Genomic DNA, 57,671 nt, shown 5'->3' on the forward strand with positions numbered 1-57,671 from the left:
GTTGAAAGCACCGGTCTTGAAAACCGGCATACGTTAATAGCGTATCTAGGGTTCAAATCCCTATCTCTCCGCCACTTTTAAAAAAAACCGCTGTTCTTACAGCGGTTTTTTTGTATCTGCTGTTTTTTAACCGCTGTTATCGAAACTTCTAATTGATTTTTCTCTAGCTCTTTCTCCAAGTTTTTGCGTACCTACTTTGGGTTTAGTTTACGCAGTAATACCTTCAATCGAAGACATTTCCATACGTCTCATTTGGGCTTCAAATAGAGCTTTCTTAAGTCTCAACGTGGGATGCTTAAACGCATTTTGATAGAGTTCCAGTCTAAATACTGCGGATGCACTTGGAGAAAAAATGAAGCTACTTTACTGGTTAGATGAATGGCAAGCTCTTACTCAACAAGAACAAGAGATGGCTTTACCTATCTCTGGCTACGATTTACTTGATGATGTGTTTGTGAAGTATGAACTCGTCGATCTTAACAAGCCATTGTTGTTTACATTTTCTCCTTCCGGTACTGATGTGCAGGTACAAGATTTAACTCCGGATTTTTCTCCTTGGGGCTACGAGCTCGGAATACAACAACAAGTAAACATTATTGCCTTTCAACATTTAGGACAAAGTAATTGGTTCCGTAGTCGGAATTTGATTTTCTTTCTGGAGCAGCTATCTGAGTTGCTTCATCCCTTCAAATGTCGTTTGGGTTATGGGCAAAGTCGAGGTGGCTTTGCAATTGGCGCGTTCGCTAACTTGCTGAAACTAGAACATCTTTTGTTGTTTTATCCTGTTAGCACTAAAAATAAAGCGTTAGTGCCTTGGGATGATCGGCCGAGTACTGAGCTTGCTCAGCAGTTTGCTTGGGAAAGCGGCTACCATGATCGAGATTTGGGCAATGCCAAAGGTTATATTATTTATGACCCATCCAATCGCATTGATCGTCTTCATGCTGAACGTTATCCAGAGCTTACCCATTTAAAAGTCGTCGGTATGGGACACGGCACTCAATCCACACAATTAGATAAATTAGAATTTTTTAATCTGGTGGCGCAGGAGTTTGTTCGCCATCAAACCTTAGATATTGACCAATTTAATAAGCAAATTCACGCTTTGTTTTAAAAGAGGACTGATATCAGAGTCCCCTGTAACCAGGGGGAGATGATCACACACTAAAAACTAGATTTTTAACACAATTGCTAGGCGCAATTTAGATGGAGGATTAATGAAGTTACTGTACTGGTTGGATGAATGGCTGGCTCTTTCTCGTGAAGAACAGCAAACCAGGCTACCGATGTCCGGGGGGGACTTACTTGATGATGTATTTGTTAAGTATGAGTTTGTCGACCGCAATAAACCGTTGTTGTTCACCTTTTCCCCTGCTGGTACGAATCTACAAGTACAGGACTTACACTCAGACTTTGCGCCTTGGGGTTACCGCTTAGCCCAGAAACAAAAAGTAAATATTATTTCATTTCAGCATCTTGGGAAAAGTAACTGGTTTCGCAGCCGTAATTTGATTTTCTTTCTAGAGCAACTGTCGACTTTACTTGAGCCCTTTGAATGTCGTTTAGGCTATGGACTTAGCCGCGGTGGTTTTGCTATTGGTGCCTTTTCTAATCTATTAAAGTTGGATCAAGTATTGATGTTTCACCCGGTCAGCACAAAAAACAAAGTTTTGGTGCCATGGGATGATAGGCCAAGTACTGAACTTGCCCAACAATTTGATTGGGAAGGAAAGTATCACGACCTCGACCTTGGCGATGCAAAAGGCTATATCATTTATGATCCAACTAATGAAATCGACCGCCTTCACGCCAAACGCTACCCAGAGCTCACTCACTTAAGAGTCTTCGGGATGGGACATGGTACCCACGCGACGTATTTGAATAAATTCGGTTTTTATAAGCAAGTGGCCGTAGACTTTATACGTTATCAGAAGATAGATATAGCGCAGTTTCGTCATCAGACCAAAACGCTGCGCTTAAAAGAAGATTACTATCAGTGCCTTAACAAGGCGAATGCGAGCTCACAGCATCGTTTAAACTTACTGAGTACCGCTCATAATGTACTAATTGAAGAAAAGAAAGAACATGTGAAGGAGCATCAAGCGCAAATCGATATTCAGCCACTTGTTGATATTGCACTTAAGCATGAGTATGACAACCCGAAAGATGCAGTACAGCTTTTGGAAGTCGCTCAGCAGTTGGTTCCGAATGATCCTGTTGTGGAGCACAAGTTGCAGCAACTGTCGTAACGTTGAGATGTAATGCGTACGATATTGGTCGAAATAGGTCAGTGGCTTTTGTCGCTGGCCTTTTTAATAGCTTATGGATTGATATGTCGATGAAATCTAATGAAGCAGTACAAAATAAAAAGCCCAAGCAAATGCTTAGGCTCCATAAATGTTAATGCGAGTTTTAAAACTCTTTTGGCGCAAAGCCTGTCATCACATCAAGGCGAAGTTCTTTACCAACTTTTGTTAATGGGTGAACGATTACTAAGCCGCGTACGCGTTTTTTCAGTTTGCCGATGTCCGCTTGTTCTGCTTTGGTGATTTCACGAGAGAAAGGCATATCAAGTAAGCTTTTACGTTCTTTGTTCAGCTCATAGTTTTGCTTGTGCTTTAACTGGTTAAGCTTTTTGGTAAGCTGTTCTACTTCATCCGTGAACTTTGTAATCATTTCGTGATCACCACGAGAACGTGCCGCATCAAGTTTACGTTGGCATGTATCTAAACGGTTGTGCAGCTTTTGAATATCAGTTTTTATGCTCATGGTAATTTGGCTCAAATTTTAAATAGTCGAGAAGTATAGCATAGCTGAGATCACACGCTCTACTATACTTCTCGATTGTCTGGCTTTAGTTAATCAGTTCATTGCCCGATACGTTACCAGAGAAAAAGGCTTCGACGTTATCAAGCGTCACAGAGGCAATATTATTAAGTGCTTCGTGAGTCAAGAATGCTTGGTGGCCAGTAAACAGCACGTTATGACAAGCCGATAAACGGCGGAAAACATCATCTACAATGACATCGTTAGATTTATCTTGGAAGAATAAGTCTTTTTCATTGTCATACACGTCTAGGCCAAGCGCACCAATCTTACCTTGTTTCAACGCTTCTATCGCTGCTAGTGAATCTAGCAACTCGCCTCGACTGGTGTTAATGATCATCACGCCATCTTTCATTTGCGCGAAGGCTTTTTCGTTCAGTAAGTGATAGTTTTCTTCACTCATTGGGCAATGGAGAGAGATAACATCCGCATTAGCGTAGATTTCTTCAAGCGAACAGTAACGGGCTCCCATTTCTAGCGCTAATGGGTTTTCGTAGGGGTCGTAGCAAAGCAGCTCCATGCCAAGCCCTTTGAAGATACGCATCGTCGCGATACCAATCTTACCCGTACCAATAACACCAACGGTTTTTCCGAAAAAGTTAAAGCCAACAAGACCTTCTAGCGAGAAGTTGGCGTCACGTGTCCGTTGGTAGGCCTTGTGAAGACGGCGGTTTAGGCACATCATTAAACCAACCGTGTGCTCTGCCACTGCCTCTGGTGAGTAAGCAGGAACTCGAACCACTTGTAAACCTAGTTCTTTGGCTGCTTGTTGATCAACTTTATCAAATCCCGCGCAGCGCATAGCAATAAGCTTGGTCCCGCCCAGAGAAAGCTGTTTAAGGACAGGAGCTGAAAGATCATCATTAACAAACGCACATACGACATCACTGCCGTGCGCCATCTTGGCTGTTTTTTCGGTTAGTCGGAAGTCGTGATAGTGAAATTCAAAATCGCGGTTATTTTTAATTTTATTAAAAGAGGCTTCGTCGTAGGATTTTGCACTAAAAAAAGCAATGTTAATCATGGTTCCCTCTCAAAAAGTGCGGACTTTATAAATAAATATGCTTATAAAGTAATGCAACTTAGCCGCAATGAATAGAGAAATCTTCTCTTTGACTTTTGTTGTATCAAACAACAACAAGAAGTACGCCTTTCAGCGAGTGCTATCTTACGGTTCCGCATTAGATACTGTTTGCTTTACGAGCATTAACTGACTAGCATTATCGCTCTTTTCTTGTTCACTTTATTAGCTTAGGCGTTACGACAATGTCAGTAAAATGGTTCTCTATGTTCTTGTGTTGTGTGTTTGCTTCGGGCACTCACGCAGCTGTTGACCTTGTTAAAGTCGACAAGTCTAAGCGTCGAATGTATTTGATGGAACAAGGAGCAGTGCTAAAAGAATACCGAATTGCTTTAGGAGCGAACCCTCAAGGACATAAACAAGAAGAGGGAGACAATCGCACACCAGAGGGCGAATACACTCTAGATTATGTTATAGAGGACTCTGCTTTTTATCGTTCTGTGCATATCAGTTACCCTGATGCGATTGATACGTTGGAAGCGAAGCGCCGAGGTGTGTCCCCTGGAGGGAACATCAAAATTCATGGCTTAAAAAACGGTGAGAGTCAGTTGCCGATTTACATCCAAAGTTTTGATTGGACTAATGGGTGTATTGCGATTACCAACGAGGAGATGGACGAATTTATCCAGCTTGTCGAGATGGGGACACCAATTCAGATTGAGTGGTAACAAAAGGTCCCCTTTAATGTTCTGGCTCTTATAGGCTATGGCATAAAGCGCTGTGGATGATCACTAAAAATACCGTCTAACTGAGGCAGGTATTTCAGTTTATTTGGATTGTTCACCGTATAGCACATCACTTTGTAACCGGCTTGTTGGAGTTTGTTTATCTGGCGAGTACGAACCCAGTTAATATTTAGGTTGCAGCTATAGGCACTAACTTCTTCCAAAAGGCGTTTATCTTTTCTCGTAAAGAATTCACTTAACACACCCAATCGGTAGCCACTGCAGTATTTGTGCATCGCTCTAATGACGTCATGACTAAAGCTCGATAGGAGTACATTCTCTTGCGGCATTGGACTTTTTGTTAACGCATTGGCGAGAGTCTGCGCCACTTCTTCCGCTGGATGGTTGTCTACTTTAACTTCGATATTCAAGTTAAGCTTATTCTCAGTAGCTAAAGTGAGCAGTTCATCTAGTGTCACGATCTTCTCGCCTGAAAAGTCTGTGCTAAACCAACTACCGAAATCTAATGCTTTTAACTCTTCCAGGGTGAGCTCATCAACACGCCCTTGTCCATTGCTGCATCGATTGACGGTATGATCATGGCAAACCACTAAAACATTATCTTTGGTAGGCTGTATATCCACTTCCACCCACTTCAACCCCAGGTCAATGGCTGCCTGAATGCTTATTTTTGTATTCTCAGGGTATGAACCTGCCACGCCACGGTGACCAATTAATAACGTTTCCATTCGCTTTATCTTTTGCTTTGCGGTTGCCAGATTGTACTCGTTTTTTCTATGAAGATATATCTAGGTGCATATTGTTAGGAACCTTTAGTAAAAGTGAACATTAAACTCTAATGGCACGTTGCTGCTTCTTGGACTGAGTCCTGTGGACTTAAAGCATTAGAGTGTTAGTTGTTTAATTGGTAAATGAGTAATAAAATGCGAACCATTTTTATTTGAATGGTGAGTGGTAATGTCACGAGTTTTGATAGTCGATGATGACGTTCCTTTGTGTGAGCTGTTAGAAGCGGTTTTGCAAGAGGAGGGCTACATCGTCTCTTCTGTACATTGCGGTGAAAGTGCGCTGCAATATATGGAAAAAACGCCTGTAGATCTTGTATTGCTTGATGTCATGTTACCAAACCTTAACGGTATGCAAGTTGCTCGTAGGATCTGTCAGCGCTTCGCGACACCTATCCTAATGCTTACCGCTCTCAACGATGAAAACTCGATGCTTGATGGTTACCAAGCGGGGGCCGATCAGTATATCGGAAAGCCCTTTAATGTCGCTGAGCTTCTAATGCGCATCAAAGCGATTCTTCGTCGTGTTGGCTTGGAACGTCAACGTCAGACGATGTGTAGTACCGTTCAAACGATCAGTGACCAGCTTAATAGCTTACCCCTCACAAGTACGGAAGCTGAACTATTGAGCTACTTGGTAAAAAACCAAGGAGTCGTGATTTCAAAAGCAGAGCTTCAAACTGAAGTGTTAAAGAAAGAGCTGAGTCCTTTTGATCGCAACCTTGATATGCACATCAGTAACATACGTCGCAAGTTAGTTGAAGCGGGGCTTTCCAAGCAACATATCAAAACCTTCCGTGGCAAAGGTTACAGTTATTTAGAGGCTGTAAACCGTTAATGAAGCTCCGGTGTCCACCTTTTATTGCAAAACGTAAAGATAGCTTAGCGTTCAAGTTATTTAGTTGCATGACCGCAATTGTCATTAGTATTTTGGTCGTGCAATCCTTAGCGGAACAAGCTCTGGTGAAAGCCATCTTGAAAGTGCCCGATAGTGTGCGAGAAGAAATGCTAGACCTTGCACATCAAGCCAATGTATTGATTGAGCACGGAGACATGGACGAACTTGCTGACTGGGCAAATGCGCAAAACTTTTATTTATTTGTGTTGAATGAACATCAGCAACCAGTTACGCACCGTCTGATGCATCCGCACTTCGAGTTCAAACTTCAATTTAAGAGAAGCATTGATGATCAACTTGAGGGGAAAGTGAATCGCCCCATCATCAATATTCCTTTAGTTCATGGCAATACTTTAGTGATTCAATTGCCACATCGACTGCACCCTGCAAATGACTTCATTCTGTATTTCTCTATTCTCAAAGTCGTGATTGCAGTGGTTATTTTGGCGCTCTTTTCGCTGCTAATGGCACGTAACTTACAGCAACCATTGGCTCGATTGAGAGAAGCAAGCAAAAAGCTATCTAATGGCGATTTTAATGTCAGTGTCGTGAAAGAGCTGAAGTCGAGCACGCGTGAGTTTAACGAGTTAGCGCAAGACTTCGATCACATGACGCAACAGATTCATTCTCTCGCTGAAAAGCAGCGACTGCTTATAAGAGATGTCTCTCACGAATTGAGAACGCCGTTAGCGAGGCAGAACTTGGTTCTGCATCTTTTGCGAAAGCGTGTTGGAGAAAGTGAGCAAAGCCTAGTGACAAGGCTAGAAGATGAAGCAAAAGAGCTAAACCATTTGATCAGCGATATATTGGAGTTCAGTCGCTTGGAAAATGCGCGCTTCGACAAAGCCACGAAACGCTGTGATTTAGAAGTTTTGCTCTCCCCGCAAGTAGAACGTTGCAAAATAGATTTGAAGTCAGAACAGACGTTGTCTTTCCGCTCAGAAGCTGTATGTGCTAAAGCTTTTTGTGAAGAAACGCTCGTCATTCGTTGTTTGAACAATCTTATTGGTAATGCCATTAAATATTCAGGACAAGCATCTCAGATAGAAGTTTCTCTGGAAAATTATGTCAAAGAAGGGCAGCAGTTCACCATCATGTCAGTATCTGATGATGGGCCTGGTATTCCAGATAACAAGCTGGTCGATATTTTTGATCCGTTTACGCGCTTAGATGCTTCTAGAGATAAAAAGCTTGGTGGCTACGGTTTAGGTCTTGCGATTGTCAAAGAATCCATGCGTATTATGGGTGGAGCAGTTACGGCGAAAAACCGTGAGCAAGGTGGTCTGAGGGTTACTTTAGTGTTCAAGCAATAAGTATGATTAAGTCGTAATTTTTGTGATTAATGTCACATTATTATGGCGCATCATCAGAGAGTACTTTACAAAAGTTTGCAAATGCAAAGAATGTAAATTTAATGCAAATGGTAATGCTTATCACTTATATTCACCCGCGAAATAATTAAGAGGGAATCGCATTCAACAAGTATGTGACCCGAAAAATAATAATCGGAGTGAAAGGATATGTTTACTAAGAGCCATTTGGCGTTAGTGATCGGTGCAGTGTTAGCAACACCTGCAGTGGCGGAAGTTCAAACAGACGAACATGTAGTTGTAGAAGGTCGAGAGTTCGGCTACAAGGCAGATACAAACAGTACAGCAATGCGCATGGAAATGACGCAGCTGGAAACGCCGGGACAAGTAGCGGTTATCGATGAAACGGTAATTGATGAGCAGCGTGCAAGTACACTTGGTGAAGTGCTACGTAACGATGCAAGTGTTAGCGCGGGTGGTACAAGCCGTAACCGCGAACGTTTCTCTCTACGTGGTTTTGAACTTAGCAGTTCAGACGGTTTTCTTCGTGATGGTCGTCAACACTGGTCACATTACCGTCAGCCAATTGAGCTTTTAGAGCGTGTTGAAGTGCTTAAAGGTCCATCAGGTCTGCTATACGGCAAATCTGAGCCGGGTGGCTTGGTAAACATGGTTTCGAAAAAACCAACAACTCAAACACAAGCAAGTTTGAGTCAAGATCTAGGTTCGAATGATCACTCACGCACTGTGCTTGATGTGAGTGGCGCACTAAATGATGCAGAGACACTGCGTGCGCGCGCAATTTTTGCCAAAGAAAGCTACGGCTCTTGGCGCAGATACGGCGATGGTACAGAGCCAGAAACAGATCGTACGGTAGCGGGCCTAGTGGTTGAGTACGACATCACCGACAACTTTATGGTATCGGCTCATTACGATCGCACGAAAGACGATGGTAGCGTGGACTCTGGCGCATACATTGTTGATGGCAAAGCGGTTCGCGGTGATAAGTACATTTGGGATGCGCAGTGGTCTGAAATTGATAACGAAGTAGAAAACTACGGTGTCGATATTAATGCGCAAGTCACGGATAACGTGAACGTAAAAGCAGGTTACAACCGTCAAGACTTTAAGCGTTTTGATGTGGAGTCTTACCCAGGTTTCGAAACTTATGACCAAGATACTAAGATCGACCATTCTGGTAACGAACGCAAAGATAATTGGGTGTTTGATACTGCATATATAGATGTGACGACGGACTTTTCTCTGTTTGGTACAGATAACACGTTTTTGGTAGGTGCGAACTATCTAGAGTATACCTATGACCGTTTCCAAAAGTATTACAACCCTATAAGTATAGAAGCCGGTCAGACAGTGCCTCGTCCTGGCTACTCAGGGAAAGTTAAACAGTCCACAAGCGAGCACGATACTTGGGGTATCTACGCGCAAAATATGATGACGATTAATGATTACTGGCAAGTGCTTGCAGGTGTTCGTTATGACGAAAAGCGTGATGATGACCTGACCGAAAACCAGGTTTCTCCAAAATTTGGTGTAATTTTCCACCCAGCGACGAATGGCTCGGTTTACGTTCAGTACTCTGAAAGCTTTATGCCGCAAGGTGAAGTCAGCAGTGGTCGTGGCAAAAAGTATATCAATGATGGTGAGAAGCTAGACGCAGAGCGTGGTATCTCTTACGAGATCGGAACTAAGTGGGAACTGTTTGATCAGCGCTTATTTGTATCTGGTGCAGTGTTTGATATCACGTTAGAGAACATCTCGCTGGATGTTGAAAGCGGCAAAGACGCGGGCGGCAATCTCCTACACAAGAAAACGCAAGGTGGTGAGCAAGTTCACAAAGGTGCTGAGTTAATGGCTCAAGGTTTTGTGACCCCAGAGTTGTCGCTAACGGCTTCTGCAATGTATTTGGATGCAGAGTTGACGAAAGCGGATAAAAAATTCGAGGGTAACCGCCCTGTAGACGTGCCAGAGTTCTCGGCAAGTCTATGGTCTAGCTACAAGGTTCAAGACAACACTAACTTAAACCTTGGTTTGATTTATGAAGGTGATCGCTACGGTGATGCAAAGAACACCTTCAAGAAAGATGGCTACGCTCGCGTTGATATGGGCGTGTCATACAAACATAAGTACGATGAAAACTTGGATATCATTGCTCGATTCAATGTCGAGAATTTATTCGATACCGACTACTTCGCAGGTGGTGGTAGCACGAATAGCGAGCAAAAAGGTGCGAGTGGGGTTGTGGTTGGAGAAAGCCGCAACTACATGGCAACAATCCAGTTCAAGTACTGATAACAATTTGATTATTAGAGGGGAAGGGTAGTCTTCCCCTTTGGTCGTTTTTGGAACACAGAAATATAACTCGTATGAATCTAATGAAATCAAGTATCGCTCTGTTGATATCATCGGTTTTGATTCCCGCTCACGCGGCGAACTTAAACGATGCACAAGCTGTGCAGAGTAAAACAAACCAGTCGTCGGCGGTAAGCCAAAAACGTATTGATGCAAGCGCAGAAAAATCACTTACTCTAGAAGCTGAAATTGAGCAGCTGCAAGAGGAAGTCGGTAACTTGAAGATTTATCGCGATCATCTTGCAAGCCTTGTTGAGAGCCAAAATCAAGAAGTTGATAGCTTGAACGAGCAAATTGAGCAGATTGCTCAAACTCGTCAAGGTGTCGTGCCTTTGATGTATCACATGCTTGAGGGCTTAAAAGTGCTCGTCGCTAACGACAAGCCTATACGCAAAACGCAGCGTGAGGAGCGAATTGCAAAGCTGGATTCCATGATGACGCGTGCAGACGTTGCAGATGCAGAGAAGTTTCGTCGTATTTTAGAAGCGTACCAAATTGAAATGGATTATGGCACCAAGCTTGGCGTTTACCAAGGCAAGATTAACCTGGGTGACAATGAAGCTGTGGAGGCGGACATTCTCTATTTAGGGCGTTTGTCTTTGGTAGCGCGTAGCTTATCTGGTGACACATTTTGGAGCTGGTCACAGCAACAACAAGCATGGCAACAAGTGGGTTCTGAGCAAAAATCAGAGCTAGACAAAGCGTTCGCTATGGCGAATAAACAGATCGCGCCGAGTATGTTAACTCTGCCAGTGTCGTTAACCGCTGCGGAGGGCAAATAAATGATGAAAAAATGGTTATCGGTTGCATTAATCTCGACAGCCGCATTAATGCCTCATACAACTTTTGCTAGTGATGCGTTGTTACAAAAGGCGCAGCAAGAAAATCGTCAACAGCAATCGCACAATGTCGCGCGTGAATCAGGTTTTAAGCAAACAGAGCAAGAGCTACAGGCTATAAAGAATAAATTGGTGGCAGAGCGGGCTGCTCTTCAAGCAGAAGCGGACTCATTAAGTGTTACCTTCGGTGAAAATGAAGCAGAACTGGCACAGCTAGAAGAAAAGTTGCGTCTAGAAACCGGGAGCCTAGGTGAGTTATTTGGCGTCGTTCGCCAGAACGCAAAAGAGCTAGAGTCTGAGCTAAAAAGCTCAGTAACCGGTGTTGATGCAAACTCATATCAGAAAGATATCGATGCTATTGTTGCGGCTAAATCACTGCCAACGTTGACCCAACTTCAGGCGATGTGGCGCAGCATGGAAGAACAAATCAAAGCAAGCGGTGAAATGGCAAACGTCTCTTTCACACTGCTAAATGGCGAAGGTCGTGAACAAACGGTTAATGGTGTTCGTCTTGGTTCTATGGCGCTGCTGGATAAGACTGGCTACGTTAAGTGGAATGGTCAACGCGGAGACGCGGTAAACTATCTTCGTCAGCCTGAGAACGGTCCAACAGCGAATACTATTTCCTCTGGTGACATTGATGCACTTGTCATTGATCCGTCACGTGGCATTCTTCTTGAACAGCTTGCAAACTCACCGACTTTGGCTGATCGCCTAAATGCGGGTGGCGTTGTCGGTAAAATCATCCTTGGTTTATTGGCTATCGGCCTATTGATTGCGCTCGTACGTGGTGCATCACTGATGATTTCGCGCCAGAAAATCATGAAGCAACTGAAAACCCCAGTGCAGCCAGGAGACAACCCTTTGGGTCGCGTGCTTGCGGTATACCATAAAGACAAGCATCGCAGCGTAGAAGCGTTAGAACTACGTCTTTTGGAAGCTGTTGTTGATGAGCAAACCCACCTAGAAAAAGGGTTGTCGATGCTTAAGCTTCTTGCTGCTCTAGCTCCTATGCTTGGCCTACTAGGCACGGTAACGGGTATGATCGAAACCTTCCAAGTCATCACTCAATTTGGTAATGGTGATCCGAAAGTAATGGCGGGTGGTATTTCAATGGCACTTGTGACTACCGTACTTGGCCTTGTTTCAGCCATGCCTTTGCTATTAGCGCACAACGTATTGAGCTCTCAAGCAGAAAATATTCGCAGTATCTTAGAAAAACAAGGCATCGGTTTAGTTGCAGAACAAGCTGAGCGTGATATGCCGAGTAACAAAAGTCACTCTAACACCTTAGCGGAGAACGCAGCGTAATGGAGCAGATCCTACTCAGCACATTGGGTTTGATCAGTGAGGATTGGGCCACAACCTTGATGAGCTTTATGCAGCAAGGTGGTCAAATCCTATGGTGGCTGGCCGCCGTCGTGGCGGTGTGCTGGCTGTTGGTTATGGAGCGAGTTATTTATCTCACAACGGTTTTCCCTGGGGTAAAAAAACAGCTTTGTGAGCAGTGGCAAGCAAGATCAGAGCACCACTCTTGGTACGCGCATCAAATCCGTGAAGGATGGATTGCAAAAGCGCAAATCGAACTGCGCCAAAACCTATCGACTATTAAGCTACTTGTGGCGGTTTGCCCAATGCTAGGGTTGTTAGGGACGGTGACAGGCATGATTACGGTGTTTGACGTAATGGCATCGCAAGGCAGCAGCAATCCGAAATTGATGGCTTCTGGTATCTCACTTGCTACGCTGCCAACCATGGCAGGTATGGTAGCAGCGCTTGCGGGCATGTTTATTCATGCTCGCCTTAGCAAAGTGTGTGAACGAAAAGCTATCCAGTTAGAACAATCTTTAAGGAGTCAAAAGTGAGACTCGGACGCAGACCTAACCAACAAGATGAAGCTCAAGTCGATTTAACCTCGATGCTTGATATCGTCTTCATCATGTTGATCTTCTTCATTGTGACCAGTTCGTTTGTACGTGAATCCGGTGTAGAAGTGAATCGCCCTCAGGCTTCTAATGTAGTAAGTCAAAAAGACGCGGGCATTTTTATCGCAGTAACGGCAGCGAATGATGTGTACATTGACAAACGAGTGGTTGATATTGAGCGTGTTGAGGCCTCTATTGAGCACCTGTTACTTGATCAGCCTGATGCTTCGTTAGTTATCCAAGCTGACGAGCATGCTTACAATGGCACTGTCGTGAAAGTGATGGACGCTGCAAAGGCAGCAGGTGTGAAGAACATTGCATTGGCGGCGGAGAAACCTTAATGGGCAGGCTGTTACTTGCACTACCAGCATCACTGTTAATTTCTGTGAGCTTGTTTAGCTTTATGGCGTGGATGGTTGATAAAGGCAACCAGCGTGCACCAGAAGCTTCAGAAGCCGTTCGTTTTGATATGGTGATGGTAGAGAATGAAGCAGACGTGCAGCGTCGTCAACGTTCAGTGCCGGAGCAACCAGAACCACCTCAAGCGCCGGAGCCAATGGATCTGTCTCAAGCTGACACTCAAATGGAACCAATGAGTCAGATGACGCCAGTCAGTGCTTTAGGTTTAAACACTGCCCTTGAAGGCATCGCGATTAGTGCACCAAACTTGAAGGGAACAATGGGCAACCAGCAAGCACTGCCGTTGTATCGTGTTGATCCTCGCTATCCAAGTAAGGCGCTGAAACGTAGAGTGGAAGGTTATGTCATTATGCGTTTCACGATCGATGCAACTGGACGACCAAAAGATATTGAAGTGATCGAGGCTGAGCCCGAGCGCATGTTTGAAAGGGAAGCAATCCGTGCGCTTAAAAAATGGAAGTATCAGCCAAAAGTTGAGGATGGTGTGTCAATTGAGCAGTTCGGACAAACCGCTAAAGTGGAGTTCAAGTTAGCCAAATGATGAAAAAATTCTTAATCGGTACGGTATTAAGCCTGAGTGCACTCTCAACCATTGCCAGTGAGTTAAGCCAATACACCGCAGCGAGAGTTCAACGAGCACATAATTTGGCTCAAGAAGAGAAACTGAAAGAAGCGATTTCATCTCTTGAAGCTATGGAGCTTTCTCGTGGATATGACCAAGCTTATGTCGCTCGAATGTTAGGTATTTTTTACTGGCAGAATGAGCAAACTCAAGCGGCGATTAAGCAACTTGAGTTGGCAGTCAATAGTGGTTTGCTACAAGATGAGCAAGCATGGCAAACCCGAAAAATGTTGGCTGATATACTGCTGAACGAGCAACGTTTTTCTAAGGCGTTACCTCATTACTATGCCTTGAGCAAAAACATTCCTAAAGGTCAAAAAGCGCATGAGCTATGGCTGCGTATTTCCCAATCTCATTATCAACTGAGTCAGTGGCAAAAAGTGCTTTCAGCAATGGCTCGTTATGAGAAGTTTGGGCAGCCAGACAAGCTTGGCGCATTGTCGATAAAGCTTTCTGCTGAGCTAGAACTGAAAAAGTGGAAGCCAGCAATCTCGACCATCAAACGCTTAATCGTGATTGAACCTGAGCGAATTGAATGGTGGCGTCAGCTTGTTGCTCTATATCTACGGGTTGATGACAACAAACGTGCCCTAGACTCTTTGGCGTTGGCAAAACTGAAAGGGTTACAACTTAGCCAAGATGACTTAAAGCTGCTGGCACAATTGTACGCGAAACGAGGTATTCCTGAGAGAGCTGCATTGGTGATGAACGAGCTAGAGGATGTAAACTCGAATAGTAAGCTAAAAGCTCAGCAAGCAACGTATTGGCAAATGGCAAAAGAGTGGGAAGAATCTATTGATAGCTGGCGTATTGCAGCTCAGCTAGATAGGCAGTATTACTGGAACTATTCTCAACTGTTGGTGCAAGAAGGCCATTATAAAGATGCCATTGCCGCGCTCGATAAGGTCAGAGGTCGTAAAGCGGATGTTGCACTTATCAAAACTCGCGCTTACTACAAACTTAAGCGGTTTGACGATGCGCTCGCTAATGCCAAAAGAGCGAATGAGATTAAGCCATCGAATCAGGCAAAAAGTTGGGTTAAGTATCTATCTCAGCTACGCAAAGTAGAATCGACGCAGAACTCATAGCGAACATTTTTATTAAATACCCGAGCTCAGTCTCGGGTATTTTTTTGTCTAAAGTAAACAATGTAAATTAAATGCCAATACGAATGATTATCACCTAAATTATGCCCCACATTTATTGGTGATGATTGTTTCTATGTTGCTTAAAAGCAAAGGTGTTCAAACTTGGGCTCGCCGCCTACATACCTATATTTCGATGGCTCTTCTCTTAGTTACGCTGTTTTTTGCAGTAACTGGTATTACCCTCAATCGCCCCGAATTGTTTGAACGCAGTGAACCTATCATTCAACAACATACTCTGACGGTTCCGCACTCAGTTCTATTCTCACATTCAGATACCTTTCAACCTAATCGTGAAGGGCTGGTGGCTTTCTTGACTAAAGAAACCGAGCTTCGCGGCACTCCCTCCGCACTAGATGTGTATACCGAAGTTGAGCAAGGTGAGTTGTTACTCGGAGAGCTTTCTATGGATTTTAAAGGCCCGGGTTATAACGCTACGGTCTTTATTGATATGACTACTGGTGCAGCAGACGTCGAAACGACGCACTACGGTATTGTTGCGCTGCTGAACGATCTACATAAAGGACGCAACAGTGGTGGGATTTGGAAGTGGTTTATCGACGTCACTGCGCTTTTGATGGTGTTTTTTGTTCTTACAGGCGTGTGCTTGTTACTGCCTAAGAAGAAGACGCTCAGAACGTCAATGCAATGGATGAGCTTTGGTACGTTACTGTCGCTCGTAATTTATTTTGTTGCTGTTCCATAACAGCTTTTTTAGAGAACACTTATGTTGAACACAGGAAGATTTTTCCGCCGTAATCACTTTTGTAAAGCCGCTTTGATCGCGGCTTTTGCTCCTTTCTCTCTTTCCGCGGCGCCTCTACCAGATAACGCGAAGGTCGACTTCGAACTCGAACTTCCAAAGATAGATACCTCAATGTATGCACGCCCTTATGTGGCGGTTTGGGTTGAAAACGATCAGCGTAAACCGGTTAAAACCATCCAGTTATGGGTAGGGAAAGACGAATGGTTAAAAGATCTACGTAGCTGGTGGAGAAAAGCGGGTCGTTATGATCGTGAACTTGTTGATGCGGTGACTTCTGCAACACGTCCTGCTGGTCAATACCGCTTTGTCTGGGATGGAACCAATGACGCAGGGGAGCGTTTGGAACAAGGAAATTACACGTTGTACGTCGAGGTCGTTCGTGAACACGGTGGGCGAAACTACTTACGTCAAAAAATAACGCTAGCGGACAGTGACGTGCGCTATGAGCTTAAACCAACACAAGAGACGGGTGTCATCACCGTCAATTATCAAGTTAAGTGATTAAAGGACACAACAATGAAAACCAAAATGAAAGCAGTGGCATTGGCGAGTGTAATGGCAATGGGATTGGCTGTAACCACCACCGCACAAGCACATCCACGTTGGGTTCTGCCCTCTCACTTTACGGTTTCTAAAGAAGGCGGTGACTGGCTGACATTTGATGTTACTGCCTCTCACGGAACGTTTGTTTTTGATAAGCCTGCGGGTAGTGACCAGGCATTTGTGGTGATGCCGGATGGCCGCTCTGAGCGTCCTAACTTTGTTGTTCGTGGCAAGCGTCGCTCTATGTTTGATTTCTTTTTTACAGAAGAAGGCACGCACAAAGTCGCGATTAATAATCAGCCGAGCTACTACACACAATACAAAGCGGGCCGTCGTGATACGGTGAAATGGGCGCGAGCAAGCAAAGCTGAGCGTGGTGATGTGCTTCCCGAGCAAGCGCGTGATGTGGTTACTCAACTAAGTTACACCCGAGCAGAAAGCTACATTACGGTTGGTATGCCAACGGACAAAGCGTTGGAGATTGAAGGCAAAATGCTAGAGATGAAACCGATCACGCATCCATCGGACATCATTGAAGGTGAGCCTGTGACTTTCCAGTTTTTCTTTAACGGAGAGCCACAAGAGGGCGTTACTGCTGAGATTACACGTGAAGGGACCATGTACCGAAACCATCAAGAACAAATCGATGTGGTGAGCGATAAAGATGGCAAAGTGATTTTCACGCCAGAAGTCGCCGGGCGCTACTTAATGAAAGCGAACTACAAAGGTGAATTGAAAGATAATCCATTGGCGGATAAAGCGAGTGCCAATGTTCACCTAACGTTTGAAACTCAACTTAACTAATCGAATTAGGCTCAGCAATTGCTGGGCCATTTTGGAATTATCATGAATAACACTTCTCTTCTAAAAGCGGTTTTGCTTTTTTCTGGATTTGCGTCCTTTCACGCTGCTGCACATTTTCCTCTGATGAGCTGTCACTTGGCGCAAGATAAAGTGATTTGTGAAGCGGGCTACTCGGATGGATCCACAGCGGTCGACTACGATGTCGAAATGTACGATTACGACGACAATCTGATCGCCAAAGAAAAAACAGATAAGCGTTCCATCGCAGAATTTACTCACCCTGAAACAGATTTCTATTTGGTATTTGATGCCGGACATGAAAGCCCGGTGGAAGTGGATATCGTTGAGCTGAAAGAGAAATGAGTGTACAGAAAGTTCGCCCTGATGATGGTAACCGAGAAGGAAAGTGGGTCGCACTGACAATCGCAGCAATTCTCAGTTCAGCAGCCATACTTATGCCCTACCATCAGGTCGAGGCTGAAAAGCCAGACATTCAGTCTCATCAAGTGTTAATCACGGATTTACATCAAAATGAGTTGGGGTTGATCGCTGAACTTAAGCTCGCTCATGAAGAGATTCGTGATTTGCAGTTAGATACCGGAACTTGGCCTGAGATCTCTGATATGGAGGCGCTTTGGATTGCTCCATTCGTGAAAGACCAAAACTGGAAGCGTAAAGGTTCTCATCAGTGGCAACGAATTGATGATGGTGTCTACATTGGCGTGAAAACCAGTGCCCAAGGCTCTGCTTCCATGCTGTTGGATAGCCGCAGTTCTCAAGCTGATATTTGGTTTAATGATTCTAGCCGTTCGTTACATGTGGAGGGACTAAGCGATCTAGCTAAACGCCACGATTTCGGTTGGAAACAAATCGTTCTGTCAGACTCTTCCTCTCACTCTCACGCCCATTAAGACAACATAATTGATAAGTACTATGATCAAACGCTCTCTTTTACGTCGTATTCTTACAGCCACCGCGTTATTGGCGGTGTCTTCTACAGGCTTTGCTGCCGAAAAACTCAGTATTGGTATTACGCTACAACCTTATTACAGCTATGTTAAAGCCGTTGTTGGTGAGAAGGCGGACATCATTCCTTTGGTTGATGCCGGTTTTAATCCTCACAACTATTTGCCACAACCTAATGATCTTAAGCGCTTAAATGAAATGGACGTAATAGTGATCAATGGTATTGGTCATGACGATTTTGCACTGAAAGTGATCAAGGCTTCTCAGCGTGATGATCTCGTGGTTATCGAAGCGAACAAAGAAGTGCCTTTATTGCCCGCTATGGGGCAGTCTGTTGGTCAAGGAGCAGTGAACCCTCACACCTTTGTCGGTCTATCAACAACCATTCAAAAGGTTTACACCATCGCGAGTGAGCTAAGCCAATTGGACCCAGACAATGCTACGTTCTATCGCCAAAATGCTCGTAAATACGCGAAAACATTTCGCCTGATGAAGCGTGATGCAATGTTGTCTCTTGGTGAGTTGGACACGGCTGGTATGAAGGTGGCGACAACCCACAATGCTTACGGATATATCCTTCAGGAGTTTGGTGTTGACGTTGCCGCTGTCATTGAGCCTGCTCATGGCGTTGAACCAAGTGCAAGTCAGCTACAGGAAACGATAGAGAAAATTCGTGAATCGGGCATTGATGTTCTGTTTTATGAGCTCAATATGCCGAATCGCTTTGTTGATACCATCGAAGAGGCGACTGGGGTGCAGCTTTATCGCTTTTCTCACATGACTCACGGTGAGTATGAGGCTGATAAAGTCGAGGTTGAGATGCGAGATAATGTGGAAACACTAATCGAAGCCATGAAATTTGTGGCGAGTAAGCGAGCAGGGGAAAAGGCGTAATGACTGGACCTTCCGTTTCCTTAAGTAACGTGGGCCTAAAATACGCCGACAATATCATTTTGCAGAACATCAGCGCCGAATTCGAGAACGCGAAATGTCACGTGATTATGGGACCGAACGGCGGTGGTAAAACCTCTTTGCTTCGTTCGGTACTTGGACTCACGCCATTTTCGGGAAACATAGCGCTCAATTGGCCAGAACCATCAGCTGCATCGGGGAAGATAGGGTATGTGCCACAAAAAGCGATGTTTGAAGCAAGCCTCCCGTTAACCGTGATGGATTTTGTACTGCTTAACCAAACTCGTATCCCTCTATTTTGGCGACGTAAAACGAAACAAACTCAACATGCCCTGGCCCAGCTGGATCGCGTGGGTATGGCAACGCGTAGCGACCGTCGTATGGGGCAACTCTCTGGCGGTGAGCAACAGCGTGTTTTGTTTGCGCAAGCTTTACTGGATGAGCCCAATTTATTGGTTTTAGACGAACCTACAACTGGCATGGATGAGCAAGGTGTTCGATATCTTGAAGGTTTGATTCATGAAGTCGTTGGAGAGGGCAAAACGGTGCTGGCAGTACATCATGACGTGACCGCAGTGCGCCGTTTAGATGCGCAGGTCCATGTCGTAAATCGTCAAATTGTGGCGTCAGGTCACCATTCAGATGTGCTAAGCCCTGATCGTATAGAAACATTATTTAAGCACTACACAGCAAAAGTGGAGGCTGCATAATGGATTGGTTGCGAGAGTTAGCGGTTAGCGGCGTTGAAGCTGGATGGTTAAGCGATAGCTTTTCTTATGCTTTCATGGTGAACGCAATTGTGGCAGCGCTGATATTAGGACCATTACTTGGTGGTCTTGGGACATTAGTCATCGCCAAGCGACTGGCTTTTTTCTCTGAAGCGGTTGGGCACGCTGCGCTTACCGGAATCGCGATTGGTGTGTTGCTCGGTGAGCCGCCAGAGAATCCGATCATCGGATTGTTTAGCTTTTGTATGATTTTTGCTCTGTTGCTTCACTTTGTTCGTAATCGTACGAATGTACCTTACGACACACTGGTTGGGGTTTTTCTTGCACTAGCGTTAGCGGTTGGTGCTGCGCTGTTAATGTACGTTGCTCGCAAGATCAACATTCACATGTTGGAGAACGTGTTGTTTGGCTCGATCTTGACTGTGACGGACAACGATATCCTTATTTTAGCGATCAGTTGTTTGATCATATTACTGCTTCTTATTCCAACGTTTAACCGCATTTTGCTAACTTGTATCAGCCCGGATATTGCACGTGTACGCGGCTTTAATACCAGCTTTTATGATTACTTATTTGTCATGATGATCACCTTGGTCACCATCGCCGCGGTAAAGATTATTGGCGCGGTATTGGTTGGTGCATTGCTACTGATTCCTGGTGCAACGGCTAGGTTATTGACTAAACGCATGGGCAGTTTTGTTCTCCTTTCTTCTTTATTGGCAACCATTGCGTGTTTAGTAGGAACCATACTGCCGATGGAGCTTGAGCTACCAGTGCCATCAGGCGCATCCATCATCATTGTTTCTGCGGCATTTTTCCTAACAGCAACGGTTTACCGAATTATCCAAAAAGCGTAACCCTTTTTATAAAGTAATGAACATGAAGATAAAAAAATTAGCGATAACTTTTGGTTTGGTTATAGCGACGACACTTCCATCGTTGGCAGGCGCCAAAGACATTTTAACCAGCACTCCCGTCACGTACATGTTGTCTGAGCAACTCATGAAAGGTACAGGGATAGAGACTCAGTATCTGCCTCCAAAGCGTTACGGCGTTGAGCGTCTTGAGAACTGGTTCGCAAATAAAGGTACAGAGCAAGTTAAGCAAGCGGGTCAAGCCGCGACGGTTGCTGTTACTCTTGGTGCGATTTGGAAACAAGACCCGACTTATGTTTACGCTCGACAGGGCAACATTCACTTGATTGAAATCGATGCATCGCAGGCCATTTCTCCTAGAGCTCAAGGAGTTGCAGTACTGACATTGGAAAACGGGTCAACATCGAAGTACGCATGGCTGAACCCTACAAACTTAATCCGAATGGCGGGCATTGTTGGAGAGGATCTACAACGTGTATATCCTGAACACCAAAAGGCTATTCAAACGAATCAACAGGCTCTTATGCTCAGTGTGCGTGAACTGATCAACCAACAACAGGCAGAGATCTTCGATAAAGGCATCGATTCAGTGGTACTGATGAGTGAGTCATTAGAGGACTTTGCCTCTGGCAACCAATTGTTTGTGGTTGGGCGCGAATTTAAGCCGGAACTCGAGTGGACAGAAGAAGACAAATTATCTTTAAAAGCTCAGTTTGAACAAGATAAAACGCTATGGTTAGTGACGGATAAACGACCGTCGAAAACCTTGACATCGCTTATTAAACCGAGCCGCATACTGCAAATTGATGTTATTGACCGCTGGGGCAGTAAGGGTATCAAAACTGAGAAGCCACTCGCACGTTGGGAGATGTGACACGTAAAAAGCCACAGATTTTATGATGGGGAATGAAAAGTTCCCTATTTTTTTGTGACTCAGTTCAAAATGTGAGCATTAATACCACTGGTTGCATAAGAAAGTGTTTGTTTCATTTCTATTTCATTACTACTTTGTTATGTGTTCGTTGCGATTGATTCGGATTTAATCTGTTTCTAAGCGAACCGGTACAAACAACTATACGGATGTTAACAATGAAAATGAAAACTCTAGCCGTTGCAGTGGCGGCACTAGCATGTGGTTCACAGGCCTTCGCAGCAGAAGTTTACAACAGCGATGGTACATCTTTATCGATCGGCGGTCACGTTTCAGTTGGCGTGGGTGAGTATTTCGAAGAAGATGTAAAAGTTCACCAAGTGTCTCCACGTATTAACGTTGCGGGTAAGAAAGACATTGGCAACGGTATTACTATCGACGCTAAAGGTGAATGGGCGCTTAACTACCTAAACGGTGGCGAGCAATCGTTCAAAACTCGTCTAGGTTACATCGGTGCTACTCATGAGCAGTTTGGCCGTTTAGTAGCAGGTACTCAATGGTCACCTTACTACGATGTCGCTGGCGTTGCGGATCTACCAATCGCGTTTGCGAACGACTTTTTGTACGACAACCACGGCAACCTAGGCTCAGCTCGTGCTGATAAAATGCTTAGCTACCGTAAAGGTTTTGAATTTGGTGAAGGTTTTGCTTTCAACCTAGGTCTAGGTTGGCAAGGTGAGCAAACTTCAGATGCAACAACATACGAGCAACGTGGTCAAGTTGCATTGAGCGGTTCTGTAGCTGGCTTTGGTCTAGGCTACGTATACAGCGGTGGTGATGTTAAAAACGCGACTCTAGGTACTAAGAACGCTGAATCACACCTATTCTCTGTAAACTACGGTCAGTACGGTTCAGGTCTATACGCAGCAGTAGTATACGGTATGAACGAGTACTTCTACCAAATGCGTAAAGACACTTCTCAACTTGAAGCTCTTTTGGCATACGGCGTAAACGATTGGACATTCAGCGTTAACTACGAAGGCGTAGAAGACGAAGAAGACAATAAGACAGTTTCAAGCGAAACTGCGCTACAAGCAGAGTACGCTGTAACTCCTGCTTTCGTAACGTTTGCAGCTTACCAGTTTGATCTAGGTAACGACTACAACAATGAAGAGAACGACTACTGGACTCTAGGTGCTCGTTACTACTTCTAATAAATAGGCCAGTTTCTACTGCCTAAACACATTTATTGTGTTAACGCCTACTCGTTGTGAGTAGGCGTTTTTCTTTCTGCTATCCTTTGGCTATAAGAGACGCTAGTCATTCTGTGCTTAGGTAACCCCACTCTTTGTTTAGAGAGTGCGTCTATAAAAAATGCCCGCAACTTGCGGGCATTTTTGTTGTTAGAAGAGATGCAGTTCTATTAATACGCTTATTTTTTATCGAGTAAATCGAGGAAGAAGGCATACTCTAGCGCATCTTCTTTTAAGCGTTTAAATCGACCAGATGCGCCGCCGTGTCCGGCTTCCATATCGGTTTTGAACAACAAGACGTTATCGTCTGTCTTCATTTCACGAAGTTTGGCGACCCACTTCATTGGTTCAAAGTACTGTACTTGAGAGTCGTGCAAGCCAGTCGTTACCAACATGTTCGGGTAGTTTTGCGCCTTGATGTTGTCGTAAGGCGAGTAACTCAACATATAGTCATAGTATGTTTTGTTATTTGGGTTACCCCATTCATCATACTCATTGGTGGTCAATGGAATCGATTCATCGAGCATGGTGGTTACCACGTCCACAAACGGAACATGTGCACCGATACCGCGGTACAGTTCTGGTGCTTGGTTGATGATAGCCCCCATTAAGAGACCTCCTGCAGAGCCACCAACAGCGAAGACTTTATCTTTCGCGCCGTAGCCTTGTTCAACCAAACCTTTAGTCACATCAATAAAGTCGTTGAATGTGTTTTGCTTGGTTAGTTTTTTACCGTCTTCATACCAAGGGCGGCCAAGCATTTCAGATCCACGAATATGAGCAATGGCGTAAACAAAGCCGCGATCCAATAGACTCAAACGTGTCGAGCGGAAAGTTGGCTCAATGGTTGCGCCATAAGATCCATAACCATATTGGTAGAGTGGATTCGTACCATCTTTCTTAAATAAGTCTTTACGATACACCAAAGAAACGGGTACTTCTTTACCGTCACGGGCTGTGACCATGATGCGTTCTGATTGGTAATTGTCAGGATTAAAATCACCAAGTACAGGTGTTTGCTTCATGATTTCTGACCCGCCCGTTTTTAGATCGAAATCGTAGTAGGTTCCTGGAGTGGTTAAACTGCTGTAATAAATACGAACTTTCTCGTTATCCAGCTCTAGGTTACCTGTCAAATAGGCAGCAAACGCATCGTCATTAAATGTGAGGGGGAATTCTTTTCCTGTTGAAAGCTGACGTACAGTGACGCTTGCTAGGCCGTTAGAGCGCTGCTCATAGACGATGTGATCATCGAATAACTCGAAGTCGACAAGTTGAGTGTTGTCGTCTGCGGCAATCACATCTTGCCATTTAGAGCGGTCATGCATGTCATTTTGATGAACTTTCATCAAACGGAAGTTGACGGCTTGATAGTTAGTATAAATGTAGTACCAATCGCCTAGCTTAGAAATACTGTATTCAATGCCATCTTCACGAGGATAGAACGGTTTCGCCTTTGCTTTAGGGTTGTTCGCATCAATAATAGAGACCCCACTGGTTTCTGTACTCGAATGCCAGATATAAATATCTTCGCCATCTTTGCTTTTGCTTAGTGAGGTGTAATAGGCGCTGTCGGTTTCCTCAAAAATCAGCTCATCGCTGCTTTGTGGTGTGCCCAATACATGACGATAAACTTGGTAGCCCAATAAGGTCTGTGGATCTTTTTTGATGTAGTAAAAGGCGTTGTTATCGTTCTGCCATGCGACAGCGCTTGAGGCCCCTTCGATTTCATCTTGTAGGTAATTGCCTGTTGTCAGGTCTTTGATCTTAAGGGTGTACACGCGGCGGCTTAATGTATCTTCGCCATACGCCAATAAGTTTTCATTCGGACTAACGTATAGGCCGCCGATACTGAAAAATTCATGTTCTTTTGCTAGTTCATTGACATCTAAAATGATTTGTTTGTCTTTGCCTGCAAAGTCTTTAGCTCGCAAATGGACTTCGTACTCGTTATCTCCGGTCACTTCACTTGAGTAGAAGTAGTTTCCTTTACGAACAGGTACTGAGTTGTCGTCTTTTGCGATACGCCCTTTAATTTCTTCAAATAGCGTATCTTGAAATGTTTCAGTGTGCTTTAGAACGGTTTCTGCGTACAGATTTTCTTTCTCTAGGTGCTGTAAAATTTCAGGGTCTTTACGTTCGTCGTCACGCATCCAGTAGTAGTTATCAACGCGGGTATCGCCATGAATAGTCATCGCGTGAGGGACTTTTTTCGCAACCGGAGCTTGAGTTTGTTGAGCAACGATCTGTGCTTGGGAGTATTGAGTCATGCTGGGGATTCCTTGATTGCTGCATCCGGCGACAAGCGCGACCGAGACGGCCAACGTAGTTAAAGTGAAACGCATCTGATTTTATCCTTATTGTACACCCAAGTGGCCTCATCCTGAGGGCTGGGCTTTCATTTTGTTAGTGGTTTTCAGTTGTCCATTCTTTGTTATGGGGTATACCGAAAAAGTGAGAATCCTCAATATTTCCGAGTTGGATACTCAATTTGAAGGAAGCTGAAAACACATTGTGTAAGCAGCTGTTATTTTTAACAAATATCAATTCGAAAGTTAAATCATTCTCATCGGGAAATCGATATAGTGTGATATGAAAAAAGGGACACACTTGTTGAGTGTGTCCCTTTTGGATTTTGAAAGTAAGCTGATAATGATCAGATAACTTGCGGTACTTCGTTTGAGTGATTGTGTGCTCGATTCACCCACATTAACCCAAGCATTGCAATTACCGACATTGCCATCATCAAAATGCCCAAAGGCATCTGGTTATGCGCTGGAAATAGTGACGCGAGCAAAGTTGCGACACCTGCCCCCAAGTTTTGCATGCCACCCAATGTCGCGCCTGCTGTTCCTGCATGGTATGGGAATGGCGCAATCGCTCCAGTTGTTGCTGCTGGGAAGAGAATACCCGCACCCAAAAAGTACACGGTTGCGCCTCCAACCAGCGTTAACGCCGTGGTCAAACCAAACAAGCCTGGGATGAGCACAATAGCAGAGCCCACAAAAATAGAGACCAAGCCTACGTTTAAAGCACGACGCTCAGAGCGACGTCTTGCGATGTAGCTAGATAAGCCCGCACCCACCAAGTAACCTGGGATCGGCAATATAAACAGCAAACTTACCGTTGTTGCAGGTAATTCTAATACCCCACCTAACAACACCCCAGCCGCTGCTTCGAATACACCCACACCAGCGAATGTTGCAACCAGGCAAATCAAAAAGCCTTGAAAGCGACGGTCAGACAAAACGTGTTTGTAGCTTTTGGCTACTGGTTCGAATTTGCGTTTCTCTTTTGGTAGCGTCTCCATCATGCTTGTCATCATGGTGATCACAACCGCGATAGCAAATAGCGCTAAGAACAAGTAGCTCGACCGCCATCCGAAAGCTTCTGTTAGGTAACCGCCTAATACTGGTGCCATTAATGGTGAGAAAATCACACACATGCTAATTAAGCTGTTTGCTCTGTGTAGATCAGAGCCTTCAAAGCAATCGCGAGTCAGAGTGCGTGACATCGCACCGCCGCAGCCAATACCTAAGCCTTGGATAAAGCTACCAATCAAGAACCATTCAAATTGATGTGCAAATAATGCTACCAGTGTACCCGCGATGTAGATAAGCAGCCCGACGATGATGATCGGTTTGCGTCCCAAGCGGTCCGATAGTGTGCCATACGCAAATTGCGACAAGCCATATGGGATTAGGTAACAAGCCATCACAGCTTGAAGTGATGACGCAGATACCAAAAACTCGCCCGCCATATGACCGATTGAAGGCACGTACATTGTCTGGGTCATTTGACCCACGGCAGTCAATATAGCGATTAAAAAGGTAAGTTTCGCTAATGGAAACGAAGCAGACATTTGCGTATCTCTCCAAAAAATTTAAGACGTAAAAACCCTTAGCGCTCTTTTACAGAGTGCCAACTGAATTCTTGTGTTGCGGGGGTATTTGCGCGAGATAATAGTGCTTGCTTGTATAATTAGCAATCGGAAAGTGTGAAGTTGAGCAAGATAAAAATCTATGATTTAAATTAGAAAAACTAATCCGATTTTGTTTTCAAAAAGCGGTGCATTTCTTTGTCTAATTACGTTAAATCTTTTACTTTTCGTGAATAGAATGGCCTTATAGGTAACTGGTTTTAATGGTTAAAGTGCAAAAATAAAGCGTCTGCTCGGTTGATCTGAGTTCAAGATGAAACGAGTGAATAAAAGGTAGAGGAAGGCATCAGAAAGAAAAGGGAGCCGAAGCTCCCTTAGAAATGATTATGTCTATTCGCGCTCAGATGCGTATGCGTAAAGCATTTCTAGTGCGATGGTTGCTCCCGCTAGTGCGGTAACATCACTGTGGTCGTATGGAGGCGATACTTCGACAACATCCATACCCACGATATTCATGCCGGCTAAACCACGAATAATTTTCAGCGCTTTGTCTGAGTTCAAGCCACCACAAACTGGTGTACCAGTTCCCGGTGCGAAGGCCGGGTCTAAGCAGTCGATGTCAAAAGTGACATATACTGGCTTGTCTGCGACGGTGCGACGAATTTCTTCTAGGATCTCGTTCACCGACATGTCATTCGCTTGCATCGCATTAATCACATTGAAGCCGTGATCTTGCTGTTTGTACTCCGTACGAATGCCGATTTGTATTGAGTTCTTTGCTGAGATCAAACCTTCTTTCGGCGCATGGTAGAACATCGTACCGTGGTCGTATGAACTGCCATTTGCATAGGTGTCCGTATGAGCATCAAAGTGAATCAAAGCCATTTGGCCATGATGCTTCGCATAGGCACGCAGGATAGGTAGCGTAATGAAGTGGTCACCGCCCAATCCCAACATGGTTTTACCACTTTTTAGAATTTCACTGGTTGCCGCTTCAAGGCGGTAAGTAAAATCTTCCGCATCACCGCAATCGAACACGAGATCACCTGCGTCGATCACTTTCAGTTTATCCAATACGTTGAAGCTCCAAGGGAACTTCTTACCTTCCCATGCCAAGTTGACTGAGGCACGGCGAATTGCATCTGGACCCATACGCGCACCTGGACGCCCAGATGTTGCCATGTCCAGAGGGACTCCCAACACCACAACGTCTGCGTCTGCCGATACCGGGTTACGAATGTACGGCAGACGTAAAAACGACATAGAGTTGGAGTAAAGCGAATAATCAGTTTTAGTAAACAAATCATTCATATCAGAAGTCCTCTAAATAGGTGTATCCTGCTAGACCTTGTTCTAGTTCTGCTAGGATTTGTGCTTGTTCATTGGCTTCAACTCGCTGTGAAACCAATTGTTTATAATTGTCACGAATCGCATCCACGTCGATATGAACGTAGCGCATCATGTCTTCTACACTATCACCTTCGTTGATGTAACTGATCTCAAATTGACCGTGTTCATCAACATTGACTACAGCACTGTGGGTATCACCAAATAGGTTGTGCATGTCACCAAGGATTTCTTGGTATGCGCCTACTAGGAAAAAGCCCATTAAGTACGGTTTGTCTTTGCTCCAAGCTGGTACAGGTAGCGTGCTCTCGATGCCTTGACCATCAACGTAGTGATCGATCGCGCCATCAGAGTCACATGTGATGTCCAACATCACTGCACGACGCTCTTCCGCCTCGCCCAGACCAGAAAGTGGCAGAACAGGGAACACCTGATCAATACCCCAAGCATCTGGTAGAGATTGGAAGAGAGAGAAGTTCACGAAGAACTTATCCGCAAGACGTTCGCTCAACTCGTCCAGAATCGGACGGTGGAAGCGATTCTTAGTGCTCATCTTGCGGCTTAATTCGAAGTAAATGCGCAGTGACAATTGTTCTGCCCACGCACGTTGTTCCAAGTTAAGCACGCCTGTAGCAAATTGAGAGTGCACTTCTGCCAAATCACTTTGGGTATCATTGTAAATCTCAATTAACGCACGAGCGTCTGTACCATCTTGTAAGTTTTCCCAGTTTCGCCACATGTTTTGTAGCAAAAGCGGAGCGTCATCATCAAGCTCATGTACTTCTTCCGGTAGGTACGATTCGGTACCAATTACGTTAGAAATCAATACAGCGTGGTGCGCTGTTAGCGAGCGACCCGATTCCGAAATGATCACTGGCATTGGTTGTTCGTATTGCAGACACACATCGCCCACTGTGTTGACGATATTACGTGCGTATTCTGCAAGGCCGTAGTTCATCGAATTCGATGATTGGCTGCGTGTGCCGTCATAATCCACTGCCAAGCCGCCGCCCACATCGAAGTACTCGATGTTTGCACCGAGTGCGCGTAGTTCGCAGTAGAAACGTGCAGACTCGTTCACACCATTGCGTACATCACGGATGTTTGCCATCTGTGAACCAAGGTGGAAGTGAACCAGTTGCATCGCGTCTAGGTTGCCTTCGCGTTTAAGACGTTCAATAACGCTAAGCACTTGCGATGCTGATAAACCAAACTTCGATTTTTCACCGCCACTTGCTTGCCATTTCCCTGCGCCTTGAGAGGCGAGGCGAATGCGTAAACCAAGGCGCGGTTTTACGCCCAAACTTTTCGCTTCTTCTAGTACCAGATTCAGCTCAGAAAGCTTCTCTAGTACGATGAATACCTTGTGACCCAGCTTTTCACCGATCAGTGCAAGACGCACATACTCACGGTCTTTGTAGCCATTACACACGATCACGGAGCTACCTTGTTGAGCCAATGCAAGTACCGCCAACAATTCTGGCTTGCTACCCGCTTCAAGACCAAGCTGCTTGGTTTCTAGTTGAGCTTGGCTCGCTAGAATTTCATCCACCACTTCACGTTGTTGGTTTACTTTAATTGGGTACACCAACAAGTATTTGTTTGGATATTGGTATTCTTCAATTGCTTGGTTGAATGCGTGGCAAATACCATGCACACGTTGGTGCACGATTTGCGGGAAGCGTACTAATACAGGCAGATTTAACTGCTTCGCTTCTAGCTCATTTACAATAGCGCTGAAAGGGATTTGATGTGCACGATCACTACGTGGTGATACATATACTTCGCCTTGGTCATCAATGCCGTAGAAACCTTGGCTCCAGTAGTGAACGTTGTAGTCCGCGCGGATGCGGTCTAATTTAGTTGCTTTTTCCAACTCGATTCTCACAAAAATGTACTTAACTCCTTAATTAATTAGAAGGAAAAGTACAAAAAAGCAAATCATGAGGCATTTACCTCATACCCTGACACGAACTCCGTGTGCGCGCATTAACGGATAAAAGTGCCTTTGAGTCTAATGATTAAAATCTATCATCTCGATTATGATTTGTTGTCGTCGCTACGTGTGAATATTTGTTTACCGAAGCGTCCATTCTGCTGTTATAGTTGGTCTGACCAGTAAGGGTTCGGTCATGAAGCATCTCACTAAAATAAGGACATATTTTGCAGCTGCACAGAATTCAGGGGTACATTCAGACCATGTATCTCGCCGAATATCCCGATAAATTATTGTTGCTTGATGGTGCCAGTCGAGCAGACATTCCTCATCTTAAAGACTTTATTGAACATCAACTCCATCGTCCTTTTTCTGACCTAAAGTTGGTTGTTGTGACCCACATGCATCCAGACCATGCTGGTGGTGCGCACAAACTACGTGATTTAACAGGATGTAAGCTATTGGCCGCAAAGCGAGAGAGCCAGTGGTATAGCGGTGTAGACGGTTGGCTAATGCATTTGACCGATTTAATGTTAGCACGCTGGATGGCGAATCGGATGCGTAAACCAAAGCAAAACCTGTGGTATTCCCGCAAGTTAAAGCCAGATATTGAACTTATTGATGGAGAGTTTATTCCTGGATTTGATGATTGGCAGGTGCTAGAAACGCTAGGGCATACTGATCGAGATCTGTCGGTTTATCATTCTGAACAAGATGTGCTGTATGTGGCGGATTTAATGGTGCAGGTGAAAAAGCATCTGATTGCGCCGTTTCCCATATTTCATCCGAATCAATATCGGCAATCATTAAAGCGTGTGTTTGAGATGAATCCGCAATGTTTGCTTCTGGCACATGGGGGAGAGGTGACTTTGGATGAAAAAGCGTATCAGCACATTTTGAATACAGCGCCGACTAAGCCAATGACGCACTGGCGAGTGACAAAAGTTAAAGCGAAGGGATTGTTGTTTGCGTTATTTCGTAGGAAGTAGGCGAAGATAAAGCCAGACGAGTGATGCTCAACAAAAACGTTCGATCACTCATCTGAAGCTACGGGGTTAAGATGCCAATAAGTGAGATTGGCTAGGATCAACGAGCACTTTGTCTGCCATGCCTTGACGACCTAACAACATCATGTAAGTCATTTTTTCACGGTTAGTCAACGTAATGTCGATTGGCCATTGTTGGTCGCCCATACGCAGCATCGTTGTGATCACGCAGCGGTGCTCAAAAGTACCGTTAGAAGATTTAACCTTACGGTTTGCTTTTAGTTTCGCTGTGCAGCGAACCACTTGTTCTAAATGGTATACATCTGGGTGTAGATCGAATGCAACATAAGACTGACCATCTTTTTCAAAGCAATCAATATTGTCTACATGTAATGAAGAGGTTTGAGCGCCTGTATCAATACGCGCTTCAAGGTGAGTAATCCCTAACTCTGGCAAGCAAATAGCTTCGGCATTCCCAATGATCATTTTCTGATTCATAGTGTCATCCTAGCGACGAGTAACAAGAGAGCCGGTTTTTGGCTCTCTTGTGCGTTAAACAAAAATCAACCTTTACCGCGAGTACGGTTTGAATTTGGCTTAGCGTTTTTCTCGATAAAATCGAAGATCATACCTGCAATGTTTTTACCCGTTGCTAGTTCGATGCCTTCTAGACCAGGGGAAGAGTTCACTTCCATTACCACTGGGCCATTTTTAGATTGAAGGATATCCACACCACAAAGGTTCAAGCCCATCACTTTCGCTGCATTTACAGCGGTCGCACGCTCTTCTTTGCTCAAACGCACGAGTTGTGCAGAGCCACCACGGTGAAGGTTAGAACGGAACTCGCCTTCTTTTGCTTGGCGCTTCATTGCGGCAATCACCTTATTTCCGACAACAAAACAACGGATGTCCGCGCCTTTTGCTTCTTCGATAAATTCTTGCACCATGATGTTAGCTTTCAAACCCATGAAAGCTTCAATCACGCTTTCTGCCGCTTTATTTGTTTCAGCAAGTACAACACCAATGCCTTGAGTGCCTTCTAGCAATTTAATTACTAGAGGTGCGCCACCAACGTTTTTGATCACGTCCTGAATGTTGTCAGGATGGTGAGCAAAGCCAGTGCGTGGCAAACCGATGCCTTTACGTGATAGCAGTTGCAATGAGCGCAACTTGTCACGAGAGCGGCTGATCGCGACAGATTCGTTGACACAAAATGTACCCATCATTTCAAACTGACGTACAACAGCAGTGCCGTAAAACGTAATAGATGCCCCAATACGTGGAATAACAGCATCGTATTGCGGTAATTCTTCACCCTTGTAGCGGATCTTAGGGTTGTTGCTCGTAATGTCCATATAACAGTGAAGCGTGTCGATCACATCGATTTGATGCCCACGTTCTTCACCCGCCTGTTTTAGGCGCATGGTTGAATATAAATTCTCATTACGAGAGAGAATAGCAATACGCATGGCAATTCCTTAGTAAGTCAGTACCAAATTAAAATATAAGTATAGAGCATAGAATGCAGTAGGCAGGTGATCATGTTATGACATAACCTACTTACTTCAACGATTTAGAATTGTGGTTGAACAACCACGTCGTCAGAGGTGCGCACCTTAGGGCGTTTTTTTGTGAGATGAAAACGAAAAAGCATCGTCGACACGACAAAAATATTTTATCGAACGCTCACGCCTTGCGGTATGAGACTGTCAAGGGTGAGATAAATAAAATTGAGCAAAAATTTCATCGCTTTGTCACGAATTATCGCTTAAAAAAGCGGCCAATTTGACCGCTGTTTTTAGCTGTTTTGATAGTGACTTAAAAAAAGTTCCGCCGTTTGGGTAGCTAACAGCCTAGATTCTTCATTCGACAAAGAGGGGCGAATTCCCATTAACTGCGGCCAGAATGCACTGCCTTTAAGTAAGTTGTGCAATTGAGTGCTTGCTATATGTACATCATCAATTTGCAAAGCGCCACTGTTCGATTTCTCCGTAAGCCAGCGGTACAGGGCGGTTTCCTGTTTCGACATTTGTTCTGCTTGTTCTTTGAGATCTTCCGGCTTAAATAAGAAGTGCCCAAATGCCACTTTTGCCAGCTCAATATAGTTTGGTTCCGTCACCACAATGATCTCGCTGTAGAGTAATTCAATCAATTGATCTTTGAGTGGCAGAGTGGCCAAGCGTTTAATATCGCTTTCCATTATTGACGAACGCCAAAGCTCAGTCAGCAACTCCGTCACGATCGCTTCCTTAGAAGGGAAGTGATTATAGACCGTGCGCTTAGAGACTTGTGCGATTGCAGAGAGCTTATCCATGCTGGTGTTTTGCACCCCAAACTCTTGGAACGCTTGCCTTGCCGCGCACAAGATGGCTTCTCTTTTGGTTTCGCTACGACTTTTTCTTTTTACATTCATAAGCTTGCTAAGTTAAGAAGATCATTTCTTGATCTATTTTACACTAAGTAGTTTACTTTTGATAATTAGAATGTAAACTGCACAGTGTAGTTTACTTTTGTTCGGGTTAACTTTTTATGAAAAAAACTTTGCTAGCCACAGTAGGAGCGTTCGCGATGGGTACATCAATGATTTCTTGTTCTAATGTTGATACTGAAAAAGCGCCAACATACCCGGACAAATTTGCAAATACAGAGTTGGAATACAAAAGCGGTTTGGGCGACATGTTCGAAATCATGAAAGCGTATTTTACGACTGAGCGCCTTAACCCAACACCAACGATTGAAATTCCAGTGCATGCGATCACAGCGCGGCAACTGTTAGAAGAGCAAGATGACGTCATCTATCGTCTGGGTCATTCAAGCGTATTAATGAAGCTCGATGGAAAACTGGTAATAACCGACCCTGTATTCAGTGATCGCGCGTCTCCTGTACAATGGGCAGGGCCAAAACGCTTTCACCAAACCCCCATCACGATAGAAGATTTGCCAACTATCGATGTGGTGGTGATCAGTCATGACCATTACGATCACCTAGATAAAGCTTCTATTAAAGTGCTAGGCGACAAGGTGGGCACTTTCTTGGTGCCGTTAAAAGTAGGCCAATTACTGGTGAATTGGGGTGTACCCAAAGAGAAAGTGATCGAACTAGACTGGTGGGAGTCACACTCTGTTGACGGCATTGAATATACACTAACTCCGACTCAGCATTTCTCTGGTCGAGGTTTGACAGACCGCGATACGACGCTGTGGGGCAGTTGGGTTATCAATGCACAGCAACATAAAGTGTTCTTCAGTGGTGACTCTGGTTACTTCAATGGCTTTAAAGAGATTGGCGAAAAGTACGGTCCGTTTGACTTCACTATGATCGAAACCGGCGCATACAATGAACTTTGGTCAGACATTCACATGTTCCCAGAGCAAAGCGTTCAAGCACACATTGATGTGCAGGGCAAAGTGATGATGCCAATTCACAACAGTACGTTTGATTTATCGATGCATGATTGGAATGAGCCGATGCAACGCGCGTTAGATATCAGTGAAGAGCGCGGTGTAACGTTAGTGAGCCCTGAGATTGGTCAACGCTTGGCGATTGCGGAGCCTCAGCCTGCGAAGGCATGGTGGCAATAATGGCTGAGCTAAACAGCCAAACATCAGAATAGTTAAGTCACTTATTAGTAGTTACTTGGTCAGGGATAAGGATAAAGGTGCGATGAAAGCAAAGTGGACGTTGTTACTTACATTAAGCATTCTGCCTACCTTTGCACTAGCAGGAGTAGAGCAAGATATCTCGACGTTGATAACACGAGTTGAGCAATCCTCTTGCACCTTTATCCGCAACGGCAAGTCGTACACTAATCAAGAAGCAGCAGAACACATGCGCAATAAATGGGATTACGCCAAAGATGACGTTGATTCCGTGGATGTGTTTATAAAAGAAGTTGCGTCGAAAAGTTGGTTATCTGGCAAACCATATTGGGTGGATTGCCAAGAGGAACGCATTACCAGCGAAGAGTGGCTAGCATCATTGATGCGCACCACCGATCACATCCAATAACACTTCTTTGATGGTCTGATAGCGCAGAGGTAGAGCACGACTGCGCTTACGAACCAGAAATAGCTCTTCACATACAGTGTTTTTCAGTTGAGCAATGTATAACGTGTCTTTTAATGGAAAATTGTCGACCGCACTTTGAGGCAGCACGGTGAAGCCAAGTCCTTTGCTGACAGGCAGCAAAATTTGGCTCAATTGATTTACGTAGCCGGATAATGGTAAATCGCTCATCTTAATTTCTTGGAGCTGTGGTTCTTCACATTGGTCAAAAAACAGCGTCATGTAATGCTCGGCATCAGGGTGGCTAATGACACCACAGTCATGCAAGAGTTGTGGCGTTATCTGCTTATTTTGATAATGCTTTGGCAGAACCAAGCACAACCTCTCTTTACCAATTCGCTCACTGTGAAACAGACCTTTGTTGGGAACATCAGTCACGATACCAATATCGATGTGCCCTTGCGTTATGGCGTTGAGAATAGATTGATTTGGCGCGGCTTCTAAATGTAACGATAAGCTCGGGTGCTGTTTTTGCTTCTCCAAAATGGGCCCATACAACATTAACGCCATTGCACCAGAACAAGCCAGTTTACAGTGGCCTGAAAACGCATCATCAAAACTGAGCTCTTCGAGCAGCTTCTTCTCTCTATCTTCTAACTCGAGCGCATATGCGTAGACAATCCTGCCTTGCTCGGTTAATTCGAAGCTTTTGTTTTCGCGCTTGATCAAGGCATGCTGACAACTTTGCTCTAATTTTTTGATGTGTTGGCTGACGCCAGGCTGAGTCATAAAAAGTTTTTCTGCCGTTTGCGTAAAATGACCGACTTCAATCAATGTCTTAAATGTATGTAACCAAACAGGATTAAGCATAGTGTGTGATTTTCTGAGAGCTTTGTTGGGAGACGTAAAGAAAATGATAGCACGGTGTTTTATGAAAACAGAGAAGACTTAAACGATAAAGATGAATCGCTATCAATACATTACAGACAAAATAAAACCCCGCCTGGTTTCCCAGACGGGGCTTATTCTTTTTCGCAGCAATCCAGCTACTAATAGGTGCTCCCTGCATCTATCCTTGATTGTGGCTAAGTCCTTTAACCGAGTTCCTTGTTCATCGCCTTCCTAGCGGTGTCCATTCTTGCCTATCATCCTGACGGGCGAACTCTATCCTAGAGCTTAACTACATCCTTGCTGACAACTCATCCTAAGCTATCAAATCTTCATCCTGAAGATACCCAATCCTTTAGGCTTTTTTCCTGTTCCCGCCAACATCCTGTCGACAAATTGAGTATTGATGTTTTGCTGATTTGACTCAATTAACTTTTCTAAATTATTTTTACTTATTATTTTAAGTGAATTTAAATATTACTTTTAAATCATATATTTAATGTTTTTTCTGGCATTGCTCTTAGAGGTGATTAATCTATTTGCTTACAACTCTTGTAAGAGATCTCGCACAAGTTTGGTGGTGAATGTATTAATGTGCGCTTTTTGTTCCGAGTTCTGTGGATTGAACTGGATCACAATGCGTTAAAAGGGAGACGATAAAGATGAAAGTGAATTGATCTTGAGTAGAGATTTGTTTGAAAAGAAATAAAAATTCTTGCGGTTTTTATAAACAGTATGGTAAATCTGAAATGCCCACCTTGTTAATCCTTATTAAGATTCAATGACAGTATAAGTAGGGAACTTGATTGCCATTTTTCTGTCATATCTGGTGAGTAAGTTAACCGTGTCAGATAGATAATATGCCGTTTGCCAGTAAAAACAGGCTGCAAGAAACCGGTATTTATCATTATGTTGTGAAATATGTCACGGTTAAATGATTGATTCCCTTATAGATTGAAGGGGATACGACCTTAGACAATAAGCTCCATGAGGAGCGTTACTTATATAAGATGAGGGACTTTACTATGAAAAAGACTAGAAGAGCTCAGCTACATCGTGTGCGTATTCAATACTGGAAAGACACGAAAGACGCCCCAGCTAAAAAATCATAGTTAATTATACCTAAAGGTACGAGCTGGCTGTGGAACACAGTTTCCCGTTGATTGCCAGCTCAAAAACACCACAATCACATTCACTCCGCGCAACTTCCCAAACCCCTATTTTTACTATCGCATTCTTCAAAAAATAAAAAAGCCAGTCTTAAGACCAGCTTTCTCTACCATTTACTGAGCTCTGCGTATTACAGGTTGCCCTTTAGTTACAGGTAGTTGGCGTCAACTAGTTCGCCCGCTTGCGCGCTTTTCACTTCTGGACGTGCTTCTAACCATTTAATAACTTGCGCTTTCTGTTCTTCAGTCGCACTGCCGTAACGGTCAGTAGAACATAGGAAGCCTTCAAACAGTTCTAGACCACCGCCACCTAAGCAAAGACCAAGCTCGTCAATGTAGTCGATAAAGTCATCAACGAATGCATCGTAACGGTCGAAGTCGTTAATGTCTGTTTCACAGCTGATCTCGAATCCTAGGATTGCGAACTCACCTAAGAACAGCTTTTTACGGATACGACGGCTCTTATTATCGATCTTGTCTAATTTCATGATTATCTCTCGTAGATGATTTGATTTCGTACACCTTATACCTTCTATCACACTTTAGCCCAAGTAAAATCAGAATGAAGCGATACAGTTGGTGATTATGTGACCAGAATTTAATTGCTTCGTTAGCTGTGTTGGTTGGTTTGCAGTATTGTTGAAACACAAGTTTCATATGTTTTAAGCACTTTTGTCATTTTTCTTATCCAAACTTCTTGCCGTTCAACTAATCACTTATTTATTAATTAAACTATAAGATCGGGAAAGTAAAAATGAGCAAGGAAACCTTTGACGCGACGCGTTATAACCAAAGTGAAAACAAACCATTTGAAGAAGTATTAGAAGCGAGCCTATCTCGACGCAGCATTCTGAAAGGTGGTTTAGGTATCAGTGCGATGACAGCGTTTGGTGCTTTCGGATTGGCTGGTTGTAACTCGTCTGACTCAGGGAGTACAGTAAGCAGTGGTTCGGGCGCATCTAAAGCCGTTCTTAACTTTGAATCTATCCCTGGCTCACTCACTGACGCAGTTTCAATTCCACAAGGCTACACCGCACAAGTACTAGTACCTTGGGGAACACCACTTAATGCGCAAGGCAGCGCATGGCAAAATGATGGTACCAACACCAGTACCGATCAGTTAAATGCGCTAGGCATGCACCATGACGGCATGCATTTTTTCCCATTGAACGATAGTACTACAGATGGCTTGCTATGTATTAACCACGAGTACATCGACACATCAGCACTGCATCCAAATGGTCCGACGGTTGAAAATGGCGTACGTACCATTGTAGATGAAGTGCGTAAAGAGATTAACGCGCACGGTGTGTCAGTGGTTCGCATTCAACTGGAAGACAACATGTGGAAGTTGGTTGATACCGACCCACTAAACCGTCGTTATACTGGTGCGACAGTCATGGATTTGTCTGGCCCGGTGGCCCACACATCTTTAACTGTCACTCGTTTCTCACCAGATGGCAGCCAAGCGCGTGGTACGTTAAACAACTGTGGCAACGGCTACACGCCGTGGGGCACGTACTTAACGTGTGAAGAGAACTGGCCTGGTTACTTTGTTAACGCCGGGACTCGTACAGAAGAGCAAGATCGCATTGGTGTTGATGACCAAAGCACACGCTACTTGTGGGAGACATTAGCAGGAAATGCAGAAGAGCGTCTTGATGAGTTCTCTCGCTTTAATGTGGCTCCAACAGGAGCAAGTGCGATGGATGATTACCGTAATGAAGCCAATGGTCACGGTTACATTGTCGAGATTGACCCTTACACGCAAAACTCACGTGCGAAGAAACGTACTGCGCTAGGTCGTTTCCGTCACGAGGGCTGTACTTTCGGTAAGCTTGAAGAAGGCAAACCAGTGGTATTTTATTCTGGTCACGATTCTCGCTTTGAGTACCTATACAAATTTGAATCTGCGGCAGCGTGGGATCCAGCAGATGCTAACCCTGATAACCGCTTGGCGATGGGTGACAAGTACATGGACGAAGGCACACTGTATGTGGCGCGCTTCAATGAAGACAGCACAGGTACTTGGTTACCATTAACGCTTGATAGCGTAACAACCGCTGGTGGTACATTAGCGGATCACTTTGATTCACTGGCTGAAATTATCATCAATACTGCGGGTGCGGCGGATTTAGTTGGGGCAACACCAATGGATCGACCAGAGTGGTGTACGGTTGATCCATTCACGGGTTCAGTATATTTAACATTGACGAACAATACGCGCCGTACAGATGAAACCAATCCTGCGAATCCACGTTTGAATAATAAGTTTGGTCATGTTATTCGTTGGGATGAAGGTGCTTCAGCAACTGACTTTAATTGGGATATCTTTGTGTTTGGTTCGCCAGCAAATGGTGATGCAGATACCAACCGTTCTGGCTTGAATGAGTTAAACCAGTTTGCGAGTCCAGACGGATTAGCGTTTGATGGCCGTGGTATTTTGTGGATTCAGACTGATAACGGCGCAGATGAAGTTACATCTTACACCAATGATCAAATGTTGGCTGTTGTGCCATCTAAGCTAACAGATGAGAATGGTGATCAAGCTGTGATTGGTGCGGATAATCAAGCTGAATTGAAACGCTTCTTTGTCGGACCAAATGGTTGTGAAGTAACAGGCTTTACCATCAGCCCTGATTACAAATCATTGTTTGTGAATATTCAGCACCCAGGCAACTGGCCATACAGTGAAGATGCAGCCGAAGAAACGCCTGCTGGTGTTTCTGTGCGCCCACGAGCGGCGACAGTGGTTATTCGCCGTGAAGACGGTGGAGAGATTGCAGTTTAATCTCTAAATGAATAAACACCTTAAAATTAAAGCCCTGCAATTGCAGGGCTTGATGGTTTAGGCGAATGCCTAGTTGCACTTTGTACCTAAACAACAGGCTTAGCTTTTCAATGAACCGCCTGAAGTACGAATCACGTCTTGATACCAGAAAAAGCTTTTCTTACGTTTACGTTCTAGCGTTCCTTGCCCATCATCATGACGATCGACATAGATAAAGCCGTAACGTTTGCTCATCTCAGCGGTTGAGTTCGCGACCAAATCGATTGGTCCCCAACTGGTGAAGCCCATCAGCTCAACGCCATCCAAAATTGCTTCATGTGCTTGTACAAGATGGTCGTTCAAGTAAGCGATGCGGTAATCATCTTGAATCTCACCGTTTTCATCGATTTCATCACGTGCACCTAAGCCGTTTTCTACGACGAACAGTGGCTTTTGGTAGCGATCGTGAAGGAAGTTCAGCAGAACGCGAAGGCCTTTTGGATCGATCAACCAACCCCACTGGCTCTTTTCAAGGTATGGGTTTGGTACGCTATCGACAATGTTACCCACTTCCTTCTGTTTCGGATCCGCACTTGCACAGCCACTTGCGTAGTAGCTGAATGAGATGAAATCGACACTTGCCGATGCAATTTCTTCTAAGTCGCCTGCTTCCATCTGAATTTCGATGCCGTTTTCACGGAAGTAACGCTTCATGTAGCCAGGGTACTGACCACGTGTTTGTACATCACCGAAGAACAACCACTTGTTGTTTTCATGCATTGCAGCAAGCACGTCATCAGGGTTACAGGTGTATGGGTAGTTGATTGCGCCAAGCAGCATGTTACCAATCTTGCCGTTGGGTACGATTTGCTGACACAGTTTTACCGCTTTTGCGTTGGCGACTAGTTGGTGGTGAATCGCTTGGTAAATCTCTTGTTCACTGGCGTCTTCTTGCAAACCAACACCAGTAAATGGTGCGTGTAGAGACATGTTGATTTCGTTGAACGTTAACCACAGCTTCACTTTGTTTTTGTAGCGTTCCAGCACGGTGCGGGCATAACGTTCGAAGAATTCGATGACGCGACGATCGCCCCAACCGCCATAGTTTTCAACCAGTGCGTAAGGCATTTCGTAGTGAGATAAAGTTACGAAAGGTTGGATGTTATGCTCGGCAAGTTCGTCAAAAATTTTATCGTAGAACGCCAAACCTTCTTCGTTAGGTTCTAGTTCGTCCCCGTTAGGGAAGATGCGGCTCCATGCCAAAGAGAGACGCAGACAGTTAAAGCCCATCTCTTTGAACAGCGCGATGTCTTCTGGGTAGCGATTATAGAAGTCGATCGCCACGTCTTTGATACCCGGTGTACGTTCTTCACGGGTTTGATGCGGACTCAAAATACCGTTTGGCAGTATGTCTGATGTCGATAACCCTTTACCCCCAAGGTTGTACGCCCCTTCTACTTGGTTTGCAGCAATGGCACCACCCCAAAGAAAATGTTCAGGAAACTTAATCATGTTTCTCACTCTTTATATTTAGGAAATGTTTGTGGATTTATTGCTTGAGAATAGTGTAGGAGACACCTCGATACTTGTATCGAGATCGTATTTTTATCAGTTCATCACCAAACGTCAGTAATGATAAACATTGATATATAGGATGGTTGTTAACAATGCCAACCTAAGTGAATTTAGATTGGCATTCATATTCAAAACGTAAATGCTAAATTCGCCGCCGCGCCAAACTGGTTATCGCCAGCGTAAGAGCCAGCGAGGTCTAAACTGATCACATCAAAAGGACTGATGCCAATGCCACCTGTCACTGAGTTATCGAGATTATTTTCTAGGTCAATTTCATAACCAGCGCGAAGTTGTGCCCACCCCCAAGCATTCCCCTCGATACCGACACGAATAAACTGAGTGTCATCGTCGAGCTCTTTAAAGCGCTTTTGTTTGGTGAGATCGGCGTCTAAGCTCAGAGCTACATAGTTCCCGACATAACCGATGCCAACTGTCGCTTGTGTTGTGAGTTCGTAGGTATAGTTGCCCAGTTTTGTTTCAATATCTTGCTCGAAGACGTCTTTTAATGAAAGGCCTGCTCTAAATGCGTTGTGATACCAAGCGACCCCAAGATCCATATTGAAAGTATTCTTTGATACTTCACTTTTGTCGTAATCCTCGATATCAAAGTCGTCTAGTGTTGTACGTTGTGTGTAGGTTTTAAGTTGTTGGTATTTTGGTGTAATACCAAATGCGAATTGTTGTTCGCCTATAGTGTAAGCACGAGATAGAGCAATACCATATTCCACATTACCGAAAGCAGCTAGGTTAACGGCAGAATTGAGGTATCGATCTGCGGTGTTTGTTGAATCTGAGATATCGGGTGCAGCAAGTATCTCCACATAACCAGTGCTAAACAGGTTTACAGACATGTAGCGCGTCGGAATAGCAATTGCGAGGCTTAGCCCTCCGTTAATGACAACTGGGACGCTCTTATCCAACTGATCGAGGAGGCGATTAAGCTCGGCCTCGTTCGCTGGAGTAGGAATGCCCTGAATACTATCATAAAGGTCTTGGGCGTCATCTACGGCTGACAACGCTTCATCCTCGTCGTGGATATTGACCCCGACAGCCGGAATGAGCAGACCGATATCATCATTTTCTCGATAGAGGGCACCCAAGGCTGGGTTATGTAGGGGCGCGGTCAAATAGTCAGCAGAAACGACGCCTGTATTTCCCATACCATGACTTCGAGCGTCGGCAGCGTAAGGTGCAGAAAAAGCGTGAGGTGATAATATAAAAAGCGCTCCTGTTGCAGCAAAAGTTATTTTTCTCATAACGCATCCATTCTTACTTTTAAATAATTACTTATCATTAAATTAGACGGTGGGAGCTAAAACTGGTGTCAACCACCAAAAATTGCTCTGATGAATGGTATGTGGCGATTCATCAAGTTAAGCGTAGGTTAGGCAACTCGCTTTATAAAGTTGAACAGGATTTATATTGCTCTCTTATTGAGAGAAAAGGATTGATAGATGGGAGAAGTTAGGTCAGCTTCGGTGAGGAGCGAGTTTAAATACTAAGATGAAGGACATTCCTTCAGTAGTGTTGAGCTGTGCGCTGACTTTCCCTTGCATATCACGCATATTGTTGGCTGTAATCGCTAAACCTAGCCCCAATCCTTCCCCAATTTTCTTTGAGGTTTGGAATGGCTCGAACATGGATTCAAGCATCTCATCCGACACGCCGCAGCCATTATCACTGACGATCAGTTCGACCTGATTACCGGTTGGGTTGACGATCAAGCTGAGCTGCGGGTTGGTGGTGTTGTTCATTGCGTCTAGCGCATTCGAGACAAGATTACCGAGCACCTGAAGCAGTCGTTGTTCTTCACCCATGATATTAGGTAAGTCATGAGGAACACGAACACGCACATCCACTTTGTCTAATTGGGATTGATAAACGCGTAAGGTCTCTTCGAGTGCGGAGGTAAGAGAAATTGCTTGTAGGCTTTCTGGTTTGTTATAGGCGAACGTCTTTAACTGGCTAGTCATGCTTGCCATGCGATCAATCAGCTTCTGTACTAATACGTTGTTGGCTTTCATCATCGCGGTTTCACCGCGCTCTGCTAGCAGCTCGTTCGTGGTGAGCAGGGTACGCAAGCCCGTCAGCGGCTGATTGAGTTCATGAGTGATCGCGCTCGACATGCGACCCAAGGCGGCCATTTTGCTCGATTCAATCAACTGGCTTTGCGCCTCTTTTAGTGCTTGAGTTCGCTCTTCAACCCGTTGTGCCAGTTCTTGGTTGACCTGTTGCAGTGACTGTTCGGCTTTTTTCCGCTTGCTGATGTCGATGATCGTTGCAAGGAAATACTGCTCGCCATGCCAAGGGAAACTGGTTAGCGAGAACAGGACAGGGAAGACGCTTCCATCGCTGCGTCTGGCAATGGTTTCGACCGTACTGATCTCTGCGAGCTCTTTATGTTTAGGTAAGTCCTTGAGCAACTTAAGTGTGGTGGAATTAGGATTGCCTGCATCGAATAACTCCCAAGCAAAAGCGTGTCGATTGACGCTTTCTGGTAAACAGAACAAACGCTTCGCCATTGGGTTGAGATCGAACAGTTGTCCTTGTTCATCAATCAATAGCAAACCAACGTGGGTTTTATTGATCATCTGTTTCAAGCGGCGTTGAGACTCTTCCAACAGGGCTTGAATTCGCTGTTGATTGATGTGCTTTTGGCGACGTTGTAGACCAATGATGACGAGTAATATAACCAATAAGAGTAGCGCTGCTACGCTCCAACCAATTACGTTGATGGTTTGCTGAATCGGCTTAGAAGGGGTGAGGTAGCTTACGTACCAATTCAAATCATCCAATTTTACGGTGTGCGCAAAATAGCGTTGCTGATTGAGCGTCCACACACTGATATTGGTGTTGTCGTATAAGCGCTGCGTTTCTAACTGAACGGTGTTGCTCGGTTCGTTAAACCAGTCAGCGTTATAGAGCGAGCTGCTCGATAGGAAAAAGCGTTGCTGGCGATTTTGCAACGTAATGATGTCTTGGCTAGTAATAGTCTGTTCGGTCAATAAGCTGAGGTTGATTTGCACCACCACAATGCCTGCTATATCCAGACCGTCGTAGATAGGGGCTGCAAGATAATACAACGGACTCGAACCTTTGGTTTTGTTCACCAAGGAAACACCGCCGCCTTGATTGTGAATTTGTTCCACAATGGCTTTTCGGTCAGATAGGCTAAAGCGCTCTTCGATTAAACTCGAGACCAATACTTCGCCAGAGTTAGACAGGATTAGCCAACCTTCCGTATTGGCGGCTTTATCTAGCTGAGTCAGTTGGGTTTGCAACGGTTCGTAATAAGTCCGGTTTCCTTTCACAAACGCGATGGTTTCCGGGTTATTGGTGACAAGGTAAGGCAAGTGATAGAAGCGTTTGAGTGCACGGCGAACTTCACCGATATAGTCGAGCAGTTTTTGTTGAGCTTCGGTTTGAGTTTGTACGCTCAACCATTGACGAGCAACCTCTCTGCTGGCGCTATAACAAGACAACATCAGCACTGCTGCAATTACGACCACAAGCCACGTTTTGCCATTCCTTTTGCGCTGCATACTGACTCCGTTCAGCTAGTGCGTTCTCACCGAGAGTCATTAAAGAGTGCGCCTAACTGGTTGGATGTTAAAGACTTGTAAGCAAGAAGTGAGATCTAGCTCCTTTTCTCCTCAGTGGTTTTTGCTACCGTTAGCAAAGAGCGATTTCTATTCCACCTACGGTAGTAACTCATGGCTTTTGACGACACCCCTAAAATTGCACTTATCGAAGACGATGACATTGTTCGTCAGGCTACCAGTCAGTGGCTGCAACTGGCGGGGTTCGACGTGACCGCATTCAGTTTAGGAGAAGAGGGGAAAGCGGCCATTCTTAGCCAAGAATTTGATGCGATTGTCAGTGATGTTCGCCTGCCGGACACCGATGGTTTGTCGATACTAGAAAGCCTGATTGCCAATCACATTCCAACGCCGGTTATCTTGATCACCGGACATGGTGACGTTGACATGGCTGTCGGGGCGTTACAAAACGGTGCGTTCGATTTTATCGAGAAACCTTTCCAACCTGAGCGCTTATCTCAACGTGTGACCGAAGCGGTCGAGAGTTATCGCGCACAAACGTCTACTCAAGATCGTCAAGAGTACCTTTCTAGCGTTAGCGGCTTAGAAGAAGTGTTGATTGGGCGAAGCCGAGTAATGCGACAGCTTAGAGAACAAGTTGCCAAGTTAGCGCGCATTGATACCAATGTGATCATTTACGGTGAAACAGGTTGTGGTAAAGAGCTGGTGGCGACCAGTTTGCATAATGAAAGCCAACGTAGATCCCATCATTTTGTGCCAATCAACTGTGGCGCTATTCCTGAGAACTTGTTTGAAAGTGAGCTGTTTGGGCACGAAGCGGGGGCATTTACCGGAGCGGGTAAAAAGCGCATTGGTAAGTTGGAATACGCGGATAAAGGCACCTTATTCTTTGATGAAATCGAGAGTATGCCGCTGTCCATGCAGGTGAAAGTCTTGCGTTCATTACAGGAACATACGGTTGAGCGCGTTGGGGGTAACCAACAGATCTCGGTTGATTTAAGAGTGATCGCCGCCGCGAAAGAAGATCTCAATGATCATGACGAGTTTCGTCAGGATTTGTACTATCGTCTTAATGTGGCGCAGATCTATTTGCCACCGCTACGTGAGCGAGAAGAAGATGCGTTGATCTTGTTCGAACACTTTGCTCTGAAAAGTAATCCTGAGAGTCGTCCGCTGAGTGAAGCCGATAGAAAGGCCGTTCTTGCTTACTCTTGGCCCGGTAACGTACGTGAGCTTAGGAATGTAGCGATGCGTTTTGCATTGGATGAAACCGTCTCCGTGATGGAAATTCTGTCCAGTCGACCATCCTCAACAACCGAAGAGACGCATGCAGGCGTGCCGTTGGCGATTCAGCTACATAACTTTGAACGTAAGGTGCTACATGATTCTTTAGTTAGGCATCATGGACGCATCAATGAGGTGATGCAGGAGTTGGATTTACCACGTCGAACCCTTAACCAAAAGATGCAGAAGTTTGGTTTGAATCGCTCCGACTATACTTAGTGCGATTTCTAGCTAATTCGAAATTACTGGCATAACAAACACGTTATGCGCTTTTGGCTGGAGCTGGGACAAACTTATAATTTAGGTCTTTCCCTTCTCCAAACAAGGTAACGAGGTTCCTTCCAGTATGTTTAGAGCTATATAACGCTTCGTCTGCTTCAGCAAGCGCCTCTTGAAGTGATTGCCCCTCAGATAACTGACTGATACCAAAGCTAATGGTCACTTCAGTTTTAAATGATTGCAAAGCGGTTTCAGTTTCGACCGCAAGGCGAATTTGCTCTGCGAAAATTTTGGCTTGCTGTGCTTTTTCGAGCAAAACAATCATGAACTCGTCACCACCAAATCGCACAATGCAGGCTGACTCAGGAAGATGCTTTTTAAAAATAGTGGAGATCGTTGCCATGACGGAGTCGCCAACCGTGTGACCATAGTGATCATTAATCGCTTTGAACTTGTCTACATCAGTCATAATAATGCTGATTGCTTGGCTTTTTTTATGTGCTTTACTAACCAAGTTTGGAACGATTTCTTCCATGGCTCGACGATTATATAGCCCTGTGAGTGCATCTAAATGAGAGAGATCATTAATGGATTGCACCAAGCGTCCGTTAATTAACCACAGCATACTAAAGCTCAAAGCAACGATCAGGCAGATGCTAAATAAGAAAGTCAGCTGATGGATAAGGCCTGCGACCATAAAGCTTGGTAACTCACCTGAAAAAGTACTCCAAAGCGCCCTAAATCCCATAAAAAAACTAAATCCAAAGAAAGAGTAAGCCATTGCTTTAACAGGGAGCTTTAAGTCCTTTTGGATACCTTTAAGCATAGCGACACCACTAAAGAAGGTGACGATACAAATATACATGCTCAGATAAATAATACGGCTTTTGATAGAAGGATCATGGAAGGTGAAATAGTAAAATGAACCACTGAAAACAGGTGTTAACAAGGTGAGACAGTGAGCCAATTTTAAAGGGTATTGACGAAAAATGCTTACGCTATATAGCGTAAGCAAGAAGCCGACTAATATGAGAGTGTTGGCTATGACGATGGTCAGCCAGTCTGGCGCAGAGCCTCTAAAGCCAAGTAAAAAAGGGCCTAAACCAATAAACAGTAGTGATATCGAGAAGGTTTTTAAGCCTTTGACTCTACCCTGAGTGTATTGATAACAAAGCAGACTAATAGAGTAAATGCAAGAGAACAGAATAACGATAAAGTTCAGTGTTCTGATGTCTAGATACTGATTATCCATAGGCGACCCATATCAATCTTTCATTCAGGCAACTCCTTTGCCTGATATCAATAAGCGAGCTACATAGTAACGCACTTATTGAGCGATGTCTTATGTTAAACGGCTATTCATTCACCAGCTTGAATTGTTCGGTTTGGTTGGTTTTCGTCGTAAACAGCAGACCAACAATCATCATAAATACGCTAGGCACAATCCAGCTAGCAAAGTCATTGTACAGAGGCATGTAATTACCCATCCACTCATCAGTGGAACTTGGCATGTAACCTAGGATGTGCAGCGCATCAACACAACCAAACGTTAGAGCAGTGAATGCGGTCACGACCACCATGATTTGCGACATCTTGTTGCGCACTGGAGCCATGATCATCAACGCAATCGCTACTGGGTGAAGCGCCACAACCGCTGGTAATGTGATAGCCAATAGTTGCTCCAGACCTACGTTGGCGATCAAACCAGCCAATACCATGGTCGTGATAACGCAGCCTTTGTAGTTCACTTTGCTGAAAGTGTTGTCGTAGAACTCACTGCCTGCGGTGGTTACGCCGATAGCAGTAGTCAAACACGCCAATACCATCACGGCACCTAGTAATAGTGAACCAAATGCGCCGAAGTGGCTGAAGGTGAATGCCGTTAAAATGTCGCCACCATTGCTGAACTCAGAACCCAAGTATGAGCTTGTCGAGCCAATATAAGCCAATGAGATGTAAACAAATGCCATGGCAACCGCGTACATTAAAGCTGCAATTAGTGTGTATTTTGCGGTGGCTTTCGGGCAATCCACACCCATGCTGCGAATCGCGCGGAAGATAATCCAGCCAAAACCGATAGAGCCTAGCGCATCCATGGTCATGTAGCCTTGGGTCAAGCCTTCAGCAAATGCGCCAGATACGTATGGTCCCGTTGCGGCAGTTAGCTCTCCTGCAGGAGAAACCAAAGCCGTCACAGACATGATGATTAAGATCGCCATCAAGGCAGGCGTTAAGATCTTGCCTAGGTTGTCGACCAGTTTGCCCGGATATAGCGCAAACAAAATGGTGATAGCACAGAAGGCAATAGTGAAAGGAACCAAAGCAGCATCACCAAACATTGGCGCAAAGCTGAATTGGTAAGCCACGGTAATCGCACGTGGGATTACGAACGCAGGGCCAATCACAATAAATACCATCACCCAAAAACTGGTCGCCAAAGGTTTAGGTAGGGCGGCGGTTAATTTGTCTGAACCGTTTACGATAGCCACCATCACCAGTGCCATCGCAGGCAGACCTACACCCGTCAAGAGGAAGCCAGACATCCCGCTCAGAAAGTTTTCACCTGCTTGGTAACCCAAAAATGGAGGGAAGATCAGGTTACCCGCGCCTAAGTACATGGCGAAAGTCATGAAGCCCAAAGCGGCGATATTGCGTGCGCTTAACATTGTTATTCCTCTTATGTTTCGCTTGGAAGAAACTGAAAGGAATGGGAGGAGTATGTGGTGTTCCCGTCAGCTTCTTCTCAAGCTGACAGAAAGTTTAGATATAGCCTGTCAGCTCTGAATCAGTTCCAGAGAGAGCAGGAGGATCGCAGCAGCAACGCCAGATGGGCGTTTTAAAGCGAATTGTAATTGCGCAGTTGCTGACATGGGTGATCCTTAAAGACGAAAAAATACCAAGGAATATGTTTGCCTTGGTGTGTTGTTACACTAACGAACATAGGGCCATTGGCACAACCCCGAAGTAGAAAATAAGTTGATACGGTCAATGTTTGTTTCTGAACTGGTGGATCGAGCTGCTTTTTAAATTCAAAATTAGAATAAATGACTTTTCATTTCTGTAACATGGCTTTCTTTGCTGTATTTTTGTGCTATTTGTAGTCGTTTAGGCTATAAACCTCAGCTGATAAAGTAAGCAGTGTAGAATGATGCGCTTTTTGTTCTTATTGTTAAAACGCTCACTAGTTGCAGTTCAATCCAAAATCACGTCGGCAAAATATTGCTTATTAGCGAATTAGGCATTTGTTTCGTGTTGATCACATTTTATTAACCTTTTGCGATCTAGGCGTGCAACCTTCTCCTCTTCAATGAGCAAGATCTTGCTCATTACTTTGCTATCAAATCAGCATGATTTTGCTCATTTTTGATGTCTTTCAGTACTTAGTTCAATAAATACAAAGGGTTAAAAGTTGGCATTTCAATTGCTCTAGGGAATGTGTTGTTAATGAAGGTTTAACATGATGTAAATCCCCAATCGTGAAACGACTACACGGAGAGTAATAATGAAAATGAATAAGCTGGTAAAAGCTTTGGCTGTCGCTGTGACTTCTTTTGGTATTGCTGCTAACGCTGCGGCAGAAGATCGTAGCTACATTCTTGCAACGGCATCGACAGGTGGTACTTACTACCCTGTGGGCGTAGCGTTGGCGACGTTAAGCAAAGTGAAGTTGGCACCAAAGCACCACTTCTCCCTTTCTGCAATCAGCTCTGCGGGCTCTGGTGAAAACGTCAAACTGCTGAACGAAAACGAAGCACAGTTCGCGATTCTACAAGGTCTTTACGGTGCATGGGCTTGGTCTGGCGAAGGTCCTTATGAGAAAAGCGGTCGCCAAGAGCAGCTGCGTTCAGTCTCTATGCTGTGGCAAAACGTTGAGCACTTTATTGTTCGCTCTGACTTAGCAAAAACTGGCACGGTGACTGACCTGAACAACCTAGATGGTAAGAAGTTCTCTATCGGTAAGAAGAACTCTGGTACTGAGAACTCGGGTCGCCAAATCATGAAAGGTCTGAAGGTCGACCCTGATAAATTCAATCTTGCTTACATGGGTTACGGCGGCAGTGCGAGCGCACTTCAAAACGGCACCATTGACGGCATGAACACGCCTGCGGGTGTACCTGTTGGTGCGGTCACTCAAGCTTTTGCTGCGTTGGGTAAAGACATTTCGATCCTTTCGTTTACTGACGAGCAAATCAAAGAGGCGAACGGCAACTACAACCTATGGACGAAGTACGAAATTCCTGCGAACACGTATCCAGGTCTAGATAAGCCGATCACTACCATTGCACAGCCAAACTTCTTGGCAGTTCGTGAAGATATCTCGGAAGAAGACGTTTACCAGCTAACCAAAGCAATTTACGAGAACCTGCCTTTCCTACAAGGCATCCACAAAGCAACAAAAGCAATGGCGATTGAGAAAGCGATTGCTGGCTTGCCAGTGCCTCTTCACCCAGGTGCGGCGCGTTACTACAAAGAAATGGGCATCGAAATCCCATCAGACTTAATGGCGAAATAACGCCAACTTCGCCCCGAGTTTTGGCTCGGGGCATTTTATCCCTACCGATTTCTAAGATGGAAAAAGCCGCCAGAGCTTGGAGTATGAGATGAGCGACTCAATAGAAAAGGAATTGCAGAAGTTTGAGCTGCCCACGCGCACTGATTTTCCGTGGGTAACCACCACAATTACAGTGTTTGGCGTGGTGTTGTCTGCTTTGCACATTTGGTTTAATACCTTATCGACGTTACCAGAGTTATGGATTTCCGCGACCCACTTTGCTGGCTTTGCGGTGATTTGTGCGCTTTGGTATCCGGCTCATATCTCTCTTAAGCAGAGTAAGATTGCACTCGGCATCGATGTGTTAATTGCTATGGGCGCGGTCGCGTGTTTGCTCTACATTCCCTATGCCGAAGATGCGCTGTATGAACGCGGTGTGAAGTTCGTGACCAGCGATTGGGTCTTCGCCATCATGGCAATCCTGATTGTGATTGAGCTGATCCGACGCACCATGGGTTGGTTTATTCCAGTGCTGATTGTGGTGTGTTTAAGCTACGTTGTGCTTTGGGGTAAGTGGGCGACAGGTATTTTCCACTTCCCGGGTTTGAGCATGGAAACCTTGCTCTACCGTAGCTTCTATTCTTCTGAGGGCATGTTTGGCTCTATTTCGCGCATCAGTTGGACTTTCGTATTCATGTTCATTCTGTTTGGTGCGTTTCTTGTGCGCTCTGGTGTCGGTGATTACATCATCAATGTGGCACGTGCTGCGGCTGGCAAAATCATTGGTGGTCCCGGTTTTATCGCAGTGATTGGCTCGGGATTGATGGGCTCAGTATCTGGATCTAGTGTGGCAAATACGGTTTCAACTGGTGTTATCAGTATTCCTTTAATGCAAAAAGCAGGTTTTCCTTCGCGCTTTGCGGCGGGGGTTGAAGCTGCAGCGTCGACAGGTGGTCAGTTGATGCCACCAGTGATGGGGGCGGGTGCTTTCATCATGGCGTCTTACACGCAAATTCCTTATGTCGATATCATCGCAGTTTCTTTCATTCCTGCTCTTATTTATTTCTTATCTGTTGCGTTCTTTGTGCGTATCGAAGCCAAACGCAGCGGCGTTCAAAAAATCACGACCAGCGATGAATCTCTATTGAAAGTGCTGATCAGCGGTTGGCACAACCTTATCCCGCTGGCGGTGTTGGTTACTTTGTTGGTTCAAGGCTTTACGCCAACTTACGCTGCTGGCTTGTCGATCATTTCTGTGGTGGTGGCTTCTTGGTTCTCAAAAGATCACAAGATGGGACCAAAAGCGATCATCGAGGCACTTTCACAAGGTGCGAAAAACATGGCGACAACCGCCGTATTGCTGGTGGGTATTGGTTTGGTGATCAACGTGATCAGCACAACGGGTATCGGCAACACGTTCTCATTGATGATCGATGGTTGGGCGAATGGTGACTTGTTCATCATGATCGTTCTGATTGCACTCGCTTCTCTTGTTTTGGGTATGGGTTTACCTGTGACAGCGGCGTATATTGTATTGGGTACACTGTCTGCCCCTGCGCTTTACAAGTTGATTGCGGAAAACCAACTGCTTGAATTGATGGTGTCAGGTCAATTGCCTGAACAAGCAAAAGCGATCTTCATGTTAGCGGCGCCAGAAAAGCTGGAACTGCTTAATGCACCAATGGCGTTGGAAACCGCGAAAGAAATGGTGGCGCTAGTACCTGCGGACTTTATGGAAACCCTACTAGAGCAAAGTTTGGGTATGGAAGCGGTAGGCTTGGCATTGCTGGCTGCTCACCTCATCATCTTTTGGTTATCGCAAGACAGTAACGTTACACCACCAGTGTGTTTGACCGCTTTTGCAGCAGCAACCATCGCCAAAACACCACCGATGCGCACTGGTTTGATGGCGTGGAAAATCGCCAAAGGTTTGTATCTTGTACCGCTACTTATTGCCTATACAGGCTTGGTCAGTTGGGATGTGACGTCGGTAATTACCGTAGGCTTCTTTGCCATCATCGGTACCTATGCATTGATTGGTGCGATTGAAGGCTACTTGGAAGGTCCTCTAAACATTCTGACTCGTCTCTTGTTGGTAGTGGTGGGTACATTGCTGGTTTGGCACGACATCCCAATGTTGGTTCGTGTGGCAAGCTGCGCGGTATTTGTCGCGGTGTTCATTTACAGTGGTCGCAAGTTCAAATTGCAACAATCTCAACTATCGGTTTTATAAGAGGTCGTATGAAATCAGTCTATGACTACATTATTGTCGGTGGCGGTATCGTCGGCGTATCGACAGCATGGCAGCTGCAACAACGTCACCCAGACAAATCCATTTTATTGGTTGAGAAAGAGTCCGGTTTTGCCAAGCACCAAACCGGACACAATAGCGGTGTGATTCATGCTGGGGTGTACTATGCTCCGGGCAGCTTAAAAGCCGACTTTTGTAAGCGTGGGGTAGAGCGAACCATTTCGTTCTGTGCTGAGCACGATATTCCGGTGGAGAACTGTGGCAAGTTGTTGGTTGCAACTAATGAGCAAGAAGTCGAACGCATGAATGCCCTCTATGAGCGCTGCCATGTCAACGGCATCGACGTAAAGCTACTCGATGAAGTTCAACTCAAACTGGCTGAACCAAACATCACAGGCTTGGGCGCGATTTATGTCAAAACCACCAGTATTGTCGATTATCGTTTGGTCACTGAGCAGATGGCGGAAGAATTCAAAAAACTCGGCGGTCAAATCAGCTTGAGAACCAAAGTGGTGGCTGCCGAAGAGAAGGACGAGGAAGTCCAACTGACCTGCATTTCAGACGGTCAAACGATGCAGCTTAATACTAAGTTCTTGGTTACTTGCAGCGGCTTGATGGCGGATCGCATGACTAAGATGATGGGTATTCCAACTGACTTTCAGATCATCCCTTATCGTGGTGAATACTACCGCTTAGATAGCAAACACGACCAAGTGGTGAATCATCTTATTTATCCAATTCCCGACCCTGACTTGCCATTCTTGGGCGTCCATCTGACTCGCATGATTGATGGCAGTGTGACCGTAGGTCCAAATGCGGTGCAAGGCTGGAAGCGAGAAGGGTACGACAAGGTTAACTTCAGCTTGCAAGATACCATGCAAATGCTCAGTTTCTCCGGTTTCTGGAAGGTGACACAAAAGCATCTAAAAACCGGATTGGATGAGTTTAAGAACTCGTGGTGGAAGCCGGGCTATCTCAAGCTGGTCAATAAATACTGCCCAAGCATCAAGGCAGACGATCTCAAACCATATCCAGCGGGTATTCGTGCGCAAGCGGTGTTATCCGACGGAACCTTGGTTCATGACTTCTTGTTTGCCGAAAGCGCAAGAAGCTTACACGTTTGCAACGCCCCCTCTCCTGCAGCGACATCTGCAATGCCTATTGGAGAGTACATTTGCGATAAAGTGAATGAGAAGATAGAAGCGAAAACGGTATAAAACAAAGGCGACGTAACTGTCGCCTTTGTTTTATTTGAATCTGGGGATTAGGAGTCGCCATCTTTAGGGCAGAGTTCCCCTTTCTTTGCGTGTCTTTCTATCATGTAATCGCCTCGGGCACTGTGCAATACAATTGCATTCCAGACTTGACCATCTTGCAACTCGAACTCAAACGCATAATGGGTGCCGCCGACCATTTTGGTTCTCACCTCATGAATTGCTTTCAATTTATCATCGGCATTCATTTGATAAAGCACCATGTTGAGTGAGCGTCTTGCGTCAGGAGTTGCTTCAGCAAGTTGCCAATGACCCTGCTCGTCTGTTGCGGAGCAAATAGACCGCATTTTACTTTTCATGGCGGATGACATCTGCTTGTCTACGGCCAATGCATTTGGTGAAAACAGTGGAACCGTCAAAGGAATCAAAGTTACCAGAAACCGCTTTAAGGTCATAAAAACACTCCGTTGTTTTACTCTTGTTTGAGTATAGACCTCAATGGCTTCAGATGTGGTGCAGTAGACTCTGGGCCTACAATATCGCAGTTCGTATCAACGAACTGATGATAAACAAGGCGACCACGCTTACCAGCCAAATGCCAATGAACCACAAAATGGGTTTTAGTTTCATCAGTGATATCCTTCTCCACGTTTCATCTTGCCGCGGAAAACCCAGTACGAATAAGCCGTGTAGGCTATGATCAGAGGAAGTAATACCATCGCACCGGCAAGTAAAAATGCCAAACTTTTGTCTGGCGCGGCGACGTCTTGATAAGTGAGTGCGAATGGGACCAAGTAAGGGAATGTACTGACACCGAAACCCATCGCGGACACAAGAAACAGGCCGATCGCAAGAACGTAGGCTCGGACGGCTTTGTGGTCGAGCAATGCTTTGAATAGCTGCCAAATAAGTGCCGCAGCAATAATTGGTAAAATGAAAAACAGTAGCGAGTTTGGTAATGAGAACCAACGTTCAAATACGATATTTTGGCTCAATGGCAGCCACAAACTGGCGATGAATATACAGGCTACCATCGCTAGTCCCCATCGTCGCGCGACCACGTAATAGCGCCCCATCAGCTCTTCTGGAAGCTTGATTAATAACCAGCATGAACCGAGCAGAATATAAGCACAAACAAGCGCCAGGCCACAAAATACGCTAAATGGTGAAAGCCAATCAAACCATCCACCTGCGTATGCTCGTTCACTAACCTCTATACCTTGGAGCAGGGTTCCGAGCATAATGCCTTGCATCAATGCCGCGGTGAGTGAACCAATGAAAAAAGCGCTATCCCATAAAAACTTTCCGCGTTGTGTTCGGAAGCGATACTCAAAAGAAACCCCGCGCAGAATTAACCCGAGCAGCATTAAAATCAGGGGAGCATAGAGTGCTGGCATAATGACCGCGTAGGCGAGGGGGAACACGGCAAAAAGCCCACCACCGCCAAGAACTAGCCAAGTTTCATTCCCATCCCAAACAGGAGCGATGCTGTTCATCATCATGTCGCGCTCTTCATCGTCATTAGCGCTGAGAAATAGGATACCAATACCGAGATCAAAGCCATCTAACACGACATAAATCAGAACGGCGAGCCCAATCAAAGCGTACCAAATTAATGCGTAATCCATGAGTTAGCTCCTAGGTTAGATGGTTAGAATGTGTGATGGCATCGGTTTTCGTGCCATCAGGAAGTCGGCTATCTAGACCTTCTTCATATCGAGTTGGAGACTTACGCATCAAGCGTAGGAGATAGAAGAAGCCAGCTCCAAAAACCACAAAGTAAACCACGATGAACGCCGTCAGGGAGACGCTCACCGCGGCGGCATCAATAGGCGATGCCGAATTGGCTGTGGTTAAAAGACCGTATACGGTGTAAGGCTGTCGACCGACTTCGGTAGTTATCCAGCCTGCTAAAACTGCAATGAACCCCGCTGGGGCAAACAGGACACAAATACGTTGAAGTGCCCTTGAATCAAAAAGTTTGCGACGTGTTCTTAGCCAAAGGCTCCACAAACCAATAACAAGCATGCCAAAACCAAGCGCGACCATTACTCGGAAAGACCAGAAAACGATAGATACAGGAGGGTGTTCCTCCTCTGGAAAAGCATCTAATCCCTTCACTTCACCGTTGAGGTCATGAGTTAAAATCAAACTACCGAGCTTGGGGATTTCCAGTGCGTATTCCATGCGTTTTTCTTCATCGTTAGGGATACCGAAGAGGATCAATGGCGCGCCTTGGTGAGACTCATAGTGCCCTTCCATCGCGGCGACTTTGGCGGGTTGATGTTCAAGGGTGTTTAATCCATGCATGTCTCCAGCAACGATTTGAATTGGTGTCACGATGGCAGCCATCCACATTGCCATCGAGAACATAATTCTGGCTAGAGGGTTATGGTTTGCTTTTAGTAAGTGATAAGCGGCAACGCCAGCTACAACAAAGGCAGTAGTAAGGTAAGCGGCGAGCAACATATGAACGAGCCGGTAAGGAAAAGAAGGGTTGAAGACAATCGCCCACCAGCCTTCTGGGACAAACTGTCCGGCTTCGTTGATACTATAGCCCGCTGGTGTTTGCATCCAACTATTAACCGAAAGTATCCAAAACGCAGACAAAAACGTCCCGAATGCAACAATACAAGTCGCGGCGAAGTGAAGCTTCTTACCTACCTTATCCATACCGAAAAGCATCACGCCTAAAAACCCAGCTTCGAGGAAAAACGCAGTAAAAACTTCATAACCCATTAGCGGGCCTAGGATTGGGCCTGTTTTGTCGGCAAACACGCTCCAGTTAGTACCGAATTGATAGCTCAACACGATGCCACTCACCACACCCATACCAAAACTGATGGCAAAGATTTTGAGCCAGTACTTATAGATTTGCATGTACTGTTTGTTGCCCGTTTTTAAGTACAAGCCCTCTAATACAGCGAGATAACTTGCCAAACCAATCGTAAAAGCTGGAAAAATAATGTGGAAAGAGACAGTAAAGGCAAATTGGAATCTAGCTAGGTCAATGGCGAGTGTGTCCATGAGCGGTCCCTTTTTCGTTGGATAAACAGTTCGCCGGATTTAAAGAGGAGACAGAAGAGTGGCGAACAAGGTGAAATACGAAGAAGGAAGACGAAGAGATTAAAAAACGATCGCTTTTTACACATGTGCGTACCATCTTTTAGATAAAGGAGGAGCGTTATGAGCCTTAAACATTACTTCGAGAAAGCGACACCTAAGTTTGGTCCAGGTGGGAAGTATCACAAGTTCTACCCACTTTTCGAAGCTGTCGAAACCATTTTTTACACGCCTGGTAAGGTAAACCAGGGCATGACTCACGTTCGAGATAGCATCGATTTAAAACGTATTATGATCATGGTGTGGCTGGCGGTCTTCCCTGCCATGTTCTGGGGCATGTACAACATAGGCCAGCAAGCGAGTGATGCCTTGTTGTATGGAATGGATCAAGCCTCAGCTCAGCAAG

The 57,671-nt window shown here is 45.0% G+C and carries 51 protein-coding genes (1 of these 51 running past the window's edge); 31 read left to right on the forward strand and 20 right to left on the reverse strand.

The annotated features are described in order from the left end of the window. The first annotated feature begins 352 nt into the window (after positions 1-352). Together R7Q47_RS07750 and R7Q47_RS07755 are read left to right on the forward strand one after the other, a co-directional pair. Positions 353-1,114 carry a hypothetical protein gene (locus tag R7Q47_RS07750; RefSeq protein WP_005374276.1) on the forward strand — a complete coding sequence of 254 codons (762 nt, stop codon included), beginning with the start codon at positions 353-355 and terminating at the stop codon, positions 1,112-1,114. 103 nt (positions 1,115-1,217) lie between these two features. After that, complete coding sequence (locus tag R7Q47_RS07755; protein ID WP_248486034.1) at positions 1,218-2,249, forward strand: cytosolic protein; 1,032 nt, start codon at positions 1,218-1,220, stop codon at positions 2,247-2,249. A gap of 163 nt (positions 2,250-2,412) precedes the next feature. On the opposite strand, the gene R7Q47_RS07760 is transcribed toward R7Q47_RS07755, so the two are convergent. After that, positions 2,413-2,769 (reverse strand): YibL family ribosome-associated protein, encoded by a 357-nt coding sequence (locus R7Q47_RS07760; RefSeq protein WP_005374274.1) that lies wholly within the window; start codon positions 2,767-2,769, stop codon positions 2,413-2,415. Positions 2,770-2,854: 85 nt separating this feature from the next. Next, entirely contained in the window at positions 2,855-3,850 is a 996-nt protein-coding gene (locus tag R7Q47_RS07765; protein ID WP_033906222.1) for a 2-hydroxyacid dehydrogenase, read from the reverse strand. A gap of 242 nt (positions 3,851-4,092) precedes the next feature. On the opposite strand from R7Q47_RS07765, the gene R7Q47_RS07770 reads away from it, so the two are divergent. Beyond that, positions 4,093-4,575 (forward strand): murein L,D-transpeptidase family protein, encoded by a 483-nt coding sequence (locus tag R7Q47_RS07770; protein WP_005374271.1) that lies wholly within the window; start codon positions 4,093-4,095, stop codon positions 4,573-4,575. 35 nt (positions 4,576-4,610) lie between these two features. On the opposite strand, the gene R7Q47_RS07775 is transcribed toward R7Q47_RS07770, so the two are convergent. Beyond that, positions 4,611-5,321: a glycerophosphodiester phosphodiesterase family protein gene (locus tag R7Q47_RS07775; RefSeq protein ID WP_005374268.1), complete on the reverse strand. Its 711-nt coding sequence runs from the start codon at positions 5,319-5,321 to the stop codon at positions 4,611-4,613. 229 nt (positions 5,322-5,550) lie between these two features. Between R7Q47_RS07775 and R7Q47_RS07780 the strand changes: the two genes are divergently transcribed. The 19 genes from R7Q47_RS07780 to R7Q47_RS07870 all read left to right on the forward strand — a co-directional run bounded on the left by R7Q47_RS07780 (position 5,551) and on the right by R7Q47_RS07870 (position 22,586). Then, entirely contained in the window at positions 5,551-6,216 is a 666-nt protein-coding gene (locus R7Q47_RS07780; protein WP_005386018.1) for a response regulator transcription factor, read from the forward strand. After that, positions 6,216-7,589, forward strand: coding sequence for a histidine kinase sensor domain-containing protein (locus tag R7Q47_RS07785; protein ID WP_318088875.1), 1,374 nt, complete (start codon positions 6,216-6,218; stop codon positions 7,587-7,589). The genes R7Q47_RS07780 and R7Q47_RS07785 overlap by 1 nt, the downstream gene beginning before the upstream one ends. A gap of 207 nt (positions 7,590-7,796) precedes the next feature. Further along, on the forward strand, positions 7,797-9,896 hold the full coding sequence (locus R7Q47_RS07790; RefSeq protein ID WP_053304676.1) for a TonB-dependent siderophore receptor: 2,100 nt from the start codon (positions 7,797-7,799) through the stop codon (positions 9,894-9,896). Positions 9,897-9,970: 74 nt separating this feature from the next. Then, a complete protein-coding gene (locus R7Q47_RS07795; RefSeq protein WP_053304675.1) occupies positions 9,971-10,738 on the forward strand; it encodes a DUF3450 domain-containing protein in 768 nt (255 codons plus the stop codon). Continuing rightward, a complete protein-coding gene (locus R7Q47_RS07800) occupies positions 10,739-12,106 on the forward strand; it encodes a MotA/TolQ/ExbB proton channel family protein (protein ID WP_318088878.1) in 1,368 nt (455 codons plus the stop codon). It begins immediately after the preceding gene. Then, a complete protein-coding gene (locus R7Q47_RS07805) occupies positions 12,106-12,660 on the forward strand; it encodes a MotA/TolQ/ExbB proton channel family protein (protein ID WP_017635540.1) in 555 nt (184 codons plus the stop codon). Before R7Q47_RS07800 ends, R7Q47_RS07805 begins: the two co-directional genes overlap by 1 nt. Further along, positions 12,657-13,061 (forward strand): ExbD/TolR family protein, encoded by a 405-nt coding sequence (locus R7Q47_RS07810; protein ID WP_005374257.1) that lies wholly within the window; start codon positions 12,657-12,659, stop codon positions 13,059-13,061. Before R7Q47_RS07805 ends, R7Q47_RS07810 begins: the two co-directional genes overlap by 4 nt. Next, positions 13,061-13,681, forward strand: coding sequence for an energy transducer TonB (locus tag R7Q47_RS07815; protein WP_005374256.1), 621 nt, complete (start codon positions 13,061-13,063; stop codon positions 13,679-13,681). Before R7Q47_RS07810 ends, R7Q47_RS07815 begins: the two co-directional genes overlap by 1 nt. After that, positions 13,678-14,850 carry a tetratricopeptide repeat protein gene (locus R7Q47_RS07820; RefSeq protein WP_017635539.1) on the forward strand — a complete coding sequence of 391 codons (1,173 nt, stop codon included), beginning with the start codon at positions 13,678-13,680 and terminating at the stop codon, positions 14,848-14,850. Before R7Q47_RS07815 ends, R7Q47_RS07820 begins: the two co-directional genes overlap by 4 nt. 133 nt (positions 14,851-14,983) lie before the next feature. Then, positions 14,984-15,613 carry a PepSY-associated TM helix domain-containing protein gene (locus R7Q47_RS07825; RefSeq protein WP_171345940.1) on the forward strand — a complete coding sequence of 210 codons (630 nt, stop codon included), beginning with the start codon at positions 14,984-14,986 and terminating at the stop codon, positions 15,611-15,613. Positions 15,614-15,634: 21 nt separating this feature from the next. Then, positions 15,635-16,174 carry a DUF2271 domain-containing protein gene (locus R7Q47_RS07830; RefSeq protein WP_033906231.1) on the forward strand — a complete coding sequence of 180 codons (540 nt, stop codon included), beginning with the start codon at positions 15,635-15,637 and terminating at the stop codon, positions 16,172-16,174. A 15-nt stretch (positions 16,175-16,189) separates the two neighbouring features. Beyond that, positions 16,190-17,020, forward strand: a complete 831-nt coding sequence (locus tag R7Q47_RS07835) for a DUF4198 domain-containing protein (protein WP_025768070.1) — start codon at positions 16,190-16,192, stop codon at positions 17,018-17,020. A gap of 42 nt (positions 17,021-17,062) precedes the next feature. Continuing rightward, positions 17,063-17,383, forward strand: a complete 321-nt coding sequence (locus R7Q47_RS07840) for a hypothetical protein (protein ID WP_005374251.1) — start codon at positions 17,063-17,065, stop codon at positions 17,381-17,383. Further along, positions 17,380-17,931 carry a DUF6162 family protein gene (locus tag R7Q47_RS07845; protein WP_213867527.1) on the forward strand — a complete coding sequence of 184 codons (552 nt, stop codon included), beginning with the start codon at positions 17,380-17,382 and terminating at the stop codon, positions 17,929-17,931. The genes R7Q47_RS07840 and R7Q47_RS07845 overlap by 4 nt, the downstream gene beginning before the upstream one ends. 22 nt (positions 17,932-17,953) lie before the next feature. Further along, the gene (locus R7Q47_RS07850; protein ID WP_062730845.1) at positions 17,954-18,880 is read left to right on the forward strand and encodes a metal ABC transporter solute-binding protein, Zn/Mn family; all 927 of its coding nucleotides are present in this window, start codon (positions 17,954-17,956) and stop codon (positions 18,878-18,880) included. Further along, positions 18,880-19,608: a metal ABC transporter ATP-binding protein gene (locus R7Q47_RS07855; protein ID WP_017635536.1), complete on the forward strand. Its 729-nt coding sequence runs from the start codon at positions 18,880-18,882 to the stop codon at positions 19,606-19,608. Before R7Q47_RS07850 ends, R7Q47_RS07855 begins: the two co-directional genes overlap by 1 nt. Next, positions 19,608-20,483: a metal ABC transporter permease gene (locus R7Q47_RS07860; RefSeq protein WP_005393560.1), complete on the forward strand. Its 876-nt coding sequence runs from the start codon at positions 19,608-19,610 to the stop codon at positions 20,481-20,483. Before R7Q47_RS07855 ends, R7Q47_RS07860 begins: the two co-directional genes overlap by 1 nt. 22 nt (positions 20,484-20,505) lie before the next feature. Continuing rightward, on the forward strand, positions 20,506-21,375 hold the full coding sequence (locus tag R7Q47_RS07865) for a metal ABC transporter solute-binding protein, Zn/Mn family (protein WP_318088882.1): 870 nt from the start codon (positions 20,506-20,508) through the stop codon (positions 21,373-21,375). A gap of 215 nt (positions 21,376-21,590) precedes the next feature. Next, entirely contained in the window at positions 21,591-22,586 is a 996-nt protein-coding gene (locus R7Q47_RS07870; RefSeq protein ID WP_017635534.1) for a porin, read from the forward strand. A 218-nt stretch (positions 22,587-22,804) separates the two neighbouring features. On the opposite strand, the gene R7Q47_RS07875 is transcribed toward R7Q47_RS07870, so the two are convergent. From R7Q47_RS07875 to speA, 4 genes are all read right to left on the reverse strand, one after another. Further along, a complete protein-coding gene (locus R7Q47_RS07875) occupies positions 22,805-24,970 on the reverse strand; it encodes a S9 family peptidase (protein WP_262627262.1) in 2,166 nt (721 codons plus the stop codon). A gap of 311 nt (positions 24,971-25,281) precedes the next feature. Next, complete coding sequence (gene emrD / locus R7Q47_RS07880; RefSeq protein ID WP_005374234.1) at positions 25,282-26,487, reverse strand: multidrug efflux MFS transporter EmrD; 1,206 nt, start codon at positions 26,485-26,487, stop codon at positions 25,282-25,284. Positions 26,488-26,895: 408 nt separating this feature from the next. Next, positions 26,896-27,816: an agmatinase gene (gene speB / locus R7Q47_RS07885; RefSeq protein ID WP_005374233.1), complete on the reverse strand. Its 921-nt coding sequence runs from the start codon at positions 27,814-27,816 to the stop codon at positions 26,896-26,898. 1 nt (position 27,817) lies between these two features. Then, on the reverse strand, positions 27,818-29,728 hold the full coding sequence (gene speA / locus R7Q47_RS07890) for an arginine decarboxylase (protein ID WP_411912870.1): 1,911 nt from the start codon (positions 29,726-29,728) through the stop codon (positions 27,818-27,820). Between the two features lie 323 nt (positions 29,729-30,051). On the opposite strand from speA, the gene R7Q47_RS07895 reads away from it, so the two are divergent. Continuing rightward, the gene (locus tag R7Q47_RS07895) at positions 30,052-30,777 is read left to right on the forward strand and encodes an MBL fold metallo-hydrolase (RefSeq protein ID WP_064354549.1); all 726 of its coding nucleotides are present in this window, start codon (positions 30,052-30,054) and stop codon (positions 30,775-30,777) included. Between the two features lie 66 nt (positions 30,778-30,843). On the opposite strand, the gene R7Q47_RS07900 is transcribed toward R7Q47_RS07895, so the two are convergent. From R7Q47_RS07900 to R7Q47_RS07910, 3 genes are all read right to left on the reverse strand, one after another. After that, positions 30,844-31,272, reverse strand: coding sequence for an ATP-dependent zinc protease (locus R7Q47_RS07900; RefSeq protein ID WP_005384193.1), 429 nt, complete (start codon positions 31,270-31,272; stop codon positions 30,844-30,846). A gap of 65 nt (positions 31,273-31,337) precedes the next feature. Beyond that, a complete protein-coding gene (gene rimK / locus R7Q47_RS07905) occupies positions 31,338-32,243 on the reverse strand; it encodes a 30S ribosomal protein S6--L-glutamate ligase (protein WP_005374224.1) in 906 nt (301 codons plus the stop codon). A 329-nt stretch (positions 32,244-32,572) separates the two neighbouring features. Beyond that, a complete protein-coding gene (locus R7Q47_RS07910) occupies positions 32,573-33,187 on the reverse strand; it encodes a TetR/AcrR family transcriptional regulator (protein ID WP_137282875.1) in 615 nt (204 codons plus the stop codon). Between the two features lie 155 nt (positions 33,188-33,342). On the opposite strand from R7Q47_RS07910, the gene R7Q47_RS07915 reads away from it, so the two are divergent. Together R7Q47_RS07915 and R7Q47_RS07920 are read left to right on the forward strand one after the other, a co-directional pair. Continuing rightward, complete coding sequence (locus R7Q47_RS07915; RefSeq protein WP_248486568.1) at positions 33,343-34,356, forward strand: MBL fold metallo-hydrolase; 1,014 nt, start codon at positions 33,343-33,345, stop codon at positions 34,354-34,356. 82 nt (positions 34,357-34,438) lie between these two features. Then, the gene (locus R7Q47_RS07920) at positions 34,439-34,783 is read left to right on the forward strand and encodes a DUF5329 family protein (RefSeq protein WP_213893598.1); all 345 of its coding nucleotides are present in this window, start codon (positions 34,439-34,441) and stop codon (positions 34,781-34,783) included. On the opposite strand, the gene R7Q47_RS07925 is transcribed toward R7Q47_RS07920, so the two are convergent. Together R7Q47_RS07925 and R7Q47_RS07930 are read right to left on the reverse strand one after the other, a co-directional pair. Continuing rightward, complete coding sequence (locus tag R7Q47_RS07925; protein ID WP_017635526.1) at positions 34,751-35,650, reverse strand: LysR family transcriptional regulator; 900 nt, start codon at positions 35,648-35,650, stop codon at positions 34,751-34,753. The two genes, R7Q47_RS07920 and R7Q47_RS07925, sit on opposite strands and share 33 nt — an antisense overlap. 1,336 nt (positions 35,651-36,986) lie before the next feature. Beyond that, the gene (locus R7Q47_RS07930) at positions 36,987-37,325 is read right to left on the reverse strand and encodes a YggL family protein (RefSeq protein WP_318088888.1); all 339 of its coding nucleotides are present in this window, start codon (positions 37,323-37,325) and stop codon (positions 36,987-36,989) included. A gap of 266 nt (positions 37,326-37,591) precedes the next feature. On the opposite strand from R7Q47_RS07930, the gene R7Q47_RS07935 reads away from it, so the two are divergent. After that, the gene (locus R7Q47_RS07935) at positions 37,592-39,628 is read left to right on the forward strand and encodes a PhoX family protein (protein ID WP_248486024.1); all 2,037 of its coding nucleotides are present in this window, start codon (positions 37,592-37,594) and stop codon (positions 39,626-39,628) included. Positions 39,629-39,727: 99 nt separating this feature from the next. Here the strand turns inward: R7Q47_RS07935 and R7Q47_RS07940 are convergent, their stop codons facing one another. From R7Q47_RS07940 to R7Q47_RS07950, 3 genes are all read right to left on the reverse strand, one after another. Then, on the reverse strand, positions 39,728-41,119 hold the full coding sequence (locus R7Q47_RS07940; protein ID WP_318088890.1) for a 6-phospho-beta-glucosidase: 1,392 nt from the start codon (positions 41,117-41,119) through the stop codon (positions 39,728-39,730). A 191-nt stretch (positions 41,120-41,310) separates the two neighbouring features. Further along, entirely contained in the window at positions 41,311-42,438 is a 1,128-nt protein-coding gene (locus tag R7Q47_RS07945; RefSeq protein ID WP_318088892.1) for a conjugal transfer protein TraF, read from the reverse strand. Between the two features lie 213 nt (positions 42,439-42,651). After that, on the reverse strand, positions 42,652-44,724 hold the full coding sequence (locus R7Q47_RS07950) for a sensor histidine kinase (protein ID WP_318088894.1): 2,073 nt from the start codon (positions 44,722-44,724) through the stop codon (positions 42,652-42,654). Between the two features lie 171 nt (positions 44,725-44,895). Between R7Q47_RS07950 and R7Q47_RS07955 the strand changes: the two genes are divergently transcribed. Continuing rightward, positions 44,896-46,245 (forward strand): sigma-54-dependent transcriptional regulator, encoded by a 1,350-nt coding sequence (locus R7Q47_RS07955; protein WP_206954825.1) that lies wholly within the window; start codon positions 44,896-44,898, stop codon positions 46,243-46,245. Between the two features lie 43 nt (positions 46,246-46,288). Here the strand turns inward: R7Q47_RS07955 and R7Q47_RS07960 are convergent, their stop codons facing one another. Both R7Q47_RS07960 and brnQ read right to left on the reverse strand, forming a co-directional pair. After that, positions 46,289-47,497, reverse strand: coding sequence for a GGDEF domain-containing protein (locus tag R7Q47_RS07960; RefSeq protein ID WP_318088897.1), 1,209 nt, complete (start codon positions 47,495-47,497; stop codon positions 46,289-46,291). A gap of 103 nt (positions 47,498-47,600) precedes the next feature. Beyond that, positions 47,601-48,911, reverse strand: coding sequence for a branched-chain amino acid transport system II carrier protein (gene brnQ, locus R7Q47_RS07965; RefSeq protein ID WP_318088899.1), 1,311 nt, complete (start codon positions 48,909-48,911; stop codon positions 47,601-47,603). Positions 48,912-49,747: 836 nt separating this feature from the next. Between brnQ and R7Q47_RS07970 the strand changes: the two genes are divergently transcribed. The 3 genes from R7Q47_RS07970 (at position 49,748) to lhgO (ending at position 54,205) form a co-directional block, all read left to right on the forward strand. Further along, positions 49,748-50,758 (forward strand): TAXI family TRAP transporter solute-binding subunit, encoded by a 1,011-nt coding sequence (locus tag R7Q47_RS07970; protein ID WP_005374185.1) that lies wholly within the window; start codon positions 49,748-49,750, stop codon positions 50,756-50,758. Positions 50,759-50,846: 88 nt separating this feature from the next. Next, positions 50,847-52,970 (forward strand): TRAP transporter permease, encoded by a 2,124-nt coding sequence (locus R7Q47_RS07975; RefSeq protein WP_009705104.1) that lies wholly within the window; start codon positions 50,847-50,849, stop codon positions 52,968-52,970. Positions 52,971-52,978: 8 nt separating this feature from the next. Continuing rightward, complete coding sequence (gene lhgO / locus R7Q47_RS07980; protein ID WP_318088901.1) at positions 52,979-54,205, forward strand: L-2-hydroxyglutarate oxidase; 1,227 nt, start codon at positions 52,979-52,981, stop codon at positions 54,203-54,205. 47 nt (positions 54,206-54,252) lie between these two features. Here the strand turns inward: lhgO and R7Q47_RS07985 are convergent, their stop codons facing one another. From R7Q47_RS07985 to R7Q47_RS07995, 3 genes are all read right to left on the reverse strand, one after another. Next, positions 54,253-54,657, reverse strand: a complete 405-nt coding sequence (locus R7Q47_RS07985) for a hypothetical protein (protein ID WP_047102827.1) — start codon at positions 54,655-54,657, stop codon at positions 54,253-54,255. A 174-nt stretch (positions 54,658-54,831) separates the two neighbouring features. After that, entirely contained in the window at positions 54,832-55,830 is a 999-nt protein-coding gene (gene cydB / locus R7Q47_RS07990) for a cytochrome d ubiquinol oxidase subunit II (protein WP_053349384.1), read from the reverse strand. Between the two features lie 10 nt (positions 55,831-55,840). Then, entirely contained in the window at positions 55,841-57,229 is a 1,389-nt protein-coding gene (locus tag R7Q47_RS07995; RefSeq protein ID WP_318088904.1) for a cytochrome ubiquinol oxidase subunit I, read from the reverse strand. A 159-nt stretch (positions 57,230-57,388) separates the two neighbouring features. On the opposite strand from R7Q47_RS07995, the gene R7Q47_RS08000 reads away from it, so the two are divergent. Further along, positions 57,389-57,671: the 5' portion of an NADH:ubiquinone reductase (Na(+)-transporting) subunit B gene (locus R7Q47_RS08000; protein ID WP_047102825.1), read on the forward strand. 962 nt of this gene lie beyond the right edge of the window; the window shows 283 of its 1,245 coding nt (coding positions 1-283); the start codon lies at positions 57,389-57,391; its stop codon lies beyond the right edge, outside the window.

The organism is Vibrio sp. Vb0349, assembly GCF_033338975.1.

Bases quoted from the DNA above. Each gene is read 5' to 3' on its own strand.
- R7Q47_RS07750 (WP_005374276.1), top strand. From the start codon at position 353: ATGAAGCTACTTTACTGGTTAGATGAATGGCAAGCTCTTACTCAACAA.
- R7Q47_RS07755 (WP_248486034.1), top strand. From the start codon at position 1,218: ATGAAGTTACTGTACTGGTTGGATGAATGGCTGGCTCTTTCTCGTGAA.
- R7Q47_RS07760 (WP_005374274.1), bottom strand. From the start codon at position 2,769: ATGAGCATAAAAACTGATATTCAAAAGCTGCACAACCGTTTAGATACA.
- R7Q47_RS07765 (WP_033906222.1), bottom strand. From the start codon at position 3,850: ATGATTAACATTGCTTTTTTTAGTGCAAAATCCTACGACGAAGCCTCT.
- R7Q47_RS07770 (WP_005374271.1), top strand. From the start codon at position 4,093: ATGTCAGTAAAATGGTTCTCTATGTTCTTGTGTTGTGTGTTTGCTTCG.
- R7Q47_RS07775 (WP_005374268.1), bottom strand. From the start codon at position 5,321: ATGGAAACGTTATTAATTGGTCACCGTGGCGTGGCAGGTTCATACCCT.
- R7Q47_RS07780 (WP_005386018.1), top strand. From the start codon at position 5,551: ATGTCACGAGTTTTGATAGTCGATGATGACGTTCCTTTGTGTGAGCTG.
- R7Q47_RS07785 (WP_318088875.1), top strand. From the start codon at position 6,216: ATGAAGCTCCGGTGTCCACCTTTTATTGCAAAACGTAAAGATAGCTTA.
- R7Q47_RS07790 (WP_053304676.1), top strand. From the start codon at position 7,797: ATGTTTACTAAGAGCCATTTGGCGTTAGTGATCGGTGCAGTGTTAGCA.
- R7Q47_RS07795 (WP_053304675.1), top strand. From the start codon at position 9,971: ATGAATCTAATGAAATCAAGTATCGCTCTGTTGATATCATCGGTTTTG.
- R7Q47_RS07800 (WP_318088878.1), top strand. From the start codon at position 10,739: ATGATGAAAAAATGGTTATCGGTTGCATTAATCTCGACAGCCGCATTA.
- R7Q47_RS07805 (WP_017635540.1), top strand. From the start codon at position 12,106: ATGGAGCAGATCCTACTCAGCACATTGGGTTTGATCAGTGAGGATTGG.
- R7Q47_RS07815 (WP_005374256.1), top strand. From the start codon at position 13,061: ATGGGCAGGCTGTTACTTGCACTACCAGCATCACTGTTAATTTCTGTG.
- R7Q47_RS07820 (WP_017635539.1), top strand. From the start codon at position 13,678: ATGATGAAAAAATTCTTAATCGGTACGGTATTAAGCCTGAGTGCACTC.
- R7Q47_RS07825 (WP_171345940.1), top strand. From the start codon at position 14,984: ATGTTGCTTAAAAGCAAAGGTGTTCAAACTTGGGCTCGCCGCCTACAT.
- R7Q47_RS07830 (WP_033906231.1), top strand. From the start codon at position 15,635: ATGTTGAACACAGGAAGATTTTTCCGCCGTAATCACTTTTGTAAAGCC.
- R7Q47_RS07835 (WP_025768070.1), top strand. From the start codon at position 16,190: ATGAAAACCAAAATGAAAGCAGTGGCATTGGCGAGTGTAATGGCAATG.
- R7Q47_RS07840 (WP_005374251.1), top strand. From the start codon at position 17,063: ATGAATAACACTTCTCTTCTAAAAGCGGTTTTGCTTTTTTCTGGATTT.
- R7Q47_RS07845 (WP_213867527.1), top strand. From the start codon at position 17,380: ATGAGTGTACAGAAAGTTCGCCCTGATGATGGTAACCGAGAAGGAAAG.
- R7Q47_RS07850 (WP_062730845.1), top strand. From the start codon at position 17,954: ATGATCAAACGCTCTCTTTTACGTCGTATTCTTACAGCCACCGCGTTA.
- R7Q47_RS07855 (WP_017635536.1), top strand. From the start codon at position 18,880: ATGACTGGACCTTCCGTTTCCTTAAGTAACGTGGGCCTAAAATACGCC.
- R7Q47_RS07860 (WP_005393560.1), top strand. From the start codon at position 19,608: ATGGATTGGTTGCGAGAGTTAGCGGTTAGCGGCGTTGAAGCTGGATGG.
- R7Q47_RS07865 (WP_318088882.1), top strand. From the start codon at position 20,506: ATGAAGATAAAAAAATTAGCGATAACTTTTGGTTTGGTTATAGCGACG.
- R7Q47_RS07870 (WP_017635534.1), top strand. From the start codon at position 21,591: ATGAAAATGAAAACTCTAGCCGTTGCAGTGGCGGCACTAGCATGTGGT.
- R7Q47_RS07875 (WP_262627262.1), bottom strand. From the start codon at position 24,970: ATGCGTTTCACTTTAACTACGTTGGCCGTCTCGGTCGCGCTTGTCGCC.
- emrD (WP_005374234.1), bottom strand. From the start codon at position 26,487: ATGTCTGCTTCGTTTCCATTAGCGAAACTTACCTTTTTAATCGCTATA.
- speB (WP_005374233.1), bottom strand. From the start codon at position 27,816: ATGAATGATTTGTTTACTAAAACTGATTATTCGCTTTACTCCAACTCT.
- R7Q47_RS07895 (WP_064354549.1), top strand. From the start codon at position 30,052: ATGTATCTCGCCGAATATCCCGATAAATTATTGTTGCTTGATGGTGCC.
- R7Q47_RS07900 (WP_005384193.1), bottom strand. From the start codon at position 31,272: ATGAATCAGAAAATGATCATTGGGAATGCCGAAGCTATTTGCTTGCCA.
- rimK (WP_005374224.1), bottom strand. From the start codon at position 32,243: ATGCGTATTGCTATTCTCTCTCGTAATGAGAATTTATATTCAACCATG.
- R7Q47_RS07910 (WP_137282875.1), bottom strand. From the start codon at position 33,187: ATGAATGTAAAAAGAAAAAGTCGTAGCGAAACCAAAAGAGAAGCCATC.
- R7Q47_RS07915 (WP_248486568.1), top strand. From the start codon at position 33,343: ATGGGTACATCAATGATTTCTTGTTCTAATGTTGATACTGAAAAAGCG.
- R7Q47_RS07920 (WP_213893598.1), top strand. From the start codon at position 34,439: ATGAAAGCAAAGTGGACGTTGTTACTTACATTAAGCATTCTGCCTACC.
- R7Q47_RS07925 (WP_017635526.1), bottom strand. From the start codon at position 35,650: ATGCTTAATCCTGTTTGGTTACATACATTTAAGACATTGATTGAAGTC.
- R7Q47_RS07930 (WP_318088888.1), bottom strand. From the start codon at position 37,325: ATGAAATTAGACAAGATCGATAATAAGAGCCGTCGTATCCGTAAAAAG.
- R7Q47_RS07935 (WP_248486024.1), top strand. From the start codon at position 37,592: ATGAGCAAGGAAACCTTTGACGCGACGCGTTATAACCAAAGTGAAAAC.
- R7Q47_RS07940 (WP_318088890.1), bottom strand. From the start codon at position 41,119: ATGATTAAGTTTCCTGAACATTTTCTTTGGGGTGGTGCCATTGCTGCA.
- R7Q47_RS07945 (WP_318088892.1), bottom strand. From the start codon at position 42,438: ATGAGAAAAATAACTTTTGCTGCAACAGGAGCGCTTTTTATATTATCA.
- R7Q47_RS07950 (WP_318088894.1), bottom strand. From the start codon at position 44,724: ATGCAGCGCAAAAGGAATGGCAAAACGTGGCTTGTGGTCGTAATTGCA.
- R7Q47_RS07955 (WP_206954825.1), top strand. From the start codon at position 44,896: ATGGCTTTTGACGACACCCCTAAAATTGCACTTATCGAAGACGATGAC.
- R7Q47_RS07960 (WP_318088897.1), bottom strand. From the start codon at position 47,497: ATGGATAATCAGTATCTAGACATCAGAACACTGAACTTTATCGTTATT.
- brnQ (WP_318088899.1), bottom strand. From the start codon at position 48,911: ATGTTAAGCGCACGCAATATCGCCGCTTTGGGCTTCATGACTTTCGCC.
- R7Q47_RS07970 (WP_005374185.1), top strand. From the start codon at position 49,748: ATGAAAATGAATAAGCTGGTAAAAGCTTTGGCTGTCGCTGTGACTTCT.
- R7Q47_RS07975 (WP_009705104.1), top strand. From the start codon at position 50,847: ATGAGCGACTCAATAGAAAAGGAATTGCAGAAGTTTGAGCTGCCCACG.
- lhgO (WP_318088901.1), top strand. From the start codon at position 52,979: ATGAAATCAGTCTATGACTACATTATTGTCGGTGGCGGTATCGTCGGC.
- R7Q47_RS07985 (WP_047102827.1), bottom strand. From the start codon at position 54,657: ATGACCTTAAAGCGGTTTCTGGTAACTTTGATTCCTTTGACGGTTCCA.
- cydB (WP_053349384.1), bottom strand. From the start codon at position 55,830: ATGGATTACGCATTAATTTGGTACGCTTTGATTGGGCTCGCCGTTCTG.
- R7Q47_RS07995 (WP_318088904.1), bottom strand. From the start codon at position 57,229: ATGGACACACTCGCCATTGACCTAGCTAGATTCCAATTTGCCTTTACT.